The sequence below is a fragment of the Xenophilus arseniciresistens genome, assembly GCF_028023875.1.
In the GTDB taxonomy this organism is placed as follows: Bacteria; Pseudomonadota; Gammaproteobacteria; order Burkholderiales; family Burkholderiaceae_C; genus Xenophilus; species Xenophilus arseniciresistens.
This window is the reverse complement of the sequence record NZ_JAQIPB010000001.1, coordinates 449,956-505,597: the sequence shown is the minus strand read 5'-3', so window position 1 is coordinate 505,597 and position 55,642 is coordinate 449,956. Positions and strand designations below refer to the sequence as shown.

Below are 55,642 nucleotides of genomic sequence, written 5' to 3'. Positions count from 1 at the left end.
CAGGTTCAGCGTGTTGCCGGTGCCGGTGTCGTTGATGTAGTAGCGCGCACCCGGCCCCGTGCCGTCTTCGCCCGCGGGCATCAGCCGGTAGTAGCTGGCGTTGTCGATGCCCTTGAACGAAAGCGTGGGGCCCAGCTCGTTGCCTTCGGGCGTGTGGTTGTAGACCACGTCCAGGATCAGCTCCAGCCCATGCGCATGCACGCGGTCGACCAGGTGCTTGAATTCATCGATGCTGGGTGCGTGCAGGTACTTGGGCTCCAGCGCGAAGAAGCCGATGGTGTCGTAGCCCCAGTAGTTGACCAGCCCTTTCTCATGCAGGAAGGACTGCGTGACGAAGCGCTGGATGGGCAGCAGCTCGACGCTGGTCACGCCCAGTTCGCGGATGGCGCGCAGCACTTCGTCCTGCGCGAAGCCGGCAAAGGTGCCGCGCAGGTGCTCGGGCACGCCCGGGTGGCGCATGGTGTGGCCGCGCACATGGGTCTCGTACAGCACGGTGCGCTCCCAGGGCACGCGCGGGTGCGCGGGCTGGGTCCATTCGAAGCGCGAATCGACCACCACGCACTTGGGCACGAAGTTGGCGCTGTCGCGCTCGTCGAAGCTCAGGTCGCCGTCGGGGTGGCCGACGGTGTAGCCGAAGATCTCGGGCCCCCATTTCACCTCGCCGATGTGGGCCTTGGCGTAGGGGTCCAGCAGCAGCTTGTGGGGGTTGAAGCGGTGGCCCTTCTCGGGCTCGTAGGGCCCGTGCACGCGCAGGCCGTAGCGCGCGCCCGGCTGCAGGCCCGGCACGTGGCCGTGCCAGATCTCGTCGGTGTATTCGGGCAGCGTGACGCGGCCTGTCTCGGCCTGGCCGGCTTCGTCGTAGATGCACACCTCGACGCGGGTGGCGTGGGCAGAAAAGACGGCGAAGTTGACGCCGCTGCCCGTGTATGTGGCGCCCAACGGAAAAGGCAACCCCTCTTCGACTTGCATGCCGAACCCTCTCAATAGTCAGGGTTCGACCTTAGCGAGGGTGCCTGTTTCCAGTTGTAGGAGGAGCGAGCGAGCGCGGGTTGGCTGACAGGCTGCGGCGGTGCAAGCCGGGTGGCGTGTGGCGCCCGCGCGGCGCCGCACGGGCGCGGCTCAGCCCGCCGACAACCGCTTCTGGTGGCGCGCGATCTGCTGCTGCACCTGGGCCGGCGCCGTGCCGCCCAGCGTGTTGCGCGCGTTGAGCGAGCCGCGCAGGCTCAGCACGTCGTAAACGTCTTTCTCGATGCCGGGGTTGAAGCCCTGCAGCACCGACAGCGGCAGCTCCGACAGGTCGCAGGCATGCGAGATGGCCGCCTTGACCGCATGGGCCACGGTCTCGTGCGCGTCGCGGAAGGGCAGGCCCTTCTTGACCAGGTAGTCGGCCAGGTCGGTGGCCGTGGCATAGCCCTTGAGCGCGGCCGCTTCCATCGCATCCTTTTTCACCGTGATGCCGCCGACCATCTCGGCAAAGATGCGCAGCGTGTCCTTGAGCGTGTCCACGGTGTCGAACAGCGGCTCCTTGTCTTCCTGGTTGTCCTTGTTGTAGGCCAGGGGCTGGCCCTTCATCAGCGTGATCAGGCCCATCAGGTGGCCCACCACGCGGCCGGTCTTGCCGCGCGCCAGTTCGGGCACGTCGGGGTTCTTCTTCTGCGGCATGATCGAGCTGCCCGTGGTGAAGCGGTCGGCGATCTGGATGAAGCCGAAGTTCTGGCTCATCCACAGGATCAGCTCCTCGCTGAAGCGGCTGATGTGCACCATGCACAGGCTGGCCGCCGCCGTGAACTCGATGGCGAAGTCGCGGTCGCTCACGGCGTCCAGGCTGTTCTGGCACACGCCCTCCATGCCCAGCGTGCGCGCCACGCGCTCGCGGTCCAGCGGGTAGGTGGTGCCGGCCAGCGCGGCCGAGCCCAGCGGCAGCCGGTTCACGCGCCTGCGCACGTCGCCCAGGCGTTCGGCGTCGCGCGCGAACATCTCCACGTAGGCCAGCATGTGGTGGCCGAAGCTCACGGGCTGGGCCACCTGCAGGTGGGTGAAGCCGGGCAGGATCGCGTCCACGTTCTCGCTGGCGATCTTGACCAGCGCCTTCTGCAGGTCGGTCAGCAGGCCGTCGATCAGGTCGATCTCGCCGCGCAGCCACAGGCGCACGTCGGTGGCGACCTGGTCGTTGCGGCTGCGGCCGGTGTGCAGGCGCTTGCCGGCATCGCCCACCAGCTGCGTCAGGCGGGCCTCGATGTTCAGGTGCACGTCTTCCAATGCCAGCTTCCATTCGAAGCTGCCGGCGTCGATCTCGCCCTGGATCTGCGCCATCCCACGCTGGATATCGGCCAGGTCCTGCGCCGAGATGATCTTCTGCGCCGCGAGCATGTCCGCATGAGCGAGCGAACCCTCGATGTCGGCCTGCGCCAGGCGCTTGTCGAAGAACACACTGGAGGTGTAGCGCTGCACCAGCTCGCTCATGGGCTCGGAGAACAGGGCCGACCAGGCTTGCGATTTCTTGTCGAATTGGTTCTGGGTCATGTCAGGGGAAGGCGGCCCGCCGGGGCTGCCTGCAAGGGGGAAAGAACAGGGATGGGGCGGCAGGAGCGGGCTGGGCCCTGCGGCAATAATGGCCCGCCGTCCGTCCTTGAAATGGCCAGCAGCGATGCCCGACGCCCGGATTTTATCGACGCCCTCCCGCCCGGACCCGGCCTCGAAGGCCAGGCCGGCGGCATCGCGCGCGCCGCGCGGGCCCCGGGCCGCTGGCGCGGGCCGCGGCGCCGACAAGCCGCACCCCCCCGCGCCCCCGCAGCCCGGCCGCCTGCCACCGGGCCTTTTGCTGTTCGATGTGTGCCAGATCGGCATGGTGCTGCGCACCGTGCTGCTGGTGCAGGCCGTGGTGGGCGTGGGCGCGCTGTACATGAGCGCGGGCCTGCGCGACTGGCTGCTGCTGACGGCCACCGTGACCGGCGGGGCGCTGCCTGCCACCCTGGCCTGGCTGGTGGGCGCCTGCACCAGCCGCCGCTGGCTGGGGCGCCAGCCCTTGCGGCTGCAGTACCTGGCCGGTGCCCTGCTGGGCCTGCTGGCGGGCCTGTATGGCTGCGGCCTGCTGTACTGGGTGGGTGTGGTGGCGCAGGCACCGTGGCTGGCCAGCGCGCTCACGGGCGCGCTGCTGTCGGCCGTGGTGATGGCCGAGCGCGTGCTGCGCGCCAGCGGGCGCACGCCCGCGGCCACCACCGCCCGGCTGGAGGAGCTGCAGCAGCGCATCCGCCCGCACTTCCTGTTCAACACCCTCAACAGCGCCATCGCGCTGGTGCGCCACGAGCCGGCCAAGGCCGAAACGCTGCTGGAAGACCTGAGCGAGCTGTTCCGCTCGGCCCTGGCCGACCCGGACGAGGCCGTGACGCTGGCCGACGAGATCGCGCTGGCCGAGCGCTACCTGGCCATCGAGCAGATCCGCTTCGGCGAGCGCCTGCGCGTGCGCTGGTCGCTGGACCCGGCGGCCAGCGGCGCGCGCCTGCCCAAGCTGCTGCTGCAGCCGCTGGTGGAAAACGCCGTCAAGCATGGCGTGGAGCCCAGCCCGGAGGGCGGGCGCCTGCGCATCCGCACCGAGCGGCGCGGCAACCGCGTGGTGATCGAGGTGCTCAACACGCTGCCGCCGCTGCGCTGGGCCGAAGCCCCGCTGCCGCGCGGCCACGGCATCGCACTGGCCAATGTGCGCGACCGGCTGCGCCTGCTGCACGACCTGGAGGCGAGCTTTCGTGCCGGGCCGGAGGGCGGCGAGAGCTACCGGGTGCGCATCGACATTCCGATCGCCTCCTGATTCACCTCCTGATTCGCCACCTGATCGACCCTGAACGAGCAAGGACGCGCCGCCCCATGATGAGCAGCGACAACAAGAATCCGGCGCCCCCGGCGGCCGCGCGGCCTGCCCTGCGCACACTGATCGTCGACGACGAGGCACTGGCGCGGGCGCGCCTGCGCACCCTGCTGGGCGACTGCCGCGCGCCGGCCGCCGTGGTGATCGCGGAGGCGGGCGATGGCGCCGCCGCGCTGAAGCAGCTCGACGGCGTGCCGCCGCTGGACCTGGTGCTGCTGGACATCCACATGCCGGGCCTCGACGGCGTGGAGCTGGCGCGCGTGTTGCACCAGCGCGAGCATGGGCCCGCCGTGATCTTCGTGACCGCCCATGCCGCCCATGCCGTGACGGCCTTCGAGCTTGACGCGGTGGACTACCTCACCAAGCCCGTGCGCGGCGAGCGACTGCAGCAGGCGCTGCAGAAGGCCGAGCGCAGCCTCAAGGAACGGCGCGCGGCCCTGGGCGCGGCACCGGTCGTCGAAAGCCTGCTGATCCACGACCGCGGCCGGGCCGAGCGCATCCCGCTGCCCGAAGTGCTGTACCTGCGTTCCGAGCACAAGTACATCACCGTGCGCACGGCCACGCGCACGCTGATCATGGACGGCGCGCTCAGCGACCTGGAGGCGCGCCACGCCGACCGCTTCGTGCGCGTGCACCGCAACACGCTGGTGGCGCGCGCCGCCATCCGCGCGCTGGACCGGCATGACGACGGCCAGGACGGCGAGGCCGGCTGGGCGCTGCGCCTGGCCGGGCTGGGCGAGCCGATCCCGGTGTCGCGGCGCATGCTGCCGGCCGTGCGCGAAGCCTTCAGGGAGCAGCCATGAGCAGCCTGACGCATCCTCCTTCCCCTGCCGCCGCAACGCACGTCGTCGACAACGACGCCGTTGCCGAGGCCGTGATCCGCGAAGTCGATGCCCAGCGTGAATCGGCGGGCGCCGACGGCGCGGCCGCCACCGAGCCGCCGCGCGTGCTGCTGCACATGCCGGTGGACGTGCGCAGCGCGGCGCTGGTGGTGCTGGCCGTGCTGGGCTGCGTGTTCGCGCTGCGCTGGGCGTCGGCGCTGTTCATTCCGTTGATGGGCGCCGTGCTGCTGACCTATGCGCTGGCGCCGGCCGTCAACCGCCTGGAGGGCTGGCACATGCCCCGCTGGGCCGCGGCCACGGTGCTGCTGCTGGGCCTGGCCGGCGGCATCGGCACCACCGCCTGGACCCTGTCGGACAACGCGGCCGAACTCGTGGATTCGCTGCCCCTGGCGGCGCAGAAGCTGCGCCAGGCAGCGCTGGCGCGCAGCGGCCGCACCAGCACGCTCGATACGGTGCAGGCCGCGGCCGACCAGCTGGAGCGGGCCGCGCAGGCCAATGCCGCCAGTTCCCCGCCGCGCCGCGGCGTGCAGCGCGTGATCATCGAACGCCCGCCGTTCAATGTGCGCGACTACCTGTGGGTGGGCACGGTGGGCGTGATGAACGCGGCCAGCCAGTTCACGCTGGTGCTGTTCCTGACCTTCTTCGCGCTGTGCGCGGGCGACACCTTCAGGCGCAAGCTGGTGAAGATCTCGGGCTCCAGCCTGCAGAAGAAGCGCATCACCGTGCATGTGCTGGACGACATCACGCAGCACATCCAGCGCTATCTGCTGGTGCAGATCGGCACCAGCGTGCTGGTGGGCGTGGGCACGGGCCTGGCCTTCTGGGCCATCGGGCTGGAGAACGCGGCCGTGTGGGCCATCGTGGCCGGCGTTACCAACCTCATTCCCTACGTGGGCTCGCTGATCGTGCTGGTGGCCGCCAGCCTCGTAGCCTTCCTGCAGTTCAACGACCTGGGCATGACCGCGCTGGTGGGTGGCAGCTCGCTGCTGATCCACACCCTGGTGGGGCAGCTGCTGGTGCCCTGGCTGACCAGCCGCACCTCGCGCATGAACCCCGTGGCCGTGTTCGTGGGCGTGATCTTCTGGGGCTGGCTCTGGGGCGTGTGGGGGCTGCTGCTGGGCATCCCGATCCTGATGGTGATCAAGGCCGTGTGTGATCGGGTGGACGATCTAAGGCCCATTGGGGAGTTGTTGGGGGAGTAGGTCTTGCTCTGCTTGCTTGAGGAACTGACATCGTTCCTTGAGCTCCGGCCCAGGAGCCTTGGCCTGCGTCGCGTCGCGTTCAACCCCGCTCATGCGACGCGACGTTTCCACGCCTGGCGGCGCAGGGCAGCGGGCGTGGGCAATTTCAGGGGCGGCGAGAAGCGCAGCGGGGCCGGCGTGCCCGCGCGAAGTCGCGCGGGCTTCGTGAACTGACTCATCGCAGCATGTTTGAGCAGAGTGAACGAAGTGAACGTCGCGAGTTCTGCGATGCAGCCGGCCCCGCGAGCATCGCAGCGAAGTCGGCGCAGCCGACCGCCCCAGCATGAGCCCGCGCCCGCTGCCCTGCGCCGCCAGGCGAGGGCGCCACCTAAAAGCGGCAAACTCAACGCCGAACCCCAAGCTCAGCCTTCAACGCCCGCATGAACCGCGGCGCCGTCACCGCCCCCACATTGAAGCGCGACCACGGCGAAACCTCCGATTCCACCGTGAAGATGCGCCCCGGCGCCATCACGATGTTCTGCGCCAGCAGCTTCTGTGCAAACACCATCGAGTCGTTCACCCCCGGCAGCGTGGCCCACAAATAAAGCGACTGGGCGTTGCGCGCGTAGATCTGCGCGCCCACCGATTCCAGAAGCCGCGTGGACTGCGCCGTCGCCTCCTCGAGCCGCGCGCGCAGCCGCGTCAGGTGGCGCTGGTAGTGGCCCTCGCTGAGCATCACGTCCACCGTGCGTTCGCAGTATTCGGAGGTGCTCACGTGCAGCAGCGCCTTCAGGTCCGCCAGGTCGCTGGCCAGGTCGGCGCCGCAGGCGATGTAGCCCACGCGCAGCGCGGCTGAAAACGACTTGGAGAAGCTGCCGATGTAGATGGTGCGCTCAAGCTGGTCCAGTGCCGACAGGCGCGTCGACGCCATGGGCTTGAAGTCGGCCAGCGGGTCGTCCTCGACGATCAGCAGGTTGTACTTCTGCGCCAGCTGCAGCACCTTGAAGGCCTTGGCGGCCGACAGGTCCGAACCCGTGGGGTTGTGCGCCACCGACTGCGTGAAGAACAGGCGCGGCCGATGCACGATCAAGAGCTGCTCCAGCGCCTCCAGGTCCGGGCCGTCCGGCCCGCGCGGCACGCCAAACACTTCGGCGCTGGCCACCTTGAGCTTGCCGAACAGCGGGTAGTAGCCCGGATCGTCCACCAGCACCTTGCCGCCCGGTGGCACGAAGTAGCGGATCACCAGGTCCATCGCCTCGTTGGCGCCCTGGGTCAGCACCACCTGGGGCGGCTGCGCGCCCACGCCGATGTCGGCCAGCTTGCGCACGATGTGCTCGCGCAGCGGCGCATAGCCATAGCGGCTGCCATAGCGGAACAGCGCGCCCAGGCCCGTGCGCACCACCTTGTGGTGGAACTTGTCCAGCCGCACGTCGGCCAGCCACTCCACGGGTGGGTAGCCGTCGCCCACGGCCAGCGCGTCGGGGCGGGTCTTGAGCTGCTCGCGCATCAGCCACACGATGTCCATCGCGCGGCCCAGGCTGCCGCGTTCATCTTCGGCCGGGGCCGGCGCGGCCTCGCGCTCGAGCACGTAGTAGCCCGAGCCGCGGCGCGGCTCCACCAGCCCGCGCGCCACCAGCAGCTCGAAGGCCGCCACCACGGTGTTCTTCGCGTAGCGGTGCAGCTCAGCCAGCTCGCGCAGCGAAGGCAGCTTGTCGCCGGCCTTGTAGGCGCCGTCGGCAATCTGCCGCTCCAGCGTGTCGGCCAACTGTTCGGTGCGGGAGGCGGGGCGGCTGGTGGCGCTCGGTGTCATGGCTTGAGACTATGACACATGGGTGGGGTATTAGCGCTCGGGGCATCTACTGTCCCAGCAAACTGTACCTATCATGACTGGTACAGAGCGCCTACAGTCCGGCCCACTCCAACCTGCCCCGTCAAGAGACTGTCCCACCATGGCTGATTCGCGCCTGCCCAACTTCCGAGCCCTCACCCCCGCCCAGCGCCTGGACCACATCGCCGAAGCCGCTGCGCTGACTGCCGACGAAAAGGCGCTGCTGAGCCAGCCCGGCGCGCTGCCGCTGGCGCGGGCCGACGGCATGATCGAAAACGTGATCGGCACCTTCGAGCTGCCCTTCGGCGTGGCCGGCAACTTCCAGATCAACGGCCAGGACGTGCTCGTGCCCATGGCCGTGGAAGAGCCCTCCATCGTGGCCGCGGCCTCCTTCATGGCCAAGCTGGCGCGCGAAAGCGGCGGCTTCGAGACCTCCAGCACCGGCCCCATCATGCGCGCCCAGGTGCAGATTCTTGGCGTCACCGACCCCTACGGCGCGCGCCTGGCGCTGCTCAAGCACCGCGATGAAATCCTCTCGGTGGCCAACAGCCGCGACAAGGTGCTGATCGGCCTGGGCGGCGGCTGCCGCGACATCGAGATCCATGTCTTCCCCGACACGCCGCGCGGTGCGATGGTGGTGATGCACCTGATCGTGGACGTGCGCGACGCCATGGGCGCCAACACCGTCAACACCATGGCCGAATCGGTTTCGCCGCTGGTCGAAAAGCTCACCGGCGGCCAGGTTCGCCTGCGCATCCTGTCGAACCTGGCCGACCTGCGCCTGGCGCGTGCCCGCGTGCGCCTGACGCCCGAGGTGCTCAAGACCAGGGAGCGCAGCGGCGAGGAGATCGTCGAGGGCGTGATCGACGCCTACACCTTCGCGGCCGTGGACCCGTACCGCGCGGCCACGCACAACAAGGGCATCATGAACGGCATCGACCCGGTGATCGTGGCCACGGGCAACGACTGGCGCGCGGTGGAAGCCGGCGCCCATGCCTGGGCCTGCCGCAGCGGTCACTACAGCTCGCTGACCACCTGGGAGAAGGACACGGCCGGCGCGCTGGTGGGCACCATCGAAATGCCCATGCCCGTGGGCCTGGTGGGCGGCGCCACCAAGACGCATCCCCTGGCGCAGCTCTCGCTCAAGATCATGGGCGTGAAGACCGCGCAGCAGCTGGGCGAAGTGGCCGTGGCCGTGGGCCTGGCGCAGAACCTGGGCGCGCTGCGTGCCCTGGCCACCGAAGGCATCCAGCGCGGCCACATGGCCCTGCATGCCCGCAACATCGCGCTGGTGGCCGGCGCCACCGGCGACGAGATCGACACCATCGCCAAGCAGATGGCCGCCGAGCACGACGTGCGCACCGACCGCGCCGTCGCGCTGCTGGAGGCCCTGCGCAGGAAATAAGCGCCAGGGAGCAGCGATTGCTTTGCCACGCCGGGCATGGGGCCTGGTGTGGCGCGGCGCGGCCGAGGGCGCGCCTTCCCATCCACCGGAGACAACACACATGAGTTCCGACTTTCCGCCGACCGGGCGGCAACTGGTCGAGGTCTGGGGCGATACCGCCGACACGCGGCATCTGGCCTGGGCCATCGTGATCGGCATCGGCATCAGCCTGACAGGCTTTCTGATCGCCAACCGCATCCTGGTCTCGCACGTGAGCAGCCCCGAGCTGGCGCGTGCCTACGCCATGCTGGCCGGCCTGGCCGGCTGCGTGGCCTCGGGCGTGATCTGCGCCTTCATCTTCCAGCCCAAGCGCCATGTGGTCGAAGGCCGCATCGCAGACCAGGCCTCGCGCGAAGAGGTGGTGGCCGAGCTGGCCGAGGCCCATGGCGGCCTGGGCGATCTGCATGACCTGCCGCCCGTGGTGGCGCAGGAGATGAAGGAGCTGGAGATCTACGAGCTCTTCGCCCGGCATGAAAAGAAGGCTGCAGTCGCAGACGCCGGCAGCAGCAACGACAACAACGACAACAACAACAGGAAGGCCGCCCCGTGAGCGCAGAACTCCTCAACCAGATCTGGGTCGCCGGCATCATGGGCCTGATCGGCGCCGTGGTCTTTGCGGCCATCGGCCTCGTGTCGGGCACCGACGAGACCACCACCCTCGCACCGCTGACCCTGCTGGTGGTGCTGCTGGGTGTGCCGCCCGCGGGCGCGTTCACCTTCTTCCTGGCCGGCGCCGTGGCCAAGCACATGACCCACGCCGTGCCCACGGCGCTGCTGGGCATCCCCGGCGACACGCTGGCCACGCCGCTGCTGCAGGACGCGAACGCCCTGCGCAAGCTGGGCGTGCCGCACATCGCGCTGCGCAAGATGATCTCGGGCGCCATCGTTGCGGCCTTCATCGCCGTGCCGCTGGCCGTGCTCTTTGCCGTGATGCTCGCGCCCTTCGGGCCCACCATCACCAAGGCCGCGCCGTGGATCTTCCTGGCCGCCGCGATCCTGATCGCCTACTTCTCGCCCGGCCGCTGGGCCTCGGTCGCGCTGCTGCTGCCCTTCGTGGTGCTGATCATTGCGCTGCAGACGCTGACGGCCAAGTACAACGTCAAGCTCAGCGTCAGCTATTTCCTGGGCATCGCCATCGGGCCGCTGGTGGCCGACCTGTTCTCGGTCATCTCGCCGGCCGACCGCGGCCGCATGAAGCGCGAGCAGCCGCGCACCTTCCAGCTCGCGCCCGACGTCAAGGGCTGGAGCGGCTACTTCCCGAACCCGCTGAAGGTGCTGGACCGCAAGCAGACCGGCTGGACCCTGACCACCGCCACCATCTCCAGCGCCACCTTCGTCTTCAGCCCCGTGGCGATGACGGTGGTGCTCGGCGAGCTGGTGGGCTCGCGCATCAAGCACGCCTACCACCGCCTGACCACGGTGCTGGCCGCGCGCAACGGCGTGACCGAGGCCACCTACATCGCCGAGGCGCTGATCCCGCTGATCGCCTTCGGCCTGCCGCTGAGCCCCGTGGCCGCCGGCCCGGCCGCGCCGCTGTTCAATGCGCCGCCGCGCTTCTCGGTGGACGCGGCCACGGGCCAGGTGAACAACCTGCACAACATGCTCAACCACTGGGAGTTCCTGGGCTACGGCATGCTGGCCGTGCTGCTGGCGGCCCTGGTGTCCTACCCCTTCGCGATGAACTTCGCGCGTCGCGCGGCGCTGTTCGTCTCGCGCAAGGTCAGCCACGAGGCCATCATCGCCACCTTCATCGGCCTGATCTTCGTGATCAGCGTCTGGGAGGGGCAGTTCCTGGGCCTGCTGGTGATCATGACCATGGGCCTGGTGGGCGGGCTGCTTTCGCGCATCCTGGGCTTCAACACCGGCGTGCAGTTCATGGGCTACTACACGGCCGTGCTGTCGGTGCCCGCGCTGCTGAAGATCTTCGGCGGGTGAAGGCCATGGCCGAGCGCGTCAAGATCGTCGAGGTGGGCCCGCGCGACGGCCTGCAGAACGAGAAGCAGCCCATCGACGTGGCCACCAAGGTGGCGCTGATCGAGCGGCTGGTGGCGGCGGGCGTCACGCACATCGAGGCGGCGTCCTTCGTCTCGCCCAAGTGGGTGCCGCAGATGGCGGGCAGCGCGCAGGTGATGGCCGCCGTGCCGCGCGCCCACCAGGCCAAGGGCGTGCACTACAGCGCGCTCACGCCCAACCTCCAGGGCCTGGAGGCCGCGCTGGCTGCGGGCTGCGAAGAGGTGGCGGTGTTCGGCGCGGCTTCCGAGTCCTTCTCGCGCAAGAACATCAACTGCTCCATCGCGGAAAGCCTGGAGCGCTTTCGCAGCGTGACCGAAGCGGCGCAGGCGGCGGGCGTGCGCGTGCGTGGCTATGTCTCGTGCGTGCTGGGCTGCCCCTACGAGGGCGCGGTGGCGCCGGCGCAGGTGCTGCGCGTGGCGCTGCAGCTGCGCGAGATGGGCTGCCACGAGATCTCGCTGGGCGACACCATCGGCCGCGGCACGCCCGATGCCACGCGGCGCCTGCTCGAGGCCTGCCTGCGCGAGCTGCCCGCCACCATGCTGGCCGGCCACTACCACGACACCTGGGGCATGGCCGTGGCCAACGTGGCGGCCTCGCTGGAGATGGGCTTGCGCACTTTCGACAGCTCGGTGGCCGGCCTGGGCGGCTGTCCCTATGCGGCCGGCGCCTCGGGCAACGTGGCGAGCGAAGACGTGGTCTATCTGCTGCAGAACATGGGCTATGAGACCGGCATCGACCTGGATGCGCTGGTCGATGCAGGCCTGTTCATCAGCCAGGCGCTGGGGCGCGCGCCGCAGTCGCGCGTGTCGCAGGCCTTGCGCTCAGCCTGTGTTTCTTAGGCCCGCAGCCACGCCGTTGATCGACAGGTGGATGCCGCGCTGCACCCGGTCGTTGATCTCGCCGCCGCGGAAGCGCCGCATCAGCTCCACCTGCAGGTGGTGCAGTGGGTCGATGTAGGGGAAGCGGTGGCGCACCGAGCGCTGCATGTCCGCGTTGCCGGCCAGGCGCTGCTTCTCGCCCGTGATCAGCGTCAGCGCGTCGGAGGTGCGGTGCCATTCGGCATCGATCATGCCGAAGACCTTCTGGCGCAGCTTGCGGTCGCCCACCAGCTCGGCATAGCGCGTGGCCAGCTGCAGGTCGCTCTTGGCCAGCACCATGTCCATGTTCGACAGCAGGGTGCGGAAGAAGGGCCACTGCGCGTACATGCGCTGCAGCAGCGCGATGCGCTCCTTGCGCTCGGTGGCCGGCACCTTGCCGTCCGGGCCTTCGACGAAGGCGCTCACGGCGCTGCCGAAGCCATACCAGCCGTTGATGGTCAGGCGGCACTGGCCCCAGCTGAAGCTCCAGGGCACGGCGCGCAGGTCCTCGATGTTGCGCTGAGGGTTGCGCGAGGCCGGGCGCGAGCCGATGTTGAGTTCGGCGATCTCGCGGATGGGCGTGGCGCCGAAGAAGTAGTCGACGAAGCCCGGCGTTTCATAGACCAGCGTGCGGTAGGCGGCCATGCTGGCGCGCGAAAGCGCCTCGGCCGTGGCCAGGAAGGTGGCCGGGGCGGCCTTGGGCGGCGCAAGGAAGGTGGCCTCCAGCGTGGCGGCCACCAGCGTTTCGAGGTTGCGGCGGCCGATCTCGCGGTTGGCGTACTTGGAGCCGATCACCTCGCCCTGTTCGGTCAGGCGCAACTGGCCGCGCACGGTGCCCGGCGGCTGGGCCAGGATGGCCTGGTAGCTGGGGCCGCCGCCACGGCCCACGGTGCCGCCGCGGCCGTGGAACATGCGCAAGCGGATCTTCTGCTCCTGGCCTTCATTGAATTCATCAAAAAGCTTCACCAGCGACATCCCCGCGCGGTACAGCTCCCAGTTGCTGGTGAAGATGCCGCCGTCCTTGTTGCTGTCGCTGTAGCCCAGCATCACGTCCTGCTCGGCGCCCGAGCGGCGGATCAGCGCGTCGATGCCCGGCAGCGCATAGAAGGCACGCACGATGGGCGCGGCATTGCGCAGGTCTTCAATCGTTTCGAACAGCGGCACGACGATGAGGTCGCTCACCGCGTCCATGTTCAGGGTGCCGCGCATCAGCCCCACTTCCTTTTGCAGCAGCAGCGCCTCGAGCAGGTCGCTCACCGTCTCGGTGTGGCTGATGATGTAGTGGCGGATGGCGGCCCGGCCGTAGCGCGCGTGCGCGCTGCGGGCCTGCGCGAAGATGGCCAGCTCGCTCACGGTGAGCGGCGCGTAGTCGCCATCGGGCACGCGCAGCGGGCGGGCGTCTTCCAGCAGCTTGATCAACAGGGTCTGCTTGGCGTCTTCGGCCAGGCTCGCGTAGCTGGGCTCGATGCGTGCGACCTTCAGCAGGTCGGCCACCACGGCCTCGTGCTTGTCCGAGCTCTGGCGCAGGTCCACCGTGGCCAGGTGGAAGCCGAAGACCTCCACCGCGCGGATCAGCGGCCGCAGGCGCTGGTCCACCAGCGCGGCGCCGTGCTTCTCGCGCAGCGATTCCTCGATCACGCGCAGGTCGGCCAGGAAGGTCTGCGCATCGGGGTAGGGGTTCTGCGGCGCCACCGCATGGCGCGCGGCCACGCCGCCGGTCAGCTCCATCAGGCTGGCTGCCAGGCGCGCGTACACGCCGGTCAGTGCGCGGCGGTAGGGCTCGTCGTGGCGGTGCTCGCTGGGGTCGGGCGAGGCATCGGCCAGGGCCTGCATCTCGGGCGACACATCGACCAGCGAGGCCGAGAGCGACAGCTCGCCGCCCAGGAAGTGCACCTCGGTCAGGTAGTGGCGCAGCGCCAGCTCGCACTGGCGGCGCAGCGCGTAGTCCAGCGTCTGCGCCGTGACGTTGGGGTTGCCGTCGCGGTCGCCACCGATCCACTGGCCCATGCGCAGGAAGGGCGCGATCTCCTGCTGGCCCAGCGCCTTTTCCAGCGCCGCGTACACGCGCGGGATCTCGCGCAGGAAGGTGGCTTCGTAGTAGCTCAGCGAGTTCTCGATCTCGTCGGCCACCGTCAGCTTGGTGAAGCGCAGCAGGCGCGTCTGCCACAGCTGCGTCACGCGCGTGCGCAGTTGCCCCTCGTTGTCGGCCAGCTCGCGCGGCGTCAGCGCGTCCTTCTGGCCGGCAAAGAGCTGTTGGCGCGCCCGGATCTCGTCGCGCTGCGTCAGCAGCAGCGCGATGCCGCGCTCGGCATCGAGGATGCTCTTGCGCTGCACCTCGGTGGGGTGGGCCGTGAGCACCGGAGACAGGTAGCTGTGCGCCAGCGAGGCCGCCACCTGCGCGGGCGCCACGCCGGCCTTGCGGATGCGCGCCAGCGCCGCGTCCAGGCTGCCCTCGATGGCCTCGCCGCCGCGCTCTTCCTCGGCACGGCGGCGGATCTGGTGGCGGTCCTCGGCCAGGTTGGCCAGGTGGCTGAAGTAGGTGAAGGCGCGGATCACGCGCACCGTCTCGGCCGCCGACAGGCCCTTGAGCAGGCTCTTGAGCGCGCGGTCGGCCGAGTGGTCCTCGTCGCGGCGGAAGGACACCGACAGCGTGCGGATCTTCTCCACCAGATCGAAGGTGGCGGCCCCTTCCTGCTCGCGGATCACGTCGCCGAGGATGCGGCCCAGCAGCCGGATGTCCTCGATCAGGGGCTGGTCGTCAACCCGGGGCCGCGCGGCCTGCACGGCGCGGGTCTGGCTCTTTTTCGGGGCGGCTGGGCGGCGGGTGCTCATCTCTCAAAGTCTCCTCAAGGTGGGCTGTGCGCAGGTGGACGGCAGGCCGCGTTGTTGCGGCGCAACATGCTAGCATCGTCTTCCCCCGAGCCCCGAGAACGTGCACACGTTCCACGCATTCAGCGAGCCTTCCCGTGACCCATTTCGTGATCGCCACGCGCGAGAGCCGCCTGGCCCTTTGGCAAGCCGAGCATGTGAAGGCGCGCTTGCAAGAACAGGGCCACTCAGTGGCATTGCTGGGCATGACCACGCGCGGCGACCAGATCCTGGACCGCACCTTGTCCAAGGTGGGCGGCAAGGGCCTGTTCGTGAAGGAACTCGAGGCCGCGCTCGAGGACGGCCGCGCCGACCTGGCCGTGCATTCGCTCAAGGACGTGCCCATGGAGCTGCCGGCCGGCTTTGCGCTGGCGGCCGTGCTGGAGCGCGAGGACCCGCGCGACGCCTTTGTCTCCCCGCACTTCGAATCGCTGGCCGCGCTGCCGCAAGGCGCCGTGGTCGGCACCTCCAGCCTGCGCCGCACCGTGCTGCTGCAGGCGCTGCGGCCCGACCTGCGCATCGAACCGCTGCGCGGCAACCTCGACACCCGGCTGCGCAAGCTCGACGAAGGGCATTACGCCGCCATCGTGCTGGCCGCCGCCGGCCTCAAGCGGCTGGGCCTGGATGCGCGCATCCGCAGCGTCTTCGAGCCGGCGCAGATGCTGCCGGCCGCAGGGCAGGGCGCGCTGGGCATCGAGGTCCGCTCGGAGCGCCCAGAAGTGGTGGCCGCGCTGGCGCCGCTGCTGCACCGCCCCACCTGGCTGGCCACCGCGGCCGAGCGTGCCGTCAGCCGGGCCATGGGTGGCAGCTGTTCCATGCCGCTGGCCGCGCACGCGCAATGGCACGAAGGCGAGGGCGTGCTGGGCATCGTCGCGGCCTGGGGCGATGAACAGCAGCCCGGCCGGCTGCTGCAGGCCAGCGCCCAGGCGGTGGTGGCCGACGAGGCGCAGGCCCAGGCGCTGGGCCTGGCCGTCGCCGACCGGCTGCTGGCCGCGGGCGCCCGCCGCGCCTGAGCCCTTGCCCCCGCCCGCCATGGCCCAGCCCATGCCCGCGCCGCCCCACTGCCGGGGCCCGCGCCTGATCGTCACGCGGCCCGAGCCCGAGGCCTCGCGCTGGGTGCTGGCGCTGCAGGCGCAGGGCCAGCGCGCGCAGGCCCTGCCGCTGATCCGCACCGAGCCCCTGCCACGCGAAGCGCAGGCCGAAGCCGGCCCCGCCCAGGTGCTGATGTTCGTCAGCGGCGCAGCGGTGCGCGCCTTCTTCGGTGCGCACCCGCAGGCCTGGCGCCCGCCCACGCGCTGCTGGTGCACGGGCCCCGGCACGGCCGCCGCGCTGCGCGAGGCCGGCGTGCAGGCATCCTTCATCGACAGCCCGCCGCCCGAAGCCGCGCAGTTCGATTCGGAAGCCCTGTGGGCGCGGGTGCGCCCGCAACTGCAGCCGGGCCTGCGGGTGTGCATCGTGCGCGGCGGTGACGCGCAGGGCCGCCCCACGGGGCGCGACTGGCTGGCCGGCGAGCTGGGCAGCGCAGGCGCGCAGGTCAGCACCGTGGTGGCCTACAGGCGCCTGCCGCCGCAAGTGGACGCGCCCTGGCTGGCCTGCGTGCGCGAGCATGTGCAGGCCCGCGACGTGTGGCTGTTCAGCAGCTCCGAAGCCGTGGCCCACCTGGGCGACGCCGTGGCGGGCATCGACGGCCTGGACTGGGGCGCCTGCACCGCCCTGACCACCCATGCGCGCATCGCCGAAGCCGCGCGCCTGCTGGGCTTTGGCCGCGTGCTCCACAGCGCGCCGCTGCTGCCCTCGGTGCTGGCGGTGATGCAAAGCCTGCGAACCCCCTCAGACCCTGCCGCCTCCTAGAATTCCTGCGTTATGAGCGTGCCCCAGATCGAGGAACAGAAGACCCCACCGCCGCCGGACCCGGGCGGGCAGGCCGCGCGGCAGGCGCTGGGCGCGCAGGTCCTGCAGCGCATGGTGCTGGGGCTGGCATTGCTGCTGGCGCTGGCGGGCCTGGTGATGGCCGGCATGCTCTGGCAGCGCGTGGCCGGCATGCAGGAGCAGCTGGCGCGCCAGAGTGCCGACGCGACCGCGCAGGCCACCGAGGCCCGCGCGCTGGCCCGCCAGGCGCAGGACACCGTGCGCGAAGCCGCCGGCCGCCTGGCCCTGATGGAGACGCGCGTGGCCGAAGTGGCGCTGCAGCGCGCCCAGCTCGACGAACTGATGCAGGCGCTTTCGCGTTCGCGCGACGAGAACCTGGTGGTGGACATCGACGCCGCCGTGCGCCTGGCGCTGGAGCAGGCCCAGGCCACCGGCAACGTGCAGCCGCTGCTGGCGGCGCTGCGTGCCGGCGAGCAGCGCGTCGCCCGGTCGGGCCTGGCGCATCTGCAGCCGCTGCAGCGCGCCATGCAGCGCGATTCCGACCGCATCCGCGCCACCGCCAGCGGCGATGGCGGCGAGGCACTGGCCAAGCTCGAGGAACTGCTCAAGGGCGTGGACGACCTGCCGGTGGTCAATGCGCTGGCGCGGCGCGGCCGCAGCGCGCAGGACGACGGCTGGCTGGGCGAGGCCGTGCCGGCCGACGCCAGCTGGTGGCAGCGCCTGGTGATGAGCGTGCGCAACGAGGCGCGCGCGCTGGTGCGCGTCTCGCGCATCGACCGGCCCGAGGCCGTGCTGCTCACGCCCGAGCAGACCTTCTTCCTGCGCGAGAACCTCAAGCTCAAGCTGCTGGGCGTGCGCACGGCGCTGCTGTCGCGCCAGCCCCAGCAGGCGCGCAACGAACTCGGGGCCGTGGCCAGCGCACTCAACCGCTACTTCGACCCCGGCTCGCGCCGCGTGCAATCGGCGGCCACGCAGCTGCAGCAACTGCAGAGCCTGGTGCGCGACGCCGCGCCGGCACGCATCGACGAAACGCTGGCGGCGCTGACGACCGCGGCGGCAGGACGATGAGGACGGTGCACTGAGCATGCGCGCCGCACTCTGGCTTCTGGCCCTCTTCGGCATCGCGGCGGCGGTGGCGCTGTTCGCGGGCAACAACGAAGGCACGATCACCGTCTTCTGGCCCCCCACCCGGGTCGACCTGTCACTGAACCTGGTGCTGGCGCTGCTGGCGCTGCTGTTCATCGGCCTGCACTTCGCGCTGCGCGCGCTGGCGGCACTGTTCTCGCTGCCCCGCCAGGCGCGCCAGTGGCGGCTGCAGCAGAAGGAACGCAACCTGCACGTCGCGCTGTTCGACGCCATGGCCCAGTTGCTGGCCGGGCGCTTCACGCGCGCGCGCAAGTCGGCCCAGGCCGCGCTGGCGCAGGAGCGCACGCTGGCGGCGCTCGATGCCGAGCTGCCCCACGCACGCCAGCTGCGCGTGCTGGCGCACCTGATGGCGGCCGAAAGCGCCCAGGCCCTGCAGGACCCGGCCAGCCGCGACGCCCACCTGCAGCAGGCCCTGAACGACCGCGACGAGCGGGGCCAGCCCTCGATGCTGCCCGAGCTGCGCGAAGGCCTGCAGCTGCGCTCGGCCCGCTGGGCGCTGGAAGGGCGCGATCCGGCCGGCGCGCTCAGCCGCCTGGCCGAGCTGCCGCAGGGCGCGCAGCGGCGCACCCTGGCGCTGCGGCTGCGCCTGAAGGCGGCGCGGCAGGCCCAGCGCACGCAGGAGGCGCTTGAAACTGCACGGCTGCTGGCCAAGCACCGCGCCTTCTCGCCCACCGCGGCCGAGACCATCGTGCGCGGGCTGGCGGCCGAATCGGTGGCTTCGGCGCATGACGTGGCCCAGCTGCAGCGCATCTGGAACCGGCTGGACGCGGCCGAGCGCGCGATGCCCGAGATCGCCATCCAGGCGGCCCAGCGCATGGTGCAGCTCGGCGGCGAAGGCACGCTGGCGCGCACCTGGCTGCTGCCCGTGTGGGAGCGCGTGGTGGCAGCGCCCGATGCGCTGGGCCAGAGCTGGCGCGTGAAGCTGGTGCAGGTGCTGGAAGCCGGCTTCGATGCGGTGGACGCCGACTGGCTGGCCCGCATCGAGAGCGCGCACCAGAAGCACCCGCGCGATCCGCTGCTGCAGTACCTGGCCGGCATGGCCTGCCTCAAGCGCCAGCTCTGGGGCAAGGCGCAGCAGCATCTGCGGCAGGCCGCGCGCAACCTGCAGGAAGGCGCGCTGGCGCGCCGCGCCTGGGTGGCGCTGGCCCGCATGGCCGAATCACGCGGCGATCAGGCCGAGGCGGCCCAGGCCTGGAAAAGCGCAGCGAGCATTGAGTAGGCCTACTCGGCCTTGATCTGCCCCTTGGCCACGATGGCGCCGAACTTCTGGTGTTCGGCCTGGATGAAGCTGGCAAAGGGCTGCGGACCCAGCCCCATGGGCGTGACGCCGCTGTCGGTGAAGTTCTTGCGCACGGCGGGCTCGGCCAGCGTTTCGCGCAGCGCCTGGTCCAGCCGCGCGATGACCTCTGCCGGCGTGCCGCGCGGCGCGAAGATGCCTTGCCACACCGTCACTTCGGCGCCGCGCCAGGCCGGCTCGCTCGCGCCCAGCACGGGCACTTCGGGCATCACGGGCGAAGCCTTGCCATCCAGCACGCCAAACACGCGCACCTGATCGGCCTTGGCCTGCTGCATCACCATCGACAGCGGCAGCACCGCCAGGTCCAGCTGGTTGCCGGCCAGGTCGGTCACGATCTGCGAGCCCACGCGGTAGGGCACGTGCACCATGCTCACGTTGCCCTGCTGCTTGAGCAGCTCGCCGCCCAGGTGCAGCGAGGTGCCCACGCCCGAGGTGGCGTAGCTGTATTTGCCCGGGTGGGCCTTCATGTCGCGAAACAGCTCGCCGGCGTTCCTGGCTGCCAGGCCCGGGCGGCCCACGAGCGCGAGCGGTTGCGCGCCCAGCAGGGTCACGGGCATCAGGTCGCGCAGGCCGTCGTAGCGCACGGTGGAGGGCGTGACCATCTTGGCGATCACGATGGTGCTTTCCACCGACATCAGCAAGGTGTAGCCGTCGGGCTTGGCGCGCGCCACCTTGTCGGTGCCGATCACGCCGCCCGCGCCGGGCAGGTTCTCGACGACCACGCTCTGCCCCAGGCGTTGCGCGAGGCCCGGCGCCACCCAGCGCGCGACCACGTCCACATTGCCGCCGGCCGAGTAGGGCACGAGGATGGTGATGGGTTGGGCGGGCCAGGCGGCGTCGGCCGCCAGGGCTGCGGGGCTGGCCAGCGTGCCCAGGGCCGCCAGCAAGGCGGTGCACAGCAGTCGGTGGCGGGGGGTGTGGATGGCGTTCATGGCAAAGGCAGAGGCTTGGGCGTTGAAGGTTGGGCGTTGAGCGAAAAGATTGGGGCGGCTACCGGGGCGGGGGAAGTTCTTTTTCGAGCTGCGCGATCTCGCGCTCGAAGCGTGCCTTCAGTTCGCGCTTGGCGCGTTCGTCCAGCCAGCTGGCCTGCACGCCTGCCAGGCTCAGCCGGCAGGCCTCCTGCCAGCCCCAGCCGCAGCCTTCGAGCACGGTCTCGAGCGTGTGCGCGGGGTCGGTGTGGAACATGGCCGGGTCGTCGGTGTTCAGGGTCAGCGGCAGGCCAGCGTCGGCCATGGCCTTGATGCTGGCCAGGCGGCGCTGCTGGTTGCGCTTGACGCTGGTGACGCCGCAGACGCAGAAGTACACGCCGCAATCGCGCGCACGCTGCACGCCGCTGTCGCTGGCCAGCAGGTTGTAGCCGTGGTCGAGCCGGTCGCAGCCCAGGAGCTGCAGGCAGTCATCCACATGGCTGGGTGGCGCCTCCTGCAGCGTCTGGTTGTCTTCGCACACATGGGCCGTGCGCTTGAGCCCCGCGCGGCCCGCGCGCTGGTACAGCGCCGCCAGCTTGGCCGGCGGGCCTTCGCGTTCGGGGCCGTCGGCGCCAATGCCCACCACCAGCTCATGGCGCTGGCCGACGATGTCGTCCATCGCGCGCTCGGCGCTGTCCAGCGGCAGGCCGCGGTCCAGTGCCGCGATCAGCAGGGCCGAGCAGTCGAAGTCGCGCTGCGCCGCCCGGATGCCCGCACTCAAGCCCTCGAGCTGCACCTTGTAGGGCACCTGCGTGGGCATGTAGTACTGGGGGTTGAAGGACATCTCCACATGGCGCGCGCCGGCCTTGGCGGCGTCTTCCACGGCCTCGTAGGCCATGCGTTCGAAGTCGCCCGCCGTGCGCACGGCCAGGGCTGCCAGGCGCAGCACATCGATGAAGTCGTAGAAGTCGCGGTAGCTGTAGAGCTCATCCGCGGCGCGCGGCAGCGGCAGGCCATGGCTGGCGGCCAGTTCGGCCAGGGTCCGGGGCCGCAGCGTGCCGGCAATGTGCAGGTGCAGCTCCACCTTGGGCAGGCGGCGCAGCAGCGCCTGCAGGGCGGGGGCTGCAGCGGAAGCGGGGTGGGAAGCGGGGGCCGTCTCGAGCATGGCGGCACCTTAGCGCTGGCGGGCCGCGCCGCCCAGGGCTGCGGCGTGGCACAGGTTATGACAGTTCTGTCATGGGTCGCCCGGTGAGCGCTGGGCCATGGCGCGGGCCACGCCCACCAGTTCCTCGCGCACCCAGCGCAGGGCCGAGTCGGCATGCGTGCGCTCGTGCCACACCAGGCGGTAGCGCATGGGCGCAATGGGCGCAGGGAAAGGCACGATCACCAGCGCCTCTTCGCGCGCGAAGGCTTCGGCCAGCAGCCGGCCCGTGGTGAAGACCAGGTCGGTGCGTGCGAGGATCGCAGGCGCCAGGCTCAGGAACTGGGTGTGGACGGCTGTGTCCAGCACCACGCCCAGCTCCATCAGCCGGTTGTCGATGATGGTGCCCTGGCCCGGCACGTGCTCGAGCGAGCCCAGATGCCTGGCGCGCTGGTAGCTGTGCAGCGTGAGCGCACCTTCGGGCGCGAGCGGATGGCCCTGGCGCATCAGGCACACCAGCGGCTCGTTCAGCAGGCTGGTGGCGCGCAGGTGCGGCGGCAGCTCGGGCCAGACGGTGACCACCAGGTCCACTTCGCCATCGGCCAGCTGCCGGTAGTGCTCGAAGCGCGAGCCCAGGCCCCGGAACACGAGGTCGCAGCCCGGTGCCGCCTGCGCGATGCGGGCCGTGACCTCGGCGAAGAAAGCCTTGGGCAGGAAGTCGTAGGTGGCGATGCGGATGCTCATCCGCAAAGTGTTCAGCGGCCGGGGCTGCACGTTGGCCACCAGCAGCGACATGTCGGCCAGGATGCGCCTCGTGGGCGTGATGAGCGTGCGCGCGCGCTCGGTCAGCACCATGCGGTTGCCCACGCGCACCAGCAGCTCGTCGCCCGTGAGGCGGCGCAGGCTGGCCAGGTGCCGGCTCATGGCCGACTGGGCCAGGCCCAGCCGCCGGGCGGCCTGCGAGACGCTGGCTTCGTCCAGCAAGGCCAGCAGCGCGCGCAGCAGCGGCTCGTCGAGCCGGCGGGTCACGTCCTCGTCTGCGCTGCGCATGGGCTCAGCTAGCGGTCCAGCAAACGGCCCGCCAGTGCCTGCAGCGCGGGCGCGCCAAGATCGTCGGCCTGGTGGACGGTGCGCGCGTCCCACTGCCTGAAATAGCGCGCATGCGAGCGCGCGTAGTGCGGGTCGTAGTGCAGGGCCATCAGCTCGCCGAACAGCGGCGCCAGCGCGCCTTCCAGCGCCCAGGCCTGCCAGCGGGCCACGGTCTCCTTGCCCAGGCTGGGTGTGAAGTGCGCCATGAGCTGCGCCAGCGCCTGCCGGTCTTCGCCCAGGTCGGCATAGTCGTGCAGCAGGTAGGCCAGCCGCGCCTGCAGTGTGGCCTGCAGCTCGACTACGGGCGCCTCACGCATGCGCTCCACCAGCTGCGTGGGCAGGCTCAGGCGGCCGATGCGCGCGCTCTCGCCCTCGATGAACACAGGTTGCGCAAGGTCCAGGCGCTGCAGCTGATCGGCCAGCAGGGTCTCGAAATGCTTCTGCGACGGCTGGGGCCGGCCGCGCCAGGCGCCCAGCAGCGAGCCGCGGTGGCAGGCCAGCGCCTCCAGGTCCAGCACCTGCGCGCCCTGCTGCGCCATGTGCTGCAACAGCCGGGTCTTGGCGCTGCCCGTGGCGCCGCACAGCACCACCAGCGGCAGGCGCGGGCACAGCTGCGCGATCTGCTCGATGACGTGGCCCCGGTAGCGCTTGTAGCCGCCGGCCAGTTGCTGGGCGTCCCAGCCCACCAGGCGCAGCCAGTTGACCATCGCGCCGCTGCGCAGGCCGCCGCGCCAGCAGTAGACCAGCGGCTTCCACTGCGCGGGCCGCTCGGCGAACTGCTCGCGCAGATGCCGCGCCAGGTTGGCCGCCACCATGGCGCCGCCCACGCGCCGCGCCTCGAAGGCGCCTTTCTGCTTGTACAGGGTGCCGACGATGCGCCGCTCCTCGTCGTCCAGCACGGGGCAGTTGATGGCGCCGGGAATGTGGTCGAGCGCGAATTCGGCCGGCGAGCGTGCGTCGATGAGTGTGTCGAAGCTGGCGATGTCGCCCACGCGCACGGGTTCTCGCGCTGTCATGGCGGTGATGGCGGGGTGGTCGGCAGAGGGGTGGATCGGCAAGCGGCTCAGCGCGCCGGTTGCGGCGGCGCACGGCGCTCGTCCAGCGGCGGCAGCAGGCCGGCGTCGCGCTGCGCCTGCTGCGCATCGGGCTGCGCGGGGTCGTACTCGCGCGCCTGCTGCTCGGCGGCCTGTCGCTTCGCACGGTCGGCCGAGGTGGGCTCGCGAAAGCGCACGTTCAGGCCGCTGCCGTCGTCGTCGCTGTCGCTGAAGGCGTCGATGGCGGCGCCGGCCGCCTTGCCCGTCAGGCGTGCGGTGCCCACGGCCGCGCCCGCGGCCAGGCCCACGGCGCTGGCGCCCACGCTCACGGCCGTGCCGGCCACGCTGACGACGGCGCAGCCGCCCAGCAGGGCTGCGGCGCTCGTCGCCGCCACCAGCAGGGCGGGACGCAAGTGCTCAAGCGGTACGCGCGGATTCATGGCTTCAGGGCCTGGTCACTTCTTGTTGTTGTTGCTGTTGTTGGTTCGGGCCGGCGCGGTGTCGTCGTCGTCGCCGGGCTTGACCCATTGGGGCGGCGGCAGCACGGGCCACTTGCCCCGCTGCGTGCCCGGCGTGCCCTGTTGTGCATCGGCAGGCGCATCGCCGCGTGCGGGAGCGCTGCGGCCCGAGGCCGCGCAGCCGGCCAGCGCCAGCGCGGCTGCCAGGCACAGGCCCGCTGCCGCCAGGGATGATGATGTGCGCGCAGCCATCAGCGCACCCGCATGCCCGGCAGCGCGCCAGGGAAGGGCTCGAGCACGAAGATGCCCGGATGCGCCTTTTCGTCGGCATGGCTGGCGGCCAGCACCATGCCTTCGGAAAGGCCGAACTTCATCTTGCGCGGCGCCAGGTTGCCCACCAGCACCGTGAGCTTGCCCACGAGCTGTTCGGGCTGGTAGGCGCTGGCGATGCCGCTGAAGACATTGCGCGTCTTCGGCTGGCCGGCTTCGTCCTTCTCGCCCACGTCCAGGGTCAGGCGCAGCAGCTTGGTCGAGCCCTCGACGGCCTCGCAGGCCAGAATTCTGGCGATGCGCAGGTCCACCTTGGCGAAGTCGTCGATGCCGATGGTTTCGGCCAGCGGCTCGCCGCCGGGTGCATTGGGGTCGATCACGGGCTCGGCCTTTTTGGCGGCCTTGGCTTCCTTCCTGGCCGGTGCGGCTGGCGCTGCGGCGGCTTGTGCATCGCCGGGCGCTTCGAACAGCGCGTCGAGCTGCTTGATGTCCACGCGCTGCATCAGGTGCTGGTACTCGCCGATGACATGGCCGCCGCCCAGCAGCCGGGCCGCGTCGGCCCACTGCAGCGGCTGCACCTTCAGGAAGGCTTCGACCTGCGCGGCCAGCGCGGGCAGCACGGGCTTGAGGTACAGCGCGATGAGGCGGAAGGCCTCGATGCAGGTGCTGCACACCTCCTGCAGGCGCGCATCGGCGCCTTCCTGCTTGGCCAGCTCCCAGGGCTTGTTGGCGTCCACGTACTCGTTCACGCGGTCTGCCAGCAGCATCACCTCGCGCAGCGCGCGGGCCGTGTCGCGGCGCTCGAAGGCGTCGGCCACAGCCGGCCCCTGGGCCTGCAGCGCGGCCAGCAGGCCCTGGCTTTCGCTGCCGGTGGCGCCGAGCTGCCCGCCAAAGCGCTTGGCGATGAAGCCGGCCGCGCGCGAGGCGATGTTGACGAACTTGCCGATCAGGTCGCTGTTCACGCGGGCCATGAAGTCATCGCGGTTGAAGTCGATGTCTTCGTTGCGGCCGTTGAGCTTGGCCGCCAGGTAGTAGCGCAGCCACTCGGGGTTCATGCCCAGCTTGAGGTACTTGAGCGGGTCCAGGCCGGTGCCGCGGCTCTTGCTCATCTTCTCGCCGTTGTTGACGGTGAGGAAGCCGTGCACGCAGACCTTGTCGGGCGTCTTGCGGCCGCTGAACTTGAGCATGGCGGGCCAGAACAGCGTGTGGAAGGTGACGATGTCCTTGCCGATGAAGTGCACCTGCTCCAGCTCGGGCTGGGCCATGTACTGCTCGAAGGTCATGGCCGTGGGGTTCGGCGTGTCCTCGTCCACGTCGGCCTCGATGCGGGCCTTGTCCAGCAGGTTCTTGAGCGAGGCCAGGTAGCCCACGGGCGCGTCCAGCCAGACATAGAAGTACTTGCCCGGCGCATCGGGGATCTCGATGCCGAAGTAGGGTGCGTCGCGGCTGATGTCCCAGTCGCCCAGGCCTTCGCTCTGCGTGCCGTCGGGGTTGTCGCGCACGCCAAACCACTCCTTGACCTTGTTGGCCACCTCGGGCTGCACATGCACGCCGTTCTGCGTCCATTCCTTGAGGAAATCCACGCAGCGCGCGTCGGAGAGCTTGAAGAAGTAGTGCTCCGAGTTCCTGAGCACCGGCTTGGCGCCCGAGAGTGCCGAGTAGGGGTTGATCAGGTCGGTGGGCGCGTAGACGGCGCCGCAGACCTCGCAGTTGTCGCCGTACTGGTCCTTGGCATGGCAGCGCGGGCACTCGCCCTTGATGTAGCGGTCGGGCAGGAACATGTTCTTCTCGGGGTCGAAGAACTGCTCGATGGTGCGCGTCTCGATCAGGCCTGCGGTCTTCAGGTCGCGGTAGATGGCCTGCGCCAGCTCGGTGTTTTCCGGGCTGTGCGTGGAATGCCAGTTGTCGAAGCGGATGTGGAAGCCGTCCAGGTACTGCTTGCGGCCCGCGGCGATGTCGGCCACGAACTGCTCGGGCGTCTTGCCGGCCTTCTCGGCCGCGATCATGATCGGCGCGCCGTGGGCGTCGTCCGCGCCCACGAAGTTCACCTGCGCGCCCTGCATGCGCTGGAAGCGCACCCAGATGTCGGCCTGGATGTACTCCAGCATGTGGCCGACGTGGAAGGGGCCGTTGGCATACGGCAGCGCGGTGGTGACGAAGATCTTGCGCGGGGCGGTCATCGGAAGGGGCGCTCGCAAAAGCAGGAGGAGGAAGACGGGGCCGCGGCCGGCGCAGACCGGGCGGCTGCGGCACGGGCGCACCGGGGTGCGCAAAGACGGCCAAAGGATGGGCATTTTAGGCAGCGTCATCGGGGCCCGCGGAGCGCGCGGCTATGCTCGGCCGTGACGCGGTGGTCTGTCGCCACCGCGACCCCTGCAGCCGACCGAGGAGCCCGCCATGAACCCCGTGAACACCATTCCCGCCACCCTCATCCCCGGTGACGGCATCGGCCCCGAGATCGTTGATGCCACGCTGGCCGCCCTGGACGCGCTGGGCGCGCCCTTTGCATGGGACACGCAGGTGGCCGGCCTGGGCGGCGTGAAGGCCGCGGGCGACCCGCTGCCGGCCGCCACGCTCGAGTCCATCCGCCGCACGCGCCTGGCCCTGAAGGGCCCGCTGGAAACGCCCTCGGGCGGCGGCTACCGCAGCTCCAACGTGCGCCTGCGCGAAGAGTTCCAGCTCTATGCCAACGTGCGGCCCGCGCGCACCCTCATCCCGGGCGGGCGCTTCGACGACATCGACCTGCTGGTGGTGCGCGAGAACCTCGAGGGTCTGTACATCGGCCACGAACATTACGTGCCCATCGGCAACGACCCGCACGCCGTGGGCATGGCCACCGGCATCAACACGCGCGAGGGCTGCCGCCGCATCCTCAAGTACGCCTTCGACACCGCCGTGGCCACGGGCCGCAAGAAGGTCACGCTGGTGCACAAGGCCAACATCATGAAGGTGCTCACGGGCCTGTTCCTCGAAACCGGGCAGCAGCTCTATGCGGAGCACTACCAGGGCAAGTTCGAGCTCGACGCCGTGATCGTCGATGCCTGCGCGATGAAGCTGGTGCTCAACCCCTGGCAGTTCGACATGCTGGTGACGACCAACCTGTTTGGCGACATCCTGTCGGACCTGGTGGCCGGCCTGGTCGGCGGCCTGGGCATGGCGCCAGGCGCCAACATCGGCACCGACGCCGCCATTTTTGAAGCCGTGCATGGCTCGGCCCCCGACATCGCGGGCAAGGGCATCGCCAACCCCATCGCCATCATGCTGGCCGCGGCGCTGATGCTCGAGCACGTGAAGCGGCCCGAACTCGCGCAGCGCCTGCGCACGGCCATCGACCAGACGCTCAACATCGACAAGGTGCGCACGGGCGACCTGGGCGGCAGCGCCAACACCGCGGCCTTCACGAACGCGCTGGTGGCGCGCATCCGCAACGGCGGCTGACCACGGGCGCCCGCGATGGGCGAGGGCGGCCGAATCGCGGATGATCGGCGCATGACCCTGCCCATTCTTTCCCCTGCCGAGGCGCGCGTGCTGGGCGTGCTGATCGAGAAGCAGCGCACCGTCCCCGACAGTTACCCGCTCACGCTCAACAGCCTGCTGGCCGGCTGCAACCAGAAGACCAGCCGCCACCCCGTGATGGAGCTGAGCGAGGCCCAGGCCCAGGACGCGCTGGACAGCCTGCGCCGCCAGAGCCTCATCGATGAATCGAGCGGCGGCCGCGCCCTGCGCTACGGCCACAACGCCGACCGCGTGCTGCGCCTGCCCTCGCAATCGGTGATCCTTTTGGCCGTGCTGATGCTGCGCGGCCCCCAGACCGCGGGCGAGCTGCGCATCGCCAGCGACCGCATGCACAACTTCGCCGACATCTCCTCGGTCGAAGGCTTTCTGGACGAAATGGCCGAACGCGCGGCCGGCGCGCTGGTGGTCAAGCTGCCGCGCCTGCCCGGCGCCCGCGAGGCGCGCTGGGCGCATCTGCTTTCCGGTGAGGTGGAAGTGCCGGCTGCCAGCGCAGAGCCCGTTTCAGGCGGTGCGGGCTCCAGCACCGACGTGGCCGCCGGCGAAGTCGCCGCGCTGCGCGCGCAGGTGTCGCGGCTGGAAGGCGAGCTCGCGCATCTCAAGGGGCTGGTGGCGCGGGTGTATGCGGAGTTGGGCTTGGAGGAATCGGCGGGCTGACGGGGCTTCAAGAACACGAGGCCGTTGGGCCTCCTGCCGCACCACGGTGCACCCATGACTGGAGAAAGCTCGAAGTGAAAGCTGTTGCCCACATCGGCATCGTCGGCTGCTCGGCCGAAGGTGCTGCGCTGTGCTATCGCACGATCTGCGCCGAAGGCGCGATGCGGCTTGGCGCGCACGCGCATCCTGAAGTGTCCATGCACACCCCTTCGCTGGCCGAATATGTCGAATGCCTTGAGCGGCGTGACCTCGACGGCGTGGCGGCGTTGATGCTCGCATCGGCCGAGAAGCTGGCGCGCGCGGGCGCCGATTTCCTGATCTGTCCCGACAACACCATCCACGCCGCGTTCTCGCGCGTCGCGCCGCGCTCGCCGCTTCCCTGGTTGCACATTGCCGACGTGGTGGCGGCCGAGGCCGGGCGCAGGGGCTTCCAGCGCGTGGGCATCACCGGCACGCGGTGGCTGGTTCAAAGCGATGTGTATCCGCAGCAATTGCTCGCCCGCGGCATCGAGGCCGTGCGTCCGTCCGATGCAGCGCGCGACGAGATGGGTCGCATCATCATGGACGAACTGGTCAACGGCGTGATCCGGCCCGAATCGGTGGCGGTGTTCCGCCTTGCCATCGACGACTTCAAGAATCACCAGGGCTGCGATGCCGTGGTGCTCGGCTGCACCGAGATACCCCTGATCATCGACGACAGCAATTCGGCGCTGCCGACGCTGGATTCGACGCGCCTGCTCGCGCGTGCCGCCCTTGACCGGGCCGTGGGCGGATGCGCGCCCGACTGACCGCAGCAGCAGCCTGTGCTTTCCATCGCTGCTATATATTGGCCCAGGCAACACATGACCCAAGGGGACCGCATGTCGATCAAAACCATCTTTGTAAAAACCTCCATCACGGCACTGGCGGCCCTTGGCGGCGCTGCCGTGTTCGCGCAAGGCACGCCCATCAACGCCGCGGCCTTTGACGCGCTGGTGGCGCAGGGCCCGGTGGCCAGCGCCGATGTCATCGCGGCCAGTCCCTGGGCCACCAAGATCAAGCAGGCCGGCACCTTGCGCCTGGGCGGCACGCAGACTTCCAACCTGTTCTCGCTGCTCAACGAAAAGGACGGCAAGATCCGCGGCTTCGATGCGGGGCTGGCCCAGCTGATCACGCGCTACATCCTGGGCGATGGCTCCAAGTTCCAGTTCACGCAGGTGACCTCGTCCACGCGCGAGCAGGTGCTCATCAACAACCAGGTGGACATGGTGCTCGCCACCTACTCCATTACGCCCGCGCGGGCCGAGAAGATCTCCTTTGCCGGCCCGTACTACGCCTCGCAGGCGGGCGTGCTGGTCAAGTCCAGCAACAAGACCATCCAGTCCTACAACGACCTGGGCGGCAAGAAGGTGGCCACGCAGGCGGGCTCCACGGGGCCTGCCATCCTCGCGCAGCACGCGCCCAAGGCCACGGTGCAGGAGTTCCAGACGCACCAGGAAGCGCTGGACGGCCTGCGCCAGGGCCGCGTGGATGCCTACGTGACCGACCACACGCTGCTGCTCAATGCGCTGAGCATGGGCACGGGCGACGCCAGGCTGGCCGGCGCGCCCTTTGGTGCGCAAGACCCGTACGGTATCGGCCTGCCCAAGGGCTCGGACGGCGTGGCCTTCGTCAACGCCTTCTTGAAGAAGCTCGAAGCCGACGGCACCTGGGCCAAGCTGTGGACCATTTCGATCGGGCAGCGCACCGGCAGCACCGACGTGCCCAAGCCGCCCGCGATTCCCTGACTTGCTGACGAACGATGGGTGACGTCGCCAGGCTCCTGGCCGAACATGGGCCTGCCTTCGGGCAGGCCCTTTTTCTGACCTGGAAGCTCACGCTTCTTTCTTTTGTGCCCGGCGTGCTGCTGGGCGTGGCCGTGACGGTGCTGCGGCTTTTGCCGCTGCCGCCGCTGCGCTTCGTGCTGACGGGCTATGTGGAGATCTTCCGCAACATCCCCAGCGTGGCGCTGCTGATCTTCATCGTGTTCGCGCTGCCCGAGCTCAACGTGCTGATCGACTACGAGCCCAGCGTGATCCTGACCCTGGCGCTGGTGTGCTCCGCGTTCACGGCCGACTACCTGCGCACGGGCATCAACACCATCGGCGGCGGGCAGGTCGAGGCCGCGCTGAGCCTGGGCATGCGCCCCATGCGCATCGTCACCGCCGTCGTGCTGCCGCAGGCGATGCGCACGGTGGTGCAGCCGATGACCTCGCTGCTCATCGCGCTGATGCTGTCGACTTCGCTGGCCTCGCAGGTGCCGTTTCCGGGCCGGGAACTCACGACCCTGGTGTCCAAGATCGCCAATGACTCCGCCGTCGGCATGGCGGCCTTCGCGGTGGCGGCTGCGATGTATGTGGCCAGCGGGCTGCTGATCGCCTGGGCCGGCGCGACGCTGGAAAAGAAGGTGCGGATCCTGCGATGAGCCGCGCGCTGGAAGACATTCTTTTTGGTGCGCCCAGCCCGCGGGGGCGCACCCTCGCGCGGGCGGCGAGCGTGGGCACGGCCGTGCTGCTGCTGCTCGTGGGGGCGGCAATCGTGTTCCGCTTCCATTCCGCAGGGCAGCTCGAAGCGCGCTTCTGGCAGTTCTTTGCCTGGCCCTCGACCTGGGCCTTCCTGGCCAAGGGCCTGCTGGGCACGCTGGCCTCGGCGGCCATGGCTGCGCTCATTGCGCTGAGCCTGGGGCTGGTGCTGATGCTGGGGCGGCTGGCGCGCCCGCGCCTGGTGCGCTGGCCCAGCATCGCGGCCATCGAGTTCCTGCGCGGCACGCCCACGCTGCTGCTGATCTATGTGTGCTTTCTGGTGCTGCCGGCGCTGGGCATCAAGCTCAGCACCTACTGGATGCTGACCCTGCCCGTGGGCCTGAGCACGGCCGCAGTGGTGGCCGAGGTGTACCGCGCAGGCGTGCTGGCCGTGCCGCGCGGCCAGACCCTTGCGGCGCGCAGCCTGGGGCTGAGCGAAGCGCAGGTCTTTGCCACGGTGGTCTTTCCGCAGGCGCTGCGCTACATCGTGCCGGCGCTGGTGGCGCAGCTGGTGATCGTGGTGAAGGACACCACCTTCGGCTACGTCGTCACCTATGGCGAGCTGATGCAGAACGCCAGGGTGCTGATTGCCAACTACCACTCGCTGGTGCCGGTGTACCTGGTGGTGGCGCTGCTGTATTGCGGGGTGAACTACGCCATCTCCAGAGCCAGCAGGCGGCTGGGCCGGCCCATTCATTGAGGCTGCAGGCCTGCCTTGGCGCACAACAAAAACAAACGGCCACCGCGAGATGGCCGTTCGTTCATCAGGGCGCGCAGGCCTCAGTCCGCCGTCGCAAAGTGCGGCGCCGTGTGCACCGCATCGCCCTGGTAGAAGGCGGCAAAGCGTTCGAACTGGCGCTTGGCATCGGCTGCGTCCACGCCTTCCTTGAGCACGGCGCTGGAAAAGCCCGTGCGCTGCATCTGCACCAACTGGTCGATCAGCACGTCGCCCGTGGCGCGCAGCTCGCCCGCAAAGCCCAGGCGGCGGCGCAGCAGGAATGCCTGGCTGTAGGCCCGGCCATCGGTGAAGGCGGGGAACTGCAGGTCGATGCGCTCGATCTGCGCCAGTTGCTCCTTCAGCGTGTGCGGGTCGGCGTCGTTGGCCAGCGCGATCTGGCGCGTGCCGTCGGCTTCCACATGCTCGTCGTGCGCAAGGATGCGCAGGGTCTGTGCGTTCACGTTCGCGGTGGCGGCGCTCATGCGGCCACCTCTTCGTCGGCCTTGTGGCGCGCGCCGTTGGCGGCGGTCTTGAAGGGGTCGTGGCCCACGCGGCGCAGGGTGTCGATGAAGGTCTCCCAGCGGCCGCCTGGGGCGGGCTGGCGCTGTTCGCGGTAGGTGCCCAGCACGGCTTCGATCACGTCCGGCACTTCGGCGGCCGAGAACGAGGGGCCGACAGCCTTGCCGGCCTGGGCCGGGCCGCTGAGGTCGGAACCGTCGGAGCCGGCCAGCGTGACCTGGTACCACTCCTTGCCGTCCTTGTCGACGCCCAGGATGCCGATGTGGCCGCTGTGGTGGTGGCCGCAGCTGTTGATGCAGCCGCTGATGTGCAGGTCGATCTCGCCCAGGTCGTCCAGCTCGTCCAGGTCCTGGTAGCGCTCGGTGATGGCCTCGGCGATGGGGATCGAGCGCGCATTGGCCAGCGCGCAGAAGTCGCCGCCGGGGCAGGCGATCATGTCGGTCAGCAGATGCACGTTGGCGCTGGCGAAGCCGGCCTCGCGGGCCGCCTGCCACAGCGCGAACAGGTCGTCGGCATGCACCCAGGGCAGCAGCACGTTCTGGTCGTGCGTCACGCGCACTTCGCCGGCCGAGAAACGGTCGGCCAGGTCGGCGATGGTGTCGACCTGGTTCGCGTCGGCATCGCCCGGGGCCTGCAGGCGGCGCTTGAAGGACAGCGTCACGGCCCGCAGCGCGGCGTTCTTGTGCAGGGCCACGTTGCGTTGCAGCCAGCGGCCGAACATGGGCTCGGCCGCGGTGTGCGCGGCCAGGGCCGCTTCGGTCTTGGCGGCATCGTAGGCGCGCTCGGGGAGCACGGGCGGCACGAAGCAGGCAGCCACGCGGTCGAACTCGGCCTGCGGGATGGTGTGCGGGCCACCGTCGAGCTCGACGATCTCGCGGAATTCCTTCTCGACCTCGTCGATGTAGGTCTGGCCTTCGGCCTTCACCAGGATCTTGATGCGCGCCTTGTACTTGTTGTCGCGGCGGCCCCAGCGGTTGTACACGCGCACCACCGCCTCGAGGTAATTCATGATCTGCTGCCAGGGCAGGAACTCGCGCAGTACCACGCCCACCATGGGCGTGCGGCCCATGCCGCCGCCCACGCGCACCTGGAAGCCGACTTCGCCGGCATCGTTCTTGAGCACGCGCAGGCCCACGTCGTGCCAGCCGGTGGCGGCGCGGTCCTCGGCGGCGCCCGTGATCGCGATCTTGAACTTGCGCGGCAGGAAGGCGAATTCGGGATGCAGCGTGCTCCACTGCCGCATGATCTCGGCGTAGGGGCGCGGGTCCACGGCTTCGTCCACGGCGATGCCGGCGCGCTCGTCGCTGGTGATGTTGCGGATGCAGTTGCCGCTGGTCTGGATGCCGTGCATGTCCACCGACGCCAGCAGGTCCATCACGTCGGCGCTCTTGGCCAGCGGAATCCAGTTGTACTGGACGTTCTGGCGCGTGGTGAAGTGCGCGTAGTGCGTGGGCAGGTTCACGGTGCCCAGCAGGCCCTGCGTTTCCATGGCTTGCTTGTACACGGCGGCTTCCGGCTCGTCGTACTCACGGGCGATGCGCGCCAGCACGCGCAACTGGCGGCTGGCCAGCTCGCCATAGGGCACGGCCACGCGCAGCATGGGCGCGTAGCGCTGCACGTACCAGCCGTTCTGCAGGCGCAGGGGCAGGAATTCGTGGTCGGCCAGCTTGCCGGCCTGCCAGCGCTCGAGCTGGTCGCGGAACTGCGCGGCGCGCTGGCGCACGAACTGGCGGTCGAAATCGGTGTACTGATACATCGTGTGTGGGGGCGGCTCGGCACCACGCTCAGGTGACACCGATTGGACAGACAGGGCACTGTAGTGACAGTGCTTATCCATTCAAACTATTTTTTGGTGCGGGGCTTATGCGGATAAGCATATGCACCAGCGTTCATGCGGCTTGCGGGGGCTTGAAAGCCCAAAACCGGATAAGCCGCTGCCCGTGAATTTTAGGCGCTGGCGCCCTGCGGCCGGGTGCGACGCGCGAAAACCGCGCCGGCCCCAGGTTGAGGCCGGCGCCCGCGCGGGCGAGCGCGATCAGTCACGGGACTGACATGGGGCATTCCTAGCATCGGCGCGCGACTGCGTTCAGACAAACCCTGGATCCGATCCCATGAAGCCTTCCGTCATCACGCTGCAAGCTCCCGCCTTCCGGCGCACTGCCCTGGGGGCGCTGCTGGCGGCCACCGTGGCCCTGTCGGCCTGCGGCGGCGGCGACGGGGGCGGTTTCGTGGCGCTGCCACCGGCTCCCGCGCCGGCCCCGGCGCCCGCTCCTGCACCGGCACCCGAGCCCGAACCGGTGGCGCGCTATCGGACCCTGGACGGCACGCCGCCCCAGGTGATCGCCCACCGCGGGCTGTCGGGCCTGTACCCCGAACAGACGCGCATGGCCTACGAGAAGGCGGCCGACGCGGGCGCCGACATGCTGGAGATGGACATGCACATGACGCGCGACTGCCAACTGGTCGCGCGCCACAACGCCTGGCTCAGCGACAGCACGAACGTGGCCGAGGTGGCCGCCACCAACGCCGAAGTGGCCGCGCGCAAGCGCACCACCCCCGGCGTGTGGGTGGACGTGAAGTACCCCGCCATCCCCGAGAACGGCCCGGCCCGGTACCTGAGCGACCAGATCGACCCCAAGGACCCGAAGGCGGTGCTCAAGCCGCTGGTGGTGGACGGCGAGAACCACAACAACGACTGGTCCATCAGCGACTTCACGATGAAGGAACTGGGCGACTGGCTGCGCGGCACCACGCTGGACAACCGCGCCGAGCGCCCGACCGAGTTCAACGGCAAGCTGCCCCTGATCAGCGCCCAGGAGGTGATCGACATCGCCGTGGCCAAGGGCAAGGAGCACAAGCGCACCATCCCGGTCTATGCCGAGACCAAGAACCCCTACTGGAACAACCAGCAGGCCATCGCCAACGGCTGTGGCGCGCCGGGCTCCTCGCCCTTCGAGGACGCCGTGATCGCGCTGCTGGAGCGCAACGGTCTCAACAGCAAGGACGCGCCGGTCTACATCCAGAGCTTCGACCCCCAGAGCCTGAAGTACCTGCGCAGCGCCGGCATGAAGGCCAAGGGCGTGCAGCTGATCGACGGCAACGACTTCAGCCTCAAGGATGGCTCGATGGTCTTCATCACCAGCGATGAGTGGACCTTCATCAGCGGCCGCCCCTACAGCTGGACGCTGGCCGGCGACGCCCGCACCTTCGCGGCCATGCTCACGCCCGAAGGCCTGGCCGAGATCAAGACCTACGCCGACGGCATCGGCCCCTGGAAGCCCGAGATCCTTGCGCACTCGGTGGTGCCGTACAAGGAGGGCGCCGGGCTGAAGGACGTGAACACGCTCAAGGACACGGGCCTGATCGCCAACGCGCACAAGGCCGGCCTGGTGGTGCACAGCTTCACCTTCCGCAACGAGCCGGGGCGCCTGGCGGGCGTGTTCCAGGGCGATCCGGTGCAGGAGTTCCTGGCCTACTACCGCCTGGGCATCGACGGCGTGTTCACCGACTTCGCGCACACCGGCGTGCAGGCGCGCGCGGTGTACGAGCAGGAACTGCTGAAGAAAAAGTAAGCGCTTGTGGGCATGCGGCCCGGCGCCGCGGGTGCCGTTCAGAATGCAGGCATGACTGACTGCATCTTCCTTCCGCGCATGGCGCCGCTGTGCGCCGCGCTGGTGCTTGGCCTTGCCGGTTGCGCAGCGCCCGGCACCGACTCCATGAACCCGGCGCCGCAGGTGCCGCCGCCTTCCGCGCCGGCACAGGCCGCGGCCGGCGCACCCGTGCCGGCCCCACCGGCGCCGCCGGACGGCGCTGCGGCGGCGCAGGCCCAGGCCTTCGCCCAGTGGGTCGCGCAACTGCGCAGCGAGGCCCGCGCCGCGGGCATCCAGGAAGCCACGCTGCAGCGCGCCTTCGACGGCGTGCAGCTGCTGCCGCAGGTGATCGAACGCGACCGTTCGCAGGCCGAATTCACGCGCGCCGTGTGGGACTACCTGGACACCGCCGCCTCGGATGCGCGCGTGACGCGGGGCCAGCAGCGCCTGCAGGAGCTGCGCGCCACGCTCGACGACGCCACGGCGCGCTACGGCGTGCCGGCCGAAGTCGTGGTGGCGATCTGGGGCATGGAGAGCAACTACGGCGCCAACTACGGCGACATCCCCACCATCGACGCGCTGGCCACGCTGGGCTTCGACGGCCGGCGCGGCAGCTGGGCGCGCGGGCAGCTGATGGCGGCGCTGCGCATCCTGCAAAGCGGCGACATCGCGCGCGAACGCATGATCGGCTCCTGGGCCGGCGCCATGGGCCAGACGCAGTTCCTGCCCAGCGTGTTCCTGGCCCATGCGGTGGATGGCGACGGCGATGGCCGGCGCGACATCTGGGGCAGCATGCCCGACGTGATCGCCTCCACTGCCAACTTCCTGCGCCACGAAGGCTGGCAGCCGGGCCAGCCCTGGGGCCTGGAAGTGCAACTGCCGCCAGGCTTCGACGTGGGCCGTGCCGACGGCGAGACGCGCCAGTCGTCCGCCCAATGGGCCGCAGAAGGCGTGCGCAGCCTCGACGGCGCGGCGCTGCCGGCCCTGGCCGACGCGGCCCTGCTGCTGCCTGCCGGCGCGCGCGGCCCGGCCTTTCTGGTGGGCGCCAATTTCCGCACCATCCTGCGCTACAACAACGCCACCAGCTACGCGCTGGGCGTGGGCCTGCTCGCGCAGCGCCTGGCCGGCGGCCCCGGCGTGCGCACCGCCTGGCCGCGCGAGCTGACGCCGCTGCGGCGCGATGAAACGCGCGCCTTGCAAGAGGCCCTGAACGCACGCGGCTTCAACAGCGGCGCGCCCGACGGCATCATGGGCCGCGCCACGCGCACGGCCCTGCGGGCCTGGCAGCGCAGCGTGGGGCTGCCGGCGGACGGCTATCCGACGGTGCAGTTGCTGCAGCAGCTGACGGCGCCGCGCTGAAGGTGCTTGTTGCGCCCGCTGCCCTGTGCCGCCGGGCGAGGGCGCAACGTCTGAAGAAGCCTCGGAAGCGGCCGGTCCCTGAAATGGCTCGGCCAGGCCCTAGTCTTCCGAGGCCGCCAGCTTCAGCGCCTGCGTGCGCGTGCTGCCGCCGCGCCAGAGCGTGAAGCGCACGGTGTCGCCGGGCTGCAGGCGCTCCAGCAGGGTCAGCACGTCGTCGGCGCTGGCCACGGCCTCGCCGTCGATGGCGGTGATCACGTCGCCCGCGACGATGCCGCGCTCGCCGCGTGTGAAGGGGCGCAGGCCCGCCTGCTCGGCCGGGCTGCCCGGCTGCACGCGCAGGATGGCCACGCCCTTGGGCAGCTTCAGGGCCGCGTTGAGTTCGGCCGGCGCGTAGACCACGCCCACGGCCGGACGCACGAAGCGGCCGTCGCGGATCAGCCGCGGCACGATGCGGTTGACCTCGTCGACCGGAATGGAAAAGCCGATGCCCGCGCTGGCGCCCGAGGGGCTGTAGATGGCCGTGTTCACGCCGATCAGCCGGCCCGCCGAATCGAGCAGCGGCCCGCCCGAATTGCCGGGGTTGATGGCCGCATCGGTCTGGATCGCGCCGCGGATGGTGCGGCGGTTCTGCGATTCGATCTCGCGGTTGAGCGCACTCACGATGCCGGTGGTCAGCGTCTGGTCCAGCCCGAAAGGGTTGCCGATGGCGTAGACCTTCTGCCCCACCTGCAGGTCGGCGCTGCTGCCCAGCGGCAGCGGCTGCAGCCGCGCGGCAGGCACGTCGATCTTGAGCACCGCCAGGTCGCGGTCGGGGAACACGCCCACCAGTTGCGCGCGGTGGCTGCTCTGGTCGGCCAGCGTCACGCGGGCGCCGCTGGCGTTCTGGATCACGTGGAAGTTGGTGACGATGTGGCCCTCGCGGTCCCACAGAAAGCCCGAACCCGTGCCCGCCGGCACCTGCTGCACATTGCGCGAGAAGAGCTGGCGCTCCAGCGCCAGCGAGGTGATGTGGACCACCGAAGGCGAGGCCGACTTGAACACCGCGATGTTGTTGAGCTCGTCGGCGCCAAGCGCGCCGCGCGGTGCCACGGGGCGCGGCGCCGCGTCGCTGCTGCTGTTGCTGTTGTTGCGCGCACTGGCGGCCAGCGGCAGGGCCAGGCAGAGCAGGAGGGAGAGCAGGGCGTACAGGCCGCACCGGCGTGCGGGGGAGAGCAGCAGCAACAGCAAGGGCATGGACAGCGGATGACGAAGAAGAAACAAGACAGGCGTGCGCAGCATGGCGCGGCCCGCGGCCTGCACTGTACAAGTCATGCGGGCCGGCACAATCGCCGCCATGCCCCGCGCCCTGCGTTCCTCCCTTCCGTGGCTGCCCTGGCTGCCTTGGCTGCCTTGGCTGATGGCCTGGCTGCTGGCAGTGCTGCTGGGCGCGGCCTGGCTGGCGCGGCTGGAACTGGAACGCCTGCAGGCGGACTTCGACACCGACGGCCGCATCGCCCACCGGCTGCTGAGCCAGCAGGTGGTGCAGTTCGATGCGGTGCTGGGCACGCTGGCGTTGCTGGGCGGCGAGGGCGCCTGGCCCGCGCCGCGGCCTGGCGCCCTGCATCCGGCCATCCTCGAGCTGCAGCGCCGCGCGCCGGGCAGCGCCTGGGCCGATCCGCGCCTGGCCGAGGCCGAAGCCGCCTCGCGTGCGCGCAAGGCGGCCGTGCTGGCGCAGGTGGACCTGGCCGCCGGCCGCTACTGGCTGCTGATGGCCGCCGGGCCCGCGAGCCATGCGCTGGCCATCGACCTGGCCGCCGCCGTGCCCTGGCACGAATGGCCCGGCGATCCGCGCCAGGCGCCTGCACGCACCGTGCTCGCGCTCGCAGGCCAGCAGTTCGTGCTGCAGCCCGGGCGCGATGCCGAGCGCGCGGGCGGCTGGCATTTCAGCTTCCGCAAGACGCTGGCCTCGGCCAGCCAGCCTTTCGAAGTGGTGTCGCAGCGCCGCGTGGGCTGGGCCGAACTGCCCTGGGCCGCCATGGCGCTGTGGGCGCTGGCGGCGGCCGTGGCGCTGGCCGGCCTGCGCGCCTGGCAGCGCCAGCGCACGGGCCGGCGCCGGGCCGAGGAACTGCTGCGCCTGGGCCAGGTGGGCCGCCTCAATGCGCTGGGCGAGCTGGCCGCCGGCATGGCCCACGAGCTGAACCAGCCGCTGACGGCCGTGCTGGCCAACACGCAGGCCGCGCGCCGCCTGCTGGACGAAGAGCCGCCCGAGCTGGACACCGCGCGCACGGCCATGGGCCAGGCGGCCGAACAGGCGCGCCGCGCGGCCGCGGTGGTGGCCCGACTGCGCCGCGCCATCGAGCGGCCCGACCCGGACGCCGCCGCGCGGCACCGCAGCGTGGTGGCGTTGCAGGAGGTGGTGCGCGAGGCACTGCATCTGCTGGAGCCCGAATGCGCACGGCGCCAGGTGGCGGTGCAGACCGGCGGGCCGGCCGAGCCAGTGCGCGTGCAGGCCGACCCGGTGGCCATCGAGCAGATCGTCCACAACCTTTTGCTCAACGCGCTGCAGGCGCTGGAGACATTGCCGCCGGCCGCGCCGCGCCGCGTGCGCATCGAATGGCAGGCCGCGGGCGGCCAGGGCCTGCTGCAGATCCACGACAGCGGCCCCGGCATCGCGCCGGAGCTGCTGCCCCAGCTCTTCGTGCCTTTCGTGAGCACGCGCGCCGGCGGGCTGGGCCTGGGCCTGAGCCTGAGCGAAACCCTGGCCACGGGCCAGGGCGGCAGCCTGCGTGCCGACAACCCGCCCGGCGGCGGCGCGCGCTTCACGCTGGCGCTGCCGCTGGCGCCGGCTTCCGAAGCGGGCGCCCCCATGTCCTGAGGGCGTCGTTCCTCACGCTTCCTGTTCTGCTCTTGCGATGAATGCCTCCGCCCAGTCCCCGCTGATCCACCTGATCGATGACGATGCTGCCGTGCGCGACAGCCTGGCGCTGCTGATCGGCACCGTGGGCCTGCGCGTGCAGACCTGGGCCGACCCGCAGGACTTCCTGGCGCAGTTCGACCGGCGCGAGATCGGTGCCATCGTGCTGGATGTGCGCATGCCCGGCATCAGCGGGCTGGCCGTGCTCGACAGCCTCATCGCGCAGGGCGTGGACCAGCCGGTGCTGATGCTCACGGGCCATGGCACGGTCGAGCTGTGCCGCCGCGCCTTCAAGGCCGGTGCCGCGGAGTTCCTGGAAAAGCCGGTTCATGATGAGCAGCTCATCGAGGCCCTGCAGGTGGCCGTGCGCCAGCACATCGGCTCGCGCGAGCGCATGGAGCGCGACCAGGACGCGCAGGAGCGCCTGGCCCAGCTGTCGGCGCGCGAGCGCGAGGTGCTGGATTTCATCGTCGAGGGGCTGACCAACAAAGCCATCGCGCGCCGGCTGGCCCTCTCGCCGCGCACGGTGGAAACGCACCGCGCCAACCTGTTCGCCAAGCTCGAATGCGAGTCGCTGGCGCAGCTGGTGCGGCGCTACGCGGGCTGAAATATTGCCCCCACGCTCCCCCGCTGCGCGAGGTCCGCTGCCCCCCGAGGGGGCGCTTTTTCATCTTGGGGCGGCCCGGCGATGAAAAATGGCCCCCACGGGCCTGCGCCGGCGCTCAGGCCAGTGCCACGTCCAGCGCCTGCGTGCTGCCGTCGGCCTGGGCCAGCAGCCGGGCCGCGGCGCTGGCGGCCACTTCGAGCCGTTTCACGTCGCGCTCGTCCAGCGCCGAGCCTTCGCGCAGGTTGAAGCCGCACAGCGTGCCGTAGAGCCGGCCGTCGGGCAGGTACACGGGCACGCCGATGTGGCTGCTCAGCGCACAGACTTCGGGTGTGAACTGCTGCGCCTGCGCGATCTCCCGCACGCTGGGGATCAGTGCCGGCACGCGGCCGTCCAGAAGGCGCTGGCAGATCGACTCCTCGGCCGGGTGCGAGCCGCCCTCGGCAATCGGCGCGGGCGCCAGCGCCGTGCTCACGTGGCGAAAGTAGCGGCGCCCGCCCGAGATCTGGCCGATGAACACCACTTCCAGCGCCAGCGATTCGCGCACCACCTGCAGCAACTCGCCCACCGCGCGCGCCACCGACACCTCATCGGCGCGGAAGGGCTTGTCGGCACAGATCACCTGCATCTCGCCCTGGCCGGGCGGCGGCAAGGCGGGCGCAAGGGGGGCAGCGGACGAAGAGGAAGGAAGGGCAGAGGGCAGGGATGTCATCGCTGAATCGGCCGTTTTTCAAAGGCTTTTGGACGCGCGGCCGAGACGCATCACCTGCAGGGCAACACTGGTCAAAAGTGTTAATGAATGTAAATTTTAACGAGACACCGGCCTTCCTGCGAGTCAGCCAATGGTTCTCGCAAAGGCGCCAAGGGAAAGACGGCGCGCCCATGGAGCCGCCGAAACGCGGCTCCGTAGTTCTACGCAGTGCGCGCGTAGCCGGACGAATGGCTTGTCGGCGCTGGAATTCCTACAGTGCGTTGGCCGCCTGCCCAGCGCCTTGCTCGGCACCGGAGCCCCTTCTTTCCATCCTGTTCCACCTACAACGGAGATCCACATGTCTTTCTCGCGCACATTCCTGTCTCGTGCCGGCGCCTGCGTGCTGCTGGGTGCTGGCGTGCTGGCCACTGCACAGGCCCAGCAGGCTGCAGCGCAGCCGGTGGCGCCGCGCGTCGAGCGCAACATGAGCCTGGCGCTGGCCAACCAGCTGGCCTCGGCCACGGTGGCCGCCTGCGCCGCCAACGGCTATGCCGTGACCGCCACCGTGGTGGACCGGGCAGGGGTCGTGCGCGCGATCCAGCGCGCTGACAACGCAGGCCCCCACACCGTGGGTGCCGCCGAGCGCAAGGCCTGGACCTCGGCCTCGGCCAAGGCCCCCACGCAGGCCATGATGGAGAACGCGCAGAAGAACCCCGGCGCGGCCAACCTGGTGCACATCCCCGGCTTCCTGCTGCTGGGCGGCGGCGTGCCCGTGAAGGTTGGCAACGAGGTGATCGGTGCCGTGGGCGTGGGCGGTGCGCCTGGCGGCCACCTCGACGAGCAATGCGCCAATGCCGGCCTGGAGTCGGTGAAGTCGCTGCTGGGCAGCTGATTTAGGGCCTGTTGACCCTATTCCAGGCCCTGGCCTGCGCGGCCCAGCAGGGCGCGCAGGCGCCGCACTTCCTGCTGCAGGTCGATGATCAGCGCCGCGGCCTGCAGGTCCACGTCGAAGTCGCGCTGCAGCCGGCGCGCTTCGCGCGCGCAGCGCAGGGCTTCGCCGGCAAAGGCCCACTGCGCCGCGGGAGCCTGCGGCTCGGTGGGCGCGATCAGCCCGGCCTCGACCAGCTGCAGCACCCATTGCTCGTGCTGACCGACCGCGCGGGCCAGTTCGGCCAGCTGCAGCGGATGGGCATCGTCCACGGCCACGCAGTGGCTCACCCTCACGAGGGTCTGGCGGATGGTGGTGCTGTGGCTCATGCGAAATCTCCCAGGCTGCGGCGCGGGTCGAAGCCGCTGCTGGCCTTGGCCAGCGCCTCGTAGGCCGCGCGCGCGGCCTGCGAGTCGGACGGCGGCAGCACGATCTCCAGCGCCAGGTACAGGTGGCCCGGCGTCCGACCGCCAAAGCCGCGCTCCTTGAGCCGCAGCCTGCGGCCCGCGCGCGAGCCTGGTGGCACCGTGACCTCCACCTCGTCGCCATTGGGCAGCGGCACGCGCACCTGGGCGCCCAGGGCCGCCTCGCTCGGCGTCACGGGAAGCTGCAGCGTGATGTCCTGCCCGTCGATCTGGAAGCGCGCGTCGGGCGCGATGCGCACTTCGAGGAACAGGTCTCCCGCAGGCTCGCCGCCATGGCCGGGCTGGCCCTGGCCCGCGAGCCGGATCAACTGGCCCGGCCGCACGCCGGCCGGAATGCGCACTTCCAGCGTGCGCTGCTCCCGCTGCGGCTGGCCCTGCGCGTCCAGCGCCAGGGTCTGCAGCTGCAGGGTGCGTTCGCCGCCGCGCAGGGCGGTGCGCAGGTCGATCTCGATGGCCGCGTGCTGGTCCTCGCCGCGCATGCGGGCCTGGCGCTGCTGGGCCTGCCGGCGCTGGGCGGCGCCGAACAGCGAGGAGAAGAACTCGCTGAAATCGGCGTCGTCGGCGTGCGGCCCCGCGGCGGCGCCCCGGCTGAAGTCGAAGCCCTGGTCCCAGCCGGGCGGCGGCGTGAAGCCGTGCGCGCCGCGGCCCTGCGGGCCGCTGGCCACGCGCTCTGCCAGCGCGTCATAGGCGGCGCGCTTTTCGCTGTCCTGCAGCACCTCGTAGGCCTCGTTGACCTCCTTCATGCGCTGCTCGGCGTCGGCTTCCTTGCTGACGTCGGGATGGTATTTGCGGGCGAGCTTGCGGTAGGCCTTGCGAATCTCGTCGCCGGAGGCCTTTCGCTCCACGCCCAAGGCGGTGTAGTAGTCCTTGAAGTCCATGGCGCTGGCAATCGGAAAAGAGTGATTGCAGGGATGTTGGGGGCGCACGGGCGGGCTTGCAAGTCGGCCGGGGCCGCCTGCCGGCTGCAGCGGCTAGCGGCACAGCGGCCAGCCGCCGACTTCGAGGTGGAAGTGGTCGCGGTGCGCGCTGTTGTAGCCCGGGCCCAGCGTGCCGTCGAAGGCGCGGCAGGCACCGGCATGCGCGGCATGCAGGAAGCGGGCGTCGGCCTCGCGCGCGAGGGCCGTGGCATCGTCCCAGGGGCGGGGCGCGTCGCGCAGCAGCTGGATGCGCCGGCCATCGGCCAGCGTGAAGCCGCTCACGTCGAGGGCATCGGCCGTGGCATGGCGGCTGCGGCGGCCGGTGGCGCGGCCGTCGCCGGTGTTGATGTCGCGGCAGGCATAGCTGCCCAGGTGCTCGATGCGCGCCACGTGCTGGCCCAGCTCGGCCTGCGCGGCCGGCTGCAGGCCGTGGCGCTCCCACAGTGCAAACGACAGCGCGGCGCGGCAGCTGAGCACGGTGGGCCGGCTCAGGGCCGTGCGCTGGCCGGCTTCGAGCCGCACGGCGTTGGCCAGGCCGCAGCCCTTCACGGGCGCGCGGTCGGGCAGGGGAGAAAAGCGCAGCCCCGCATCGCGCAGCGTGAGCAGGCACAGCGCGTCGTCGGCGCGCGTGCGGCGCAGCTTGAAGGGCGTGAGCCAGTTCGCAGGCTCCTGCACGACCAGCGGCGCCAGCGGGTCCCAGCGCGGCGGCAGCCGCAGCCAGCCGGCCAGGTAGGCACCCGCGGCGGCGGCCAGCATCGAGAGCACGCACAGCCGCAGGAGCCAGCGGCGCAGCCTGGAGGCTTGAGGCTGCATGGGCGTCAGCGGTCCACCGGCAGCACCAGCGATTCCTTGACTTCCTCCATCACCACGTAGCTGTGCGATTCGGCCGGCACGGGCAGCTTCTTGAGGATGTCGCCCAGCAGGTGGCGGTACTCACCCATGCCGCGCAGCCGCGCCTTGACCAGGTAGTCGAAGCCGCCCGAAACCAGGTGGCATTCCAGCACCTCGGGCATGTGCAGCAGCTCGTTCCTCACCTTGTCGAAGACATCGCTGGACTTGGCCGAGAGCTTGATTTCCACGAAGACCAGCAGCGTCTTGCCCAGCGCTTGCGGCGAGACGCGGGCGTGGTAGCCGGTGATGACGCCGCTTCTCTCGAGGCGCTTGACGCGCTCCGAACAGGGCGAGGTGGACAGGCCGACGCGCTGCGCCAGTTCGGTGATGGCCAGGCGCCCCTCGCGCTGGAGGATGTCCAGGATCCTGCGGTCGGTGCGGTCGAGCGAAGCAGTCATTTCTTCGGAGTGGACACGGGGGTGGCGGGCATCGTGCAGCAAATTTTGCTGCAAATCATCAAAAGAACCAGCAAATATTCGGCCATGGCCGGCCTAGATTCAGGGCTTCACCCTTGTCTGGCCCCTTGGGGCAGCGGAGTCTTCCATGCAAGTGATCGTTCTGGGCGGCGGCGTCATCGGCATCACCACGGCCTACTACCTCGCGCGGGCCGGCGCGCAGGTCACGGTGCTGGAGCGCCAGGACGGCGTGGCGCAGGAAACCAGCTTCGGCAATGCGGGCCAGGTCTCGCCGGGCTACTCCACGCCCTGGGCCGCGCCCGGCATTCCGTTGAAGGCGCTCAAGTGGATGTTCCAGGCCCACGCGCCGCTGGCCATCCGCGCCGACGGCTCGCTGTTCCAGCTGCGCTGGATGGCGCAGATGCTGCGCAACTGCTCGGCCGCCCGCTATGCCGTGAACAAGGAACGCATGATGCGCGTGGCCGAGTACAGCCGCGACTGCCTGCGCACGCTGCGCGCCGAAGCCGGCCTGCAGTACGAGCAGCGCACCGGCGGCACCCTGCAGGTCTTTCGCACCCAGCAGCAGCTCGATGCCGTGCAGCGCGACATCGCGGTGCTGCGCGAGTGCGGCGTGCCCTTCGAGCTGCTGGACCGCGCGGGCCTGGCCCGCGTGGAGCCGGCTCTGGCGCGCACGGGCGGCGCGCTGGTGGGCGGGCTGCGCCTGCCGGGCGACGAGACGGGCGACTGCCAGCTCTTCACCACCCAGCTGGCCGAGAAGGCCCGCGCGCTGGGCGTGCAGTTCCGCCTCGGCGTGCAGGTGCAGGCCCTGCTGCAGGAGGGCGGCCGCGTGACCGGCGTGCGCCTGCAGGGCGCAGCGCCGGGCCAGGCTGGCGAAGTGCTGCGCGCCGAGCGCTACGTGATGGCCTTTGGCAGCTATTCGCGCCAGGCGCTGCAGGCCGTGGGCCTGGAGGTGCCGGTGTACCCGCTCAAGGGCTATTCGCTCACCGTGCCGCTGCGCGACGCCGCGCTGGCGCCGCAGTCCACCGTGCTGGACGAGAGCTACAAGATCGCGATCACGCGCTTCGACCAGCGCATCCGCGTGGGCGGCATGGCCGAGGTGGCGGGCTTTGATCTGCGCCTGAACCCCGCGCGCCGCGCCACGCTGGAGAAGGTGGTGGGCGAGCTGTTCCCGGGCGGCGACCTGCCGGCGGCCAGCTTCTGGACCGGCCTGCGCCCCATGACGCCCGACGGCACGCCCATCCTGGGCGCCACGCCGCTGGCCAACCTGTTCCTGAACACCGGCCACGGCACCCTGGGCTGGACCATGGCCTGCGGCAGCGCCAAGGTGGTGGCCGACGTGGTGACCGGCCGGCGCCCCGAGATTCGCACCGACGGCCTGGGCATGGCGCGCTATGCCGCCGCATCGCGGCGCCTCGCCCCGGCAACGCAGCCCCAGCCGGCCTGAGCCGCAAAGAAGAAAAAAGCCGGCCCGTTTGTGGGGGCCGGCTTTTCTTCGCGTCACATGCACGGCATGTGCATGGACCGCCTTGCGGCGTGGATCAGAAGCGCGTGACGGGCGAGGCTTCCTCGCGCTTGTCGGCCGCGTACTTGCCCAGCTCCCACTTGGCGATGGCGTTGCGGTGCACCTCGTCGGGGCCGTCGGCAAAGCGCAGCGTGCGGGCCTGGGCGTAGGCGTAGGCCAGCGGGAAGTCGTCGCACATGCCGCCGCCGCCATGCACCTGCATGGCCCAGTCGATGACCTGGCAGGCCATGCTGGGTGCGACCACCTTGATCATCGCGATCTCGCTGCGCGCGACCTTGTTGCCGGCGATGTCCATCAGCCAGGCGGCCTTGAGCGTCAGCAGGCGCGCCATGTCGATCTTGCAGCGGGCCTCGGCGATGCGCTCCTGCGTCACCGTCTGCGAAGCCACGGTCTTGCCGAAGGCCACGCGCGAGGAGGCGCGCCTGCACATCAGCTCCAGTGCGCGCTCGGCCAGGCCGATCAGGCGCATGCAGTGGTGGATGCGGCCGGGGCCAAGGCGGCCCTGGGCGATCTCGAAGCCGCGGCCTTCGCCCAGCAGGATGTTGCTGACCGGCACGCGAACGTTCTCGAAGTACATCTCGACGTGGCCGTGCGGCGCGTCGTCATAGCCCATCACGTTGAGCGGGCGCACGATGCGGATGCCCTTGGCATCGGCCGGCACCAGCACCATGCTCTGCTGGGAATGCTTGGCTGCCTCGGGGTCGCTCTTGCCCATGGTGATGAAGATCTGGCAGCGCGGATCGGCCGCGCCGGAAATCCACCACTTGTGGCCGTTGATCACGTACTCGTCGCCCTGACGCTCGATGCGGGTGCAGATGTTGGTGGCGTCGCTGGAGGCCACTTCGGGCTCGGTCATCGCGAAGGCCGAGCGGATCTTTCCGTCCAGCAGCGGCTGCAGCCACTTGTCGCGGTGCTCGTCGCTGCCGTAGCGCGCGATGGTCTCCATGTTGCCGGTGTCGGGCGCCGAGCAGTTGAAGACTTCCGAAGCCCAGCCCACGCGGCCCATCAGCTCGGCCAGCGGCGCGTACTCCATGTTGGTCAGGCCGCCGCCCTTCTTCTTGGCGATCTCGGCCGTGTCGTTGGGCAGGAACAGGTTCCACAGGTCCTGCTCGCGGGCCTTGACCTTGAGCTTCTCGATGACCTGCAGCGCGCTCCAGCGCTTGCCGGCGGCGGTGTTCGCGGCCAGTTCGGCAGCGTACTCGGCTTCGGCCGGGAAGATGTGTTCGTCCATGAAGTCGCTGACGCGCTTCTGGAGTGCTTTGGTTTTGGCCGAGTAGTCGAAGTCCATGGGGTCTCCTTGGGAAAAATCAGAAATGAAGGCTCATGCCTTTTGGGCGAAAGCCCAGGCCATCTCGGCCATCGGACGGGCGCCGCGTGCCGATGCCACGGCCTGCTCGCTCGATGCGGTGCCGGCCTCGACCCGCTTGGCAATGCCTTGCAGGATGGCGGCCATGCGGAACAGGTTGTAGGCCTGGTAGAAGTTCCAGTCCGGGGCCAGGGCCTCGGGCGTGGAGATGCGCGTGCGCTCGCAGTAGCGGCGGATGTATTCGGCTTCGCTGGGAATGCCCAGCGCCGCGAGGTCCACGCCGCCGATGCCGCGGCCCGTGGTCGGCGGCATGTGCCAGGACATGCAGTGGTAGCTGAAGTCGGCCAGCGGATGGCCCAGCGTGGACAGCTCCCAGTCCAGCACGGCGATCACGCGCGGCTCGGTGGGGTGGAACATCATGTTGTCCAGGCGGTAGTCGCCATGCACGATGGAGACCTGGCTCTGGTCTTTGGCGCTGGCGGGCATGTGGGCGGGCAGCCAGTCGATCAGGCGCTCCATGGCCTCGATGGGCTGCGAGAGTTCGCCCGCGCCGTCGGCCGAGGCCTTGTACTGCTTGCTCCAGCGGCCGATCTGGCGCTCGAAGTAGTTGCCGGGCTTGCCGAAGTCGGCCAGCCCGCGGGCTGCGAAGTCCACCGTGTGCAGGGCCGAGATCACGCGGTTCATCTCGTCGTAGTACGCGTCGCGCTCGGCGTTGCTGAAGCCGGGCAGGGACTGGTCCCACAGCACGCGGCCTTCCATGCACTCCATGATGTAGAAGGCGCGGCCGATCACGGCTTCGTCTTCGCACAGCACGTACATGGTGGGCACGGGCACGTCGGTGCCGGCCAGGCCCTTCATCACCTTGTATTCGCGCTCGATGGCGTGGGCCGAGGGCAGCAGCTTGGCCACCGGGCCGGGCTTGGCGCGCATCACATAACTGCGCGTGGGCGTGATGAGCTTGTAGGTGGGGTTGGACTGGCCGCCCTTGAACATCTGCACCGTGAGCGGGCCGGCAAAGCCGGGCAGGTTGCGGTCCAGCCATGCGGCAAGGGCCTCGGTGTCGAAGGCATGCTGGGCAGACACGGCGCGCGTGCCCTCGAAGGCGCTGAAATCCTGGCTCATGCTTGTCTCTGGCTCTCGCTGCGGTGCGGGCATGCGGCGGCGCGCCGCGTCGCTGCCCGGCGGGATGGGAAGAAGGGGGCGGGGAAGAAAGGCAGGCCGGGCGCGCAGGCCCGGCCGTGCCTGCGCAGGCTCAGCTGTCGGCCTGCGAGATGCGCGTGAGCGCTTCGCGGTCCAGCACGATGAGGCCGGCCGGCTCGATGCGGATCGCGCCCTCGCGCTCCATCGACTTGAGTTCCTGGTTCACGCGCTGGCGCGAGGCACCCAGCAGCTGGGCCAGCTCTTCCTGCGCCAGCTGCAGGCCGATGCGCGTTTGCGAGGCGTCTGCCAGGTTGGGCGTGCCGTAGCTGCGCACCAGGTGCACCAGCTGCTTGGCCAGGCGCGCGCGCAGCGGCAGCGTGTTGAGGTCTTCCACCAGCCCGAACAGCGTGCGGATGCGCCGCGCCTGCAGCCGCATCAGCGCCTCGTACAGCTCGATGTGTGCCGACAGGATCTTCTGGAAGTCGGCCCGCGCCACGCACAGGATGGTGGTCTCGCCATGCGCATACGCATCGTGCGTGCGCCGGTCGCCGTCGAACATCGCCACGTCGCCGAACCAGATGCCCGGCTCCACGTAGGTCAGCGTGATCTGCTTGCCCGACACCGCCGTGGAACTCACACGCACCGCGCCCTTCGCACAGGCAATCCACGAATCGGGTGGATCGCCGCGCGCGGCGATCAGGTCGCCGTCCTTGTAGCGTTTGACGAAGGCGCATCGGAGGATGTCGTGCCGCAGCGAGGGAGATAGTGAAGTGAACCAGCGACCACTGTTGATCGCCTCTCGTTCGTCGATGGTAAGAATGGGATCGTCCATGTTCTGTCTTATGAGCGACTGAAATTGATGAGCTTGTCGCGCGGGGGACGGCGCGTCATGCGGTGGGCTGCGCGCCCGCTTGCGGGCTGGGCGGCTGAGGATGGCCGGGCTTGCTTCTGGCAAGGAAGGCTTCGATGGCAAGGCCTGCATGGGGGTGGTGCAGGTTGCGCACGAAGTGATCGCGCTCCAGCCCCAATTGTGTGTTGAGCGTGGACTGCGGCGCTTCGGCCAGCAGGTCCTTGATGCTGGCCAGTGCGTTGGGCGCACGCTCGGCCAGGCTGTCGGCCAGCTTCAGCGCGCTGCTCAGGGCGCGGCCGCTGTCGCACAGCTGGTTGACCAGGCCCGCGCCATGCAGCCGCTCGGCCGCCAGCCGCTCGCCCAGCATCAGCCATTCGCTGGCGAGCTGGCGCGGCAGGGCGCGCGCGAGCTGCCAGCTCAGGCCGCCGTCGGGCGACAGGCCCACCTGGCTGTACGCAGCCGCGAACACGGCATCGCGCGCGGCCACCACGAAGTCGCAGGCCAGCGCCAGCGAAAAGCCGGCGCCCGCAGCCGCGCCTTCGACAGCCGCGATCACGGGCTTGGGGAAGGTGCGGATGGCCTCGATCCAGCTGTGCAGGGCTTCGATGCTCTGGACCTGCACCTCGGGCTCTCGCTCACGGTTGGCCTGCAGCCGCTGCAGGGAACCGCCGGCACAGAAGTGCCCGCCGCTGCCCGTGAGCACCACGGCGCGCACGTCGCGGCTGCCTTCGGCGCCGTTGAGCGCTTCCACGCCGGCGCTGTACATCTCGGGCGACAGCGCATTGCGCTGCTCGGGGTTGTGCAGGGTCAGCACCAGCGTGCTGCCCTCGCTGTGGCTGCGCAGTTCACCAGGCATGTTCAGGTCTCTTCATGTTTGAGGCTCAGGCCCAGCGCACCGCGGCGGCGCAGCCAGGGGCTGGGACGGTAGCGCGGATCGCCATAGACGGTCTGCAGATTGAACAGGATTTCCAGCACGCTGGTGGGGCCGTACAGGTCGCCCATGGCCAGCGGGCCCTGTGGATAGCCCAGGCCCAGCGTCACGGCGGTTTCCAGGTCGGCGGGCGTGCACACGCGCTGCTGGCACATGTCGGCCGCGATGTTGACGATGCTGGCCACCACGCGCTGGGTGACGAAGCCGCCGCTGTCGCGGATCACGCTGACGGCCTTGCCATCGCGTGCGAACAGCGCATGCGCCGCATCGCGCATGTCGGTGCGCGTGGCGGGGTTGGTGGCCAGCACGCGGCGCTGGGTGGCGGTGTCGTCCACCATCATGTCGATGCCCACGGTGCGCGTGGCATCCAGGCGCTCCACGGCGGCCACGGTGGTGACGTCGAAGCCCAGCGGCGCCACCACGATCAGCGCCTGCGCCGAAGGCGCGCTGCCGCTTTCGAGCTGCGCGCCCAGCGCATGCACCAGGCGCAGCAGTTCGCCCCGGCGCGTGGCGCGCGGCGGCACCCAGACCGGGGGCAGGGCATCCACCTGCGGCACGGCCTGTTCGGCGGGCTGCTCGGCCTGGCCCTGGGCATAGCGGTAGAAGCCTTCGCCGGTCTTGCGGCCCAGCACGCCGCCGGCCACGCGCTGCGCGGCGATCACGCTGGGCCGGTAGCGCGGCTCTTCGTAGTACTGGCGGTAGATGGACTCCATCACGGGGTGCGACACGTCCAGCCCCGTCAGGTCCATCAGTTCGAAGGGGCCGAGCCGGAAGCCGGCCTGCTCGCGCAGGATGCGGTCGACGGTGGCGAAGTCGGCCACGCCCTCGGAGACGATGCGCAGCGCTTCCGTGCCATAGGCGCGGCCCGCGTGGTTGACGATGAAGCCCGGCGTGTCCTGCGCCTGCACGGCGCTGTGGCCCATCTGCCGCGCGTAGCCGCGCAGCCGCTCGCACACGGCCGCATCGGTGCGGATGCCGGCGATGACTTCCACCACCTTCATCAGCGGCACCGGGTTGAAGAAGTGGTAGCCCGCAAAGCGCTGCGGATACCGCAGGCCGGCCGCCAGGGCCGTGACCGACAGCGAGGAGGTGTTGGTTGCGAGCACGGCCTCGGGCGCCAGCACCGACTCCAGCTCGGCCAGCAGCTTTTGCTTGATGGCCAGGTTCTCGATGATGGCTTCCACCACCAGGTCGCAGCCGGCCAGGCCCGCCAGCGTGTCCGTGGCTTTCAGCCGCGTGGCCAGTTCCTGCCGTTGTTCGGCGCTCATGCGGCCTTTCTCGACCAGCCGGTCCCATTGGGCGAAGATGGTGTCCCTGGCCTGGCTTGCCTGCCCCGCTGCAGCGTCGAACAGGTACACCGTGCTGCCGGCCTGGGCTGCGATTTGTGCGATGCCACGCCCCATTGCGCCCGCACCTACGATCCCAACTGAGTAAAAATTCACGGCAGTCATGTCTTGCTTGTTTCCTTGTTTTCTCAGTAGTTAACAAAAATGTCAAAATGTGAATACTTTTGACCTCAAGGGGCTGTCTTGCGCTTACACCCCATCGTCGTCGCCCTGTTTGTAACCTTCCTTGGACGGCAGGCGGCCGCCCTCGGAGTGGGCCAGCCGCAGGGCGACCTGTGGCTGGGAAGCCCGCTCGCGCTGCGCGTGCCGGTGGTGCTCGACAACGCGCAGGCGGTGGGATCGCTGTGTACGCAGGTCGAACTGCGCCAGGGCGACGCCACGCAGAGCCCCACCGCCGTGCAGGCCGTGCTGGAGCCCGGCCCCACGCCCGAGCGCCCCTACCTGGCGATTCGCAGCACGCGCGCCATCGAGGAGCCCGTGCTGCACTTGCGCGTGCAACTGGGCTGCCAGGGCAGCACCACGCGCGAATTCACCTTGCTGGCCGACCCGCCGACCGTGCGCCCGGCCATCATCGCTCCACCCGCAGGCGCCAACCCCTCTGTGGCCACGCGCCGGCCTGCCGCGGCGGGCTCTTCTTCTTCTCCTTCCTCGCCCGCCGCGCGCGCACCGGCGCCGGCCGCCGAATCTGCCACGGCCGCTGCGCGTTCACGCCCGGGCGAAGGCAGCCGCCGGAGCGCGGCCGTGGCAGGCCCGCAGGCAGGCTCCGCCAGCCCGGAGCGCGCGAAGCCTGCAGCGCGGCCCGCCTCAGCGCCCCGGGGCGCGGGCACGAGCGCCCCGCAGAGCCGACTGCAGCTCGATTCACTGGAGCCGTTGCCCAAGGAGATGCCGCTGCGCGTCGCACGGCGCCTGGAGACGCCGCTGGGCACCGCGGTGGTCACGGGCCCTGTGCCGGGCCTGCCGCAGGGCGAGGCCGCAGCCGGCAGCAGCCAGCCGGCGCCCGCTGCACCCACACCCGAGCAGGTCGAACGCACCCGGCAACTGGAAGCCGCGCTGGCCGAGCTGCGCGTGCAGGCCAGCCAGAACCGGCAGACGGTCGCGCAACTGCAGGGCGAGCTGAGCGAGGCGCGAGAAAGCCGCTACAGCAACTGGCTGATCCAGCTTCTGAGCCTGCTGCTGTTGCTGGCGCTCATCGCGCTGTGGATCGTCCGCAAGCGCTCCGATGGCGGGGCGCCGGACGAGGGTGGCAGCCCTTTCGCGCCGGTGCCGCAGCCTTCGATGCGCGAACGCCTGAGCCGGCGCCGCGCGTCCAGGCGGGCCGAGCCGGACGACGAGGAACTGCCCGATCCGCCGCGTTTCTTCGGCGCCGCGGCAGTGGGGCAGGCGGCCGCGGACGATGAGGACGACGACAGGGACGCGCCCGCGCAGGCGGCCACCGGCTTTTCCGACACCGTGCCCGGCAGCACGCTCTTTCACGCGCAGGCCGCGGCCACGGGCGAGCGTGCGCACGACGTGGACGAACTGCACGACGTGCAGCAGCAGGCCGAGTTCTTCAGTTCCCTGGGCGAGCACGAGCGCGCCGTGGAGGCGCTGCGCCATTACGTGGACGCGCATCCGCAGGCCAGCGCCATGGCCTACCTGGAGCTGCTGCACCTCTACCACCAGCTGCAGCGCAAGGACGACTACGAGGCCTTGCGCCAGCGCTGCCAACAGGCGCTGAACGTGCGCCTGCCCGACTTCCGCGGCTTTGGCGCGGTGGGCGGGCGCAGGCTGCAGGACTACCCCTGGGCGCTGGAGCGGCTGCAGAGCCTGTGGCCCAGCTCGCAGACGCTGGACCTGATCGAGGAACTGCTGTTTCGCAGCGGTGCCGAAGATGGCGAGCCCTTCGACCTGGCGGCCTACCGGGAGCTGCTGATGCTGCACGCCCTGGTGCAGGAGCAGCATTTCTCGGACGGCCAGCCCTGGCCGGCCCTGGAAGAGCTGCTGCGCCTGCCCGGGCACGAAGCCGAGCCGGGCGCGGCCGAATCGCCGCCCGCCGGCACCCTGCGCGCATCGTTGCGCGAGGAGCCCACGGGGCTGGACCCCTCGCTCTTCGTGCCCGAGCATTTCGCGCAGATGCTGGCGCAGGAGCATGACCGTTCGTCCGGCGCAGAGCTGCCGCCGCTGGAGCTGGACATGGACCTGAGCCGGCTCGAGGCGCAACTGATCGAAACCATCCCGCTGTCGCTGCGCCGCCCGCCCGAAGCCGCGCCGGAGCCGGAGTCCGAAGTGCCGACCATGCCGCTGCCGCTCAACGAGCCGCTGCGGCTGGTGCCGCGTGCCGACGAGACGCCGCCGCCTGCGCCCTCGCGCCCGCGGCCCGACAAATCCGGCGGCGGCTCCGGCGGCAGCCCGCAGGCACCGCGCCGCCAGCCCTGAGCGACGGCGCGCGCGGGCTGGCCAGGCTCAGCCCGCGCGCCGGGGCGCCTGTTGACGCTGGCGCCTTTCGATCCCCAGCCCCAGCGCAATGGCCAGCAACATCGCCATCACGCCAGCGGGTGCCATCCAGCCCGAAGCCCCGTGGGCCAGCAGCCAGCCCCCGCTGCCCGCGCCAATGGCCTGGCCCGTGTACATGGCCGAACTGTTGAGCGCCACCGAGCCGGCAGCGAGCGCGGGCGCCATGCCCACCAGCCGGGCCTGCTGCGCCGAGTTGGTGGCGAAGCAGCCCAGGCCCCAGGGCACCATCACCAGGCACACGGCCAGCCAGCTGTGCGCCAGGCCCAGCGGCCACAGCAGCAGGCCCAGGGCCACCAGCGAACTGCTCAGCGTCACCATGCGGCCCGCGCCCAGGCGGTCGATGTGGCGGCTGGCCAGCATGTTGCCCGCCAGCCCGCACAGGCCGAACAGCGCCCAGAACAGGCCCAGCTGCAGCGGCGTGGCATGGAGCTGGTCGCGCAGCAGGGGCGCGAGGTAGCTGCTGAGCACGAACTGCCCCGAGCTTTGCAGCAGCGTGACCAGCACCACGCCCATGAGCAGCGGGTTGCCCAGCACCCGGCCCCAGGCGGCGCGCGACAGGGCTTCGGGGCGCACATGGGGCGGCAGCGCGCGCCAGACCCAGGCCGCGCACAGCAGCGATGCGAGGGCGATGACTCCGAAGGCCACGCGCCAGCCGAACTGCCCGCCGATCACCGCGCCCATGGGCATGCCCAGCACGGAGGCCAGCGACCAGCCCAGGAACACGAAGGTCACGGCCCGGCCGCGCTGTTCAGGCGGCACCAGCAGGCTCACGCAGGCCGCGGCTTGCGGCGTGAAGATGGCGGGCGCCACCACGGTGAGCATGCGCACCACCAGCACGCTGGCGTAGTCCGGCATGGCTGCCGCCAGCGCATGGCCCGCGGCGTACCAGAGCAGGGAGGCTGTGAGTAGCACCCGGCGGTCCCAGCGGGCCACCAGGCTGGCCATCAGCGGTGCGCCCACGCACATCACCAGCGCGCCAGCCGTGATCAGCTGGCCCGCGGTGGCCACGCTGACTTGAAGCGAATCGCTGAGCTGGTTGAGCGTGCCGGCTACCACCATCACGCCGGAGCCGATCACGAAGTTGCCCGCAAGCAGGGCCCACAGGGCGGCCGACGGCCGCGCCGGGCGACTCACCGGCGCACCTGGAGCGCGCCTGGGTTCACGATGTTGGTGGGGTTGCCCTTGATGAAGCTGACCACGTTGTCAAAAGCCTGGCCGAAGTACAGCTCGTAGCTGTCCTGCTCCACATAGCCGATGTGCGGCGTGCAGATGCAGTTCTCCAGCCG

At 70.3% G+C, this 55,642-nt stretch carries 49 protein-coding genes and 2 pseudogenes (2 of these 51 running past the window's edge); 24 read left to right on the top strand and 27 right to left on the bottom strand.

Features of this window, described 5'->3' with window-relative positions:
- Positions 1-969, bottom strand: partial view of a glycogen debranching protein GlgX gene (gene glgX / locus PGB34_RS02205; protein ID WP_271426430.1) — the start only. 1,158 nt of this gene lie to the left of the window's left edge; the window shows 969 of its 2,127 coding nt (coding positions 1-969); the start codon lies at positions 967-969; its stop codon lies beyond the left edge, outside the window.
- A 150-nt stretch (positions 970-1,119) separates the two neighbouring features.
- The gene (argH, locus tag PGB34_RS02200) at positions 1,120-2,523 is read right to left on the bottom strand and encodes an argininosuccinate lyase (protein ID WP_271426429.1); all 1,404 of its coding nucleotides are present in this window, start codon (positions 2,521-2,523) and stop codon (positions 1,120-1,122) included.
- A 124-nt stretch (positions 2,524-2,647) separates the two neighbouring features.
- Between argH and PGB34_RS02195 the strand changes: the two genes are divergently transcribed.
- Genes PGB34_RS02195 through PGB34_RS02185 form a run of 3 tightly spaced genes read left to right on the top strand, consistent with a single transcriptional unit; the run spans position 2,648 to position 5,906 of the window.
- Complete coding sequence (locus PGB34_RS02195) at positions 2,648-3,805, top strand: sensor histidine kinase (protein WP_271426428.1); 1,158 nt, start codon at positions 2,648-2,650, stop codon at positions 3,803-3,805.
- 56 nt (positions 3,806-3,861) lie between these two features.
- The gene (locus PGB34_RS02190) at positions 3,862-4,665 is read left to right on the top strand and encodes a LytR/AlgR family response regulator transcription factor (protein WP_271426427.1); all 804 of its coding nucleotides are present in this window, start codon (positions 3,862-3,864) and stop codon (positions 4,663-4,665) included.
- Positions 4,662-5,906, top strand: a complete 1,245-nt coding sequence (locus tag PGB34_RS02185; protein ID WP_271426426.1) for an AI-2E family transporter — start codon at positions 4,662-4,664, stop codon at positions 5,904-5,906. Before PGB34_RS02190 ends, PGB34_RS02185 begins: the two co-directional genes overlap by 4 nt.
- Positions 5,907-6,288: 382 nt before the next feature.
- Here the strand turns inward: PGB34_RS02185 and PGB34_RS02180 are convergent, their stop codons facing one another.
- Entirely contained in the window at positions 6,289-7,695 is a 1,407-nt protein-coding gene (locus PGB34_RS02180) for an aminotransferase-like domain-containing protein (protein WP_271426425.1), read from the bottom strand.
- A 139-nt stretch (positions 7,696-7,834) separates the two neighbouring features.
- Between PGB34_RS02180 and PGB34_RS02175 the strand changes: the two genes are divergently transcribed.
- From PGB34_RS02175 to PGB34_RS02160, 4 genes are all read left to right on the top strand, one after another.
- Positions 7,835-9,118, top strand: coding sequence for a hydroxymethylglutaryl-CoA reductase, degradative (locus PGB34_RS02175; protein WP_271426424.1), 1,284 nt, complete (start codon positions 7,835-7,837; stop codon positions 9,116-9,118).
- Between the two features lie 100 nt (positions 9,119-9,218).
- Positions 9,219-9,707: a hypothetical protein gene (locus tag PGB34_RS02170; protein WP_271426423.1), complete on the top strand. Its 489-nt coding sequence runs from the start codon at positions 9,219-9,221 to the stop codon at positions 9,705-9,707.
- A 38-nt stretch (positions 9,708-9,745) separates the two neighbouring features.
- On the top strand, positions 9,746-11,092 hold the full coding sequence (locus PGB34_RS02165) for a tripartite tricarboxylate transporter permease (RefSeq protein ID WP_271426889.1): 1,347 nt from the start codon (positions 9,746-9,748) through the stop codon (positions 11,090-11,092).
- Between the two features lie 5 nt (positions 11,093-11,097).
- Positions 11,098-12,009 carry a hydroxymethylglutaryl-CoA lyase gene (locus PGB34_RS02160; protein ID WP_271426422.1) on the top strand — a complete coding sequence of 304 codons (912 nt, stop codon included), beginning with the start codon at positions 11,098-11,100 and terminating at the stop codon, positions 12,007-12,009.
- Here the strand turns inward: PGB34_RS02160 and ppc are convergent.
- A complete protein-coding gene (gene ppc, locus PGB34_RS02155) occupies positions 11,992-14,859 on the bottom strand; it encodes a phosphoenolpyruvate carboxylase (RefSeq protein ID WP_271426421.1) in 2,868 nt (955 codons plus the stop codon). The genes PGB34_RS02160 and ppc overlap by 18 nt on opposite strands.
- 134 nt (positions 14,860-14,993) lie before the next feature.
- Between ppc and hemC the strand changes: the two genes are divergently transcribed.
- From hemC to PGB34_RS02135, 4 genes are read left to right on the top strand one after another with little or no spacing between them, the layout of a single operon-like run.
- A complete protein-coding gene (gene hemC, locus PGB34_RS02150; RefSeq protein ID WP_271426420.1) occupies positions 14,994-15,908 on the top strand; it encodes a hydroxymethylbilane synthase in 915 nt (304 codons plus the stop codon).
- Positions 15,909-15,927: 19 nt separating this feature from the next.
- Positions 15,928-16,746, top strand: coding sequence for a uroporphyrinogen-III synthase (locus tag PGB34_RS02145; RefSeq protein WP_271426419.1), 819 nt, complete (start codon positions 15,928-15,930; stop codon positions 16,744-16,746).
- Between the two features lie 12 nt (positions 16,747-16,758).
- Complete coding sequence (locus PGB34_RS02140; protein ID WP_271426418.1) at positions 16,759-17,832, top strand: uroporphyrinogen-III C-methyltransferase; 1,074 nt, start codon at positions 16,759-16,761, stop codon at positions 17,830-17,832.
- A gap of 16 nt (positions 17,833-17,848) precedes the next feature.
- Entirely contained in the window at positions 17,849-19,129 is a 1,281-nt protein-coding gene (locus tag PGB34_RS02135; protein WP_271426417.1) for a heme biosynthesis protein HemY, read from the top strand.
- Between the two features lie 2 nt (positions 19,130-19,131).
- Here PGB34_RS02135 and PGB34_RS02130 read toward each other — a convergent pair whose 3' ends face one another.
- The 7 genes from PGB34_RS02130 to metG form a co-directional block, all read right to left on the bottom strand.
- On the bottom strand, positions 19,132-20,139 hold the full coding sequence (locus PGB34_RS02130; RefSeq protein ID WP_271426416.1) for a Bug family tripartite tricarboxylate transporter substrate binding protein: 1,008 nt from the start codon (positions 20,137-20,139) through the stop codon (positions 19,132-19,134).
- 58 nt (positions 20,140-20,197) lie between these two features.
- Positions 20,198-21,280, bottom strand: a complete 1,083-nt coding sequence (locus PGB34_RS02125) for an adenosine deaminase family protein (RefSeq protein ID WP_271426415.1) — start codon at positions 21,278-21,280, stop codon at positions 20,198-20,200.
- A gap of 69 nt (positions 21,281-21,349) precedes the next feature.
- Positions 21,350-22,306, bottom strand: a complete 957-nt coding sequence (locus PGB34_RS02120) for a LysR family transcriptional regulator (protein ID WP_271426414.1) — start codon at positions 22,304-22,306, stop codon at positions 21,350-21,352.
- Positions 22,307-22,314: 8 nt separating this feature from the next.
- Complete coding sequence (gene mnmH, locus PGB34_RS02115) at positions 22,315-23,361, bottom strand: tRNA 2-selenouridine(34) synthase MnmH (protein WP_271426413.1); 1,047 nt, start codon at positions 23,359-23,361, stop codon at positions 22,315-22,317.
- A gap of 47 nt (positions 23,362-23,408) precedes the next feature.
- The gene (locus tag PGB34_RS02110) at positions 23,409-23,819 is read right to left on the bottom strand and encodes a hypothetical protein (RefSeq protein ID WP_271426412.1); all 411 of its coding nucleotides are present in this window, start codon (positions 23,817-23,819) and stop codon (positions 23,409-23,411) included.
- A 15-nt stretch (positions 23,820-23,834) separates the two neighbouring features.
- Positions 23,835-24,089, bottom strand: a complete 255-nt coding sequence (locus PGB34_RS02105) for a hypothetical protein (RefSeq protein ID WP_271426411.1) — start codon at positions 24,087-24,089, stop codon at positions 23,835-23,837.
- Positions 24,089-26,287, bottom strand: coding sequence for a methionine--tRNA ligase (gene metG / locus PGB34_RS02100; RefSeq protein ID WP_271426410.1), 2,199 nt, complete (start codon positions 26,285-26,287; stop codon positions 24,089-24,091). Before metG ends, PGB34_RS02105 begins: the two co-directional genes overlap by 1 nt.
- A 217-nt stretch (positions 26,288-26,504) precedes the next feature.
- On the opposite strand from metG, the gene PGB34_RS02095 reads away from it, so the two are divergent.
- The 6 genes from PGB34_RS02095 (at position 26,505) to PGB34_RS02070 (ending at position 31,517) form a co-directional block, all read left to right on the top strand.
- Positions 26,505-27,545 (top strand): isocitrate/isopropylmalate dehydrogenase family protein, encoded by a 1,041-nt coding sequence (locus PGB34_RS02095; RefSeq protein WP_271426409.1) that lies wholly within the window; start codon positions 26,505-26,507, stop codon positions 27,543-27,545.
- A gap of 51 nt (positions 27,546-27,596) precedes the next feature.
- Positions 27,597-28,277 (top strand): YceH family protein, encoded by a 681-nt coding sequence (locus PGB34_RS02090; protein ID WP_271426408.1) that lies wholly within the window; start codon positions 27,597-27,599, stop codon positions 28,275-28,277.
- Between the two features lie 74 nt (positions 28,278-28,351).
- A complete protein-coding gene (locus PGB34_RS02085) occupies positions 28,352-29,065 on the top strand; it encodes an aspartate/glutamate racemase family protein (RefSeq protein WP_271426407.1) in 714 nt (237 codons plus the stop codon).
- A 72-nt stretch (positions 29,066-29,137) separates the two neighbouring features.
- Positions 29,138-30,043: a glutamate ABC transporter substrate-binding protein gene (locus PGB34_RS02080; protein ID WP_271426406.1), complete on the top strand. Its 906-nt coding sequence runs from the start codon at positions 29,138-29,140 to the stop codon at positions 30,041-30,043.
- Between the two features lie 14 nt (positions 30,044-30,057).
- Entirely contained in the window at positions 30,058-30,720 is a 663-nt protein-coding gene (locus PGB34_RS02075; protein ID WP_271426405.1) for an ABC transporter permease subunit, read from the top strand.
- On the top strand, positions 30,717-31,517 hold the full coding sequence (locus tag PGB34_RS02070) for an amino acid ABC transporter permease (RefSeq protein ID WP_271426404.1): 801 nt from the start codon (positions 30,717-30,719) through the stop codon (positions 31,515-31,517). Before PGB34_RS02075 ends, PGB34_RS02070 begins: the two co-directional genes overlap by 4 nt.
- A gap of 80 nt (positions 31,518-31,597) precedes the next feature.
- On the opposite strand, the gene PGB34_RS02065 is transcribed toward PGB34_RS02070, so the two are convergent.
- Positions 31,598-32,017 carry a DUF934 domain-containing protein gene (locus PGB34_RS02065; RefSeq protein ID WP_271426403.1) on the bottom strand — a complete coding sequence of 140 codons (420 nt, stop codon included), beginning with the start codon at positions 32,015-32,017 and terminating at the stop codon, positions 31,598-31,600.
- Entirely contained in the window at positions 32,014-33,810 is a 1,797-nt protein-coding gene (locus tag PGB34_RS02060; RefSeq protein ID WP_271426402.1) for a nitrite/sulfite reductase, read from the bottom strand. The genes PGB34_RS02065 and PGB34_RS02060 overlap by 4 nt, the downstream gene beginning before the upstream one ends.
- A gap of 355 nt (positions 33,811-34,165) precedes the next feature.
- Between PGB34_RS02060 and PGB34_RS02055 the strand changes: the two genes are divergently transcribed.
- Together PGB34_RS02055 and PGB34_RS02050 are read left to right on the top strand one after the other, a co-directional pair.
- A complete protein-coding gene (locus PGB34_RS02055; protein ID WP_271426401.1) occupies positions 34,166-35,626 on the top strand; it encodes a glycerophosphodiester phosphodiesterase family protein in 1,461 nt (486 codons plus the stop codon).
- A gap of 51 nt (positions 35,627-35,677) precedes the next feature.
- Positions 35,678-37,003, top strand: coding sequence for a lytic murein transglycosylase (locus tag PGB34_RS02050; RefSeq protein ID WP_271426400.1), 1,326 nt, complete (start codon positions 35,678-35,680; stop codon positions 37,001-37,003).
- A gap of 99 nt (positions 37,004-37,102) precedes the next feature.
- On the opposite strand, the gene PGB34_RS02045 is transcribed toward PGB34_RS02050, so the two are convergent.
- A complete protein-coding gene (locus PGB34_RS02045; protein ID WP_271426399.1) occupies positions 37,103-38,236 on the bottom strand; it encodes a S1C family serine protease in 1,134 nt (377 codons plus the stop codon).
- Between the two features lie 100 nt (positions 38,237-38,336).
- Here PGB34_RS02045 and PGB34_RS02040 point away from each other — a divergent pair, with 100 nt between their 5' ends.
- Both PGB34_RS02040 and PGB34_RS02035 read left to right on the top strand, forming a co-directional pair.
- Positions 38,337-39,857, top strand: coding sequence for a sensor histidine kinase (locus tag PGB34_RS02040; RefSeq protein WP_271426398.1), 1,521 nt, complete (start codon positions 38,337-38,339; stop codon positions 39,855-39,857).
- A 37-nt stretch (positions 39,858-39,894) separates the two neighbouring features.
- A complete protein-coding gene (locus tag PGB34_RS02035) occupies positions 39,895-40,503 on the top strand; it encodes a response regulator transcription factor (RefSeq protein ID WP_271426397.1) in 609 nt (202 codons plus the stop codon).
- A gap of 115 nt (positions 40,504-40,618) precedes the next feature.
- Here the strand turns inward: PGB34_RS02035 and PGB34_RS02030 are convergent, their stop codons facing one another.
- The gene (locus PGB34_RS02030; RefSeq protein WP_271426396.1) at positions 40,619-41,152 is read right to left on the bottom strand and encodes a GAF domain-containing protein; all 534 of its coding nucleotides are present in this window, start codon (positions 41,150-41,152) and stop codon (positions 40,619-40,621) included.
- A gap of 397 nt (positions 41,153-41,549) precedes the next feature.
- Between PGB34_RS02030 and PGB34_RS02025 the strand changes: the two genes are divergently transcribed.
- Entirely contained in the window at positions 41,550-42,083 is a 534-nt protein-coding gene (locus tag PGB34_RS02025) for a GlcG/HbpS family heme-binding protein (protein WP_271426395.1), read from the top strand.
- A gap of 17 nt (positions 42,084-42,100) precedes the next feature.
- Here the strand turns inward: PGB34_RS02025 and PGB34_RS02020 are convergent, their stop codons facing one another.
- From PGB34_RS02020 to PGB34_RS23095, 5 genes and pseudogenes are all read right to left on the bottom strand, one after another.
- Positions 42,101-42,448, bottom strand: coding sequence for a chaperone modulator CbpM (locus PGB34_RS02020; RefSeq protein WP_271426394.1), 348 nt, complete (start codon positions 42,446-42,448; stop codon positions 42,101-42,103).
- On the bottom strand, positions 42,445-43,422 hold the full coding sequence (locus PGB34_RS02015; protein ID WP_271426393.1) for a DnaJ C-terminal domain-containing protein: 978 nt from the start codon (positions 43,420-43,422) through the stop codon (positions 42,445-42,447). Before PGB34_RS02015 ends, PGB34_RS02020 begins: the two co-directional genes overlap by 4 nt.
- A 93-nt stretch (positions 43,423-43,515) precedes the next feature.
- A complete protein-coding gene (locus PGB34_RS02010) occupies positions 43,516-44,274 on the bottom strand; it encodes an extensin-like domain-containing protein (protein ID WP_271426392.1) in 759 nt (252 codons plus the stop codon).
- 5 nt (positions 44,275-44,279) lie between these two features.
- A pseudogene (locus PGB34_RS23100) lies at positions 44,280-44,534 on the bottom strand (Lrp/AsnC ligand binding domain-containing protein); the annotation flags it as partial.
- 72 nt (positions 44,535-44,606) lie between these two features.
- Positions 44,607-44,750 (bottom strand): annotated as a pseudogene (locus PGB34_RS23095) (Lrp/AsnC family transcriptional regulator); the annotation flags it as partial.
- A 145-nt stretch (positions 44,751-44,895) separates the two neighbouring features.
- On the opposite strand from PGB34_RS23095, the gene PGB34_RS02000 reads away from it, so the two are divergent.
- Positions 44,896-46,212 carry a D-amino acid dehydrogenase gene (locus tag PGB34_RS02000; protein ID WP_271426390.1) on the top strand — a complete coding sequence of 439 codons (1,317 nt, stop codon included), beginning with the start codon at positions 44,896-44,898 and terminating at the stop codon, positions 46,210-46,212.
- A 94-nt stretch (positions 46,213-46,306) separates the two neighbouring features.
- Here the strand turns inward: PGB34_RS02000 and PGB34_RS01995 are convergent, their stop codons facing one another.
- The 5 genes from PGB34_RS01995 to PGB34_RS01975 all read right to left on the bottom strand — a co-directional run bounded on the left by PGB34_RS01995 (position 46,307) and on the right by PGB34_RS01975 (position 51,968).
- Positions 46,307-47,578, bottom strand: a complete 1,272-nt coding sequence (locus PGB34_RS01995; protein WP_271426389.1) for an acyl-CoA dehydrogenase family protein — start codon at positions 47,576-47,578, stop codon at positions 46,307-46,309.
- Between the two features lie 33 nt (positions 47,579-47,611).
- Positions 47,612-48,718, bottom strand: coding sequence for a phosphotransferase (locus PGB34_RS01990; RefSeq protein WP_271426388.1), 1,107 nt, complete (start codon positions 48,716-48,718; stop codon positions 47,612-47,614).
- 130 nt (positions 48,719-48,848) lie between these two features.
- Entirely contained in the window at positions 48,849-49,568 is a 720-nt protein-coding gene (locus PGB34_RS01985; protein ID WP_271426387.1) for a Crp/Fnr family transcriptional regulator, read from the bottom strand.
- Positions 49,569-49,623: 55 nt separating this feature from the next.
- Positions 49,624-50,442 (bottom strand): oxepin-CoA hydrolase, alternative type, encoded by an 819-nt coding sequence (locus tag PGB34_RS01980; RefSeq protein ID WP_271426386.1) that lies wholly within the window; start codon positions 50,440-50,442, stop codon positions 49,624-49,626.
- 2 nt (positions 50,443-50,444) lie between these two features.
- Positions 50,445-51,968 carry a 3-hydroxyacyl-CoA dehydrogenase gene (locus PGB34_RS01975; protein ID WP_271426385.1) on the bottom strand — a complete coding sequence of 508 codons (1,524 nt, stop codon included), beginning with the start codon at positions 51,966-51,968 and terminating at the stop codon, positions 50,445-50,447.
- Between the two features lie 78 nt (positions 51,969-52,046).
- On the opposite strand from PGB34_RS01975, the gene PGB34_RS01970 reads away from it, so the two are divergent.
- Complete coding sequence (locus PGB34_RS01970) at positions 52,047-54,278, top strand: type IV pilus assembly protein FimV (protein WP_271426384.1); 2,232 nt, start codon at positions 52,047-52,049, stop codon at positions 54,276-54,278.
- A 27-nt stretch (positions 54,279-54,305) separates the two neighbouring features.
- Here PGB34_RS01970 and PGB34_RS01965 read toward each other — a convergent pair whose 3' ends face one another.
- Together PGB34_RS01965 and PGB34_RS01960 are read right to left on the bottom strand one after the other, a co-directional pair.
- Positions 54,306-55,490 carry an MFS transporter gene (locus PGB34_RS01965; RefSeq protein WP_271426383.1) on the bottom strand — a complete coding sequence of 395 codons (1,185 nt, stop codon included), beginning with the start codon at positions 55,488-55,490 and terminating at the stop codon, positions 54,306-54,308.
- Positions 55,487-55,642 carry the 3' end of a D-2-hydroxyacid dehydrogenase family protein gene (locus PGB34_RS01960; RefSeq protein WP_271426382.1) on the bottom strand. It continues 852 nt past the right edge of the window, so only the last 156 of its 1,008 coding nucleotides appear in the window; its start codon lies off the right edge, out of view; it ends in the stop codon at positions 55,487-55,489. The genes PGB34_RS01965 and PGB34_RS01960 overlap by 4 nt, the downstream gene beginning before the upstream one ends.

Excerpts from the sequence above, each read along its gene's own strand:
- PGB34_RS01975 (WP_271426385.1), bottom strand. The coding sequence starts at position 51,968 with ATGACTGCCGTGAATTTTTACTCAGTTGGGATCGTAGGTGCGGGCGCA.
- metG (WP_271426410.1), bottom strand. The coding sequence starts at position 26,287 with ATGACCGCCCCGCGCAAGATCTTCGTCACCACCGCGCTGCCGTATGCC.
- PGB34_RS02050 (WP_271426400.1), top strand. The coding sequence starts at position 35,678 with ATGACTGACTGCATCTTCCTTCCGCGCATGGCGCCGCTGTGCGCCGCG.
- PGB34_RS02190 (WP_271426427.1), top strand. The coding sequence starts at position 3,862 with ATGATGAGCAGCGACAACAAGAATCCGGCGCCCCCGGCGGCCGCGCGG.
- PGB34_RS02160 (WP_271426422.1), top strand. The coding sequence starts at position 11,098 with ATGGCCGAGCGCGTCAAGATCGTCGAGGTGGGCCCGCGCGACGGCCTG.
- PGB34_RS02040 (WP_271426398.1), top strand. The coding sequence starts at position 38,337 with ATGCCCCGCGCCCTGCGTTCCTCCCTTCCGTGGCTGCCCTGGCTGCCT.
- PGB34_RS02165 (WP_271426889.1), top strand. The coding sequence starts at position 9,746 with ATGGGCCTGATCGGCGCCGTGGTCTTTGCGGCCATCGGCCTCGTGTCG.
- PGB34_RS02010 (WP_271426392.1), bottom strand. The coding sequence starts at position 44,274 with ATGCAGCCTCAAGCCTCCAGGCTGCGCCGCTGGCTCCTGCGGCTGTGC.
- PGB34_RS02095 (WP_271426409.1), top strand. The coding sequence starts at position 26,505 with ATGAACCCCGTGAACACCATTCCCGCCACCCTCATCCCCGGTGACGGC.
- PGB34_RS02195 (WP_271426428.1), top strand. The coding sequence starts at position 2,648 with ATGCCCGACGCCCGGATTTTATCGACGCCCTCCCGCCCGGACCCGGCC.
- argH (WP_271426429.1), bottom strand. The coding sequence starts at position 2,523 with ATGACCCAGAACCAATTCGACAAGAAATCGCAAGCCTGGTCGGCCCTG.
- PGB34_RS02135 (WP_271426417.1), top strand. The coding sequence starts at position 17,849 with ATGCGCGCCGCACTCTGGCTTCTGGCCCTCTTCGGCATCGCGGCGGCG.
- PGB34_RS01985 (WP_271426387.1), bottom strand. The coding sequence starts at position 49,568 with ATGGACGATCCCATTCTTACCATCGACGAACGAGAGGCGATCAACAGT.
- PGB34_RS02035 (WP_271426397.1), top strand. The coding sequence starts at position 39,895 with ATGAATGCCTCCGCCCAGTCCCCGCTGATCCACCTGATCGATGACGAT.
- PGB34_RS02020 (WP_271426394.1), bottom strand. The coding sequence starts at position 42,448 with ATGAGCCACAGCACCACCATCCGCCAGACCCTCGTGAGGGTGAGCCAC.
- PGB34_RS01990 (WP_271426388.1), bottom strand. The coding sequence starts at position 48,718 with ATGAGCCAGGATTTCAGCGCCTTCGAGGGCACGCGCGCCGTGTCTGCC.
- PGB34_RS02045 (WP_271426399.1), bottom strand. The coding sequence starts at position 38,236 with ATGCCCTTGCTGTTGCTGCTGCTCTCCCCCGCACGCCGGTGCGGCCTG.
- PGB34_RS02180 (WP_271426425.1), bottom strand. The coding sequence starts at position 7,695 with ATGACACCGAGCGCCACCAGCCGCCCCGCCTCCCGCACCGAACAGTTG.
- PGB34_RS02000 (WP_271426390.1), top strand. The coding sequence starts at position 44,896 with ATGCAAGTGATCGTTCTGGGCGGCGGCGTCATCGGCATCACCACGGCC.
- PGB34_RS02125 (WP_271426415.1), bottom strand. The coding sequence starts at position 21,280 with ATGCTCGAGACGGCCCCCGCTTCCCACCCCGCTTCCGCTGCAGCCCCC.
- PGB34_RS02065 (WP_271426403.1), bottom strand. The coding sequence starts at position 32,017 with ATGAGCGCCGCCACCGCGAACGTGAACGCACAGACCCTGCGCATCCTT.
- PGB34_RS02015 (WP_271426393.1), bottom strand. The coding sequence starts at position 43,422 with ATGGACTTCAAGGACTACTACACCGCCTTGGGCGTGGAGCGAAAGGCC.
- PGB34_RS02060 (WP_271426402.1), bottom strand. The coding sequence starts at position 33,810 with ATGTATCAGTACACCGATTTCGACCGCCAGTTCGTGCGCCAGCGCGCC.
- PGB34_RS02075 (WP_271426405.1), top strand. The coding sequence starts at position 30,058 with ATGGGTGACGTCGCCAGGCTCCTGGCCGAACATGGGCCTGCCTTCGGG.
- PGB34_RS02110 (WP_271426412.1), bottom strand. The coding sequence starts at position 23,819 with ATGAATCCGCGCGTACCGCTTGAGCACTTGCGTCCCGCCCTGCTGGTG.
- ppc (WP_271426421.1), bottom strand. The coding sequence starts at position 14,859 with ATGAGCACCCGCCGCCCAGCCGCCCCGAAAAAGAGCCAGACCCGCGCC.
- PGB34_RS02105 (WP_271426411.1), bottom strand. The coding sequence starts at position 24,089 with ATGGCTGCGCGCACATCATCATCCCTGGCGGCAGCGGGCCTGTGCCTG.
- PGB34_RS02140 (WP_271426418.1), top strand. The coding sequence starts at position 16,759 with ATGAGCGTGCCCCAGATCGAGGAACAGAAGACCCCACCGCCGCCGGAC.
- PGB34_RS02070 (WP_271426404.1), top strand. The coding sequence starts at position 30,717 with ATGAGCCGCGCGCTGGAAGACATTCTTTTTGGTGCGCCCAGCCCGCGG.
- PGB34_RS02170 (WP_271426423.1), top strand. The coding sequence starts at position 9,219 with ATGAGTTCCGACTTTCCGCCGACCGGGCGGCAACTGGTCGAGGTCTGG.
- mnmH (WP_271426413.1), bottom strand. The coding sequence starts at position 23,361 with ATGACAGCGCGAGAACCCGTGCGCGTGGGCGACATCGCCAGCTTCGAC.
- PGB34_RS02025 (WP_271426395.1), top strand. The coding sequence starts at position 41,550 with ATGTCTTTCTCGCGCACATTCCTGTCTCGTGCCGGCGCCTGCGTGCTG.
- PGB34_RS02175 (WP_271426424.1), top strand. The coding sequence starts at position 7,835 with ATGGCTGATTCGCGCCTGCCCAACTTCCGAGCCCTCACCCCCGCCCAG.
- PGB34_RS02080 (WP_271426406.1), top strand. The coding sequence starts at position 29,138 with ATGTCGATCAAAACCATCTTTGTAAAAACCTCCATCACGGCACTGGCG.
- PGB34_RS02090 (WP_271426408.1), top strand. The coding sequence starts at position 27,597 with ATGACCCTGCCCATTCTTTCCCCTGCCGAGGCGCGCGTGCTGGGCGTG.
- PGB34_RS02055 (WP_271426401.1), top strand. The coding sequence starts at position 34,166 with ATGAAGCCTTCCGTCATCACGCTGCAAGCTCCCGCCTTCCGGCGCACT.
- PGB34_RS02185 (WP_271426426.1), top strand. The coding sequence starts at position 4,662 with ATGAGCAGCCTGACGCATCCTCCTTCCCCTGCCGCCGCAACGCACGTC.
- PGB34_RS01995 (WP_271426389.1), bottom strand. The coding sequence starts at position 47,578 with ATGGACTTCGACTACTCGGCCAAAACCAAAGCACTCCAGAAGCGCGTC.
- PGB34_RS02120 (WP_271426414.1), bottom strand. The coding sequence starts at position 22,306 with ATGCGCAGCGCAGACGAGGACGTGACCCGCCGGCTCGACGAGCCGCTG.
- PGB34_RS02130 (WP_271426416.1), bottom strand. The coding sequence starts at position 20,139 with ATGAACGCCATCCACACCCCCCGCCACCGACTGCTGTGCACCGCCTTG.
- PGB34_RS02145 (WP_271426419.1), top strand. The coding sequence starts at position 15,928 with ATGGCCCAGCCCATGCCCGCGCCGCCCCACTGCCGGGGCCCGCGCCTG.
- PGB34_RS01980 (WP_271426386.1), bottom strand. The coding sequence starts at position 50,442 with ATGCCTGGTGAACTGCGCAGCCACAGCGAGGGCAGCACGCTGGTGCTG.